General features: G+C 47.4%; 68 protein-coding genes, 1 rRNA gene and 2 other annotated features. All 69 genes read right to left on the reverse strand.

Going from position 1 to position 53,618, the window contains the following annotated elements:
* Positions 1 to 346: 346 nt before the first annotated feature.
* Positions 347 to 991 carry a KinB-signaling pathway activation protein gene (locus tag KNP62_RS14330; RefSeq protein WP_214786164.1) on the reverse strand — a complete coding sequence of 215 codons (645 nt, stop codon included), beginning with the start codon at positions 989 to 991 and terminating at the stop codon, positions 347 to 349.
* 11 nt (positions 992 to 1,002) lie between these two features.
* Entirely contained in the window at positions 1,003 to 2,034 is a 1,032-nt protein-coding gene (locus KNP62_RS14335; protein WP_074032486.1) for a P-loop NTPase, read from the reverse strand.
* 134 nt (positions 2,035 to 2,168) lie between these two features.
* Positions 2,169 to 2,561, reverse strand: coding sequence for a 30S ribosomal protein S9 (gene rpsI, locus KNP62_RS14340; protein ID WP_012727644.1), 393 nt, complete (start codon positions 2,559 to 2,561; stop codon positions 2,169 to 2,171).
* 25 nt (positions 2,562 to 2,586) lie between these two features.
* A complete protein-coding gene (gene rplM / locus KNP62_RS14345; RefSeq protein ID WP_026824852.1) occupies positions 2,587 to 3,024 on the reverse strand; it encodes a 50S ribosomal protein L13 in 438 nt (145 codons plus the stop codon).
* Positions 3,025 to 3,167: 143 nt separating this feature from the next.
* Positions 3,168 to 3,908 carry a tRNA pseudouridine(38-40) synthase TruA gene (gene truA, locus KNP62_RS14350; RefSeq protein WP_214786166.1) on the reverse strand — a complete coding sequence of 247 codons (741 nt, stop codon included), beginning with the start codon at positions 3,906 to 3,908 and terminating at the stop codon, positions 3,168 to 3,170.
* Positions 3,905 to 4,696, reverse strand: coding sequence for an energy-coupling factor transporter transmembrane component T family protein (locus KNP62_RS14355; protein ID WP_214786168.1), 792 nt, complete (start codon positions 4,694 to 4,696; stop codon positions 3,905 to 3,907). The genes truA and KNP62_RS14355 overlap by 4 nt, the downstream gene beginning before the upstream one ends.
* On the reverse strand, positions 4,693 to 5,571 hold the full coding sequence (locus KNP62_RS14360) for an energy-coupling factor transporter ATPase (protein ID WP_214786169.1): 879 nt from the start codon (positions 5,569 to 5,571) through the stop codon (positions 4,693 to 4,695). Before KNP62_RS14360 ends, KNP62_RS14355 begins: the two co-directional genes overlap by 4 nt.
* Positions 5,547 to 6,383: an energy-coupling factor transporter ATPase gene (locus KNP62_RS14365; RefSeq protein WP_074032463.1), complete on the reverse strand. Its 837-nt coding sequence runs from the start codon at positions 6,381 to 6,383 to the stop codon at positions 5,547 to 5,549. Before KNP62_RS14365 ends, KNP62_RS14360 begins: the two co-directional genes overlap by 25 nt.
* A 69-nt stretch (positions 6,384 to 6,452) precedes the next feature.
* A complete protein-coding gene (gene rplQ / locus KNP62_RS14370) occupies positions 6,453 to 6,806 on the reverse strand; it encodes a 50S ribosomal protein L17 (RefSeq protein ID WP_214786171.1) in 354 nt (117 codons plus the stop codon).
* Between the two features lie 24 nt (positions 6,807 to 6,830).
* A complete protein-coding gene (locus KNP62_RS14375) occupies positions 6,831 to 7,775 on the reverse strand; it encodes a DNA-directed RNA polymerase subunit alpha (RefSeq protein ID WP_012727651.1) in 945 nt (314 codons plus the stop codon).
* Between the two features lie 92 nt (positions 7,776 to 7,867).
* Positions 7,868 to 8,263: a 30S ribosomal protein S11 gene (rpsK, locus tag KNP62_RS14380; protein WP_012727652.1), complete on the reverse strand. Its 396-nt coding sequence runs from the start codon at positions 8,261 to 8,263 to the stop codon at positions 7,868 to 7,870.
* Between the two features lie 16 nt (positions 8,264 to 8,279).
* Positions 8,280 to 8,645 (reverse strand): 30S ribosomal protein S13, encoded by a 366-nt coding sequence (gene rpsM / locus KNP62_RS14385; protein WP_012727653.1) that lies wholly within the window; start codon positions 8,643 to 8,645, stop codon positions 8,280 to 8,282.
* A gap of 19 nt (positions 8,646 to 8,664) precedes the next feature.
* Positions 8,665 to 8,778: a 50S ribosomal protein L36 gene (rpmJ, locus tag KNP62_RS14390; RefSeq protein ID WP_003156543.1), complete on the reverse strand. Its 114-nt coding sequence runs from the start codon at positions 8,776 to 8,778 to the stop codon at positions 8,665 to 8,667.
* Between the two features lie 30 nt (positions 8,779 to 8,808).
* The gene (infA, locus tag KNP62_RS14395; protein WP_021066622.1) at positions 8,809 to 9,027 is read right to left on the reverse strand and encodes a translation initiation factor IF-1; all 219 of its coding nucleotides are present in this window, start codon (positions 9,025 to 9,027) and stop codon (positions 8,809 to 8,811) included.
* A gap of 105 nt (positions 9,028 to 9,132) precedes the next feature.
* Positions 9,133 to 9,891: a type I methionyl aminopeptidase gene (gene map / locus KNP62_RS14400; protein WP_214749789.1), complete on the reverse strand. Its 759-nt coding sequence runs from the start codon at positions 9,889 to 9,891 to the stop codon at positions 9,133 to 9,135.
* Entirely contained in the window at positions 9,888 to 10,538 is a 651-nt protein-coding gene (locus KNP62_RS14405; protein ID WP_012727656.1) for an adenylate kinase, read from the reverse strand. Before KNP62_RS14405 ends, map begins: the two co-directional genes overlap by 4 nt.
* A 79-nt stretch (positions 10,539 to 10,617) precedes the next feature.
* Entirely contained in the window at positions 10,618 to 11,907 is a 1,290-nt protein-coding gene (gene secY / locus KNP62_RS14410; protein ID WP_214697130.1) for a preprotein translocase subunit SecY, read from the reverse strand.
* Positions 11,907 to 12,347: a 50S ribosomal protein L15 gene (gene rplO, locus KNP62_RS14415; protein WP_012727658.1), complete on the reverse strand. Its 441-nt coding sequence runs from the start codon at positions 12,345 to 12,347 to the stop codon at positions 11,907 to 11,909. Before rplO ends, secY begins: the two co-directional genes overlap by 1 nt.
* Before the next feature lie 31 nt (positions 12,348 to 12,378).
* Positions 12,379 to 12,564, reverse strand: coding sequence for a 50S ribosomal protein L30 (gene rpmD / locus KNP62_RS14420; RefSeq protein ID WP_012727659.1), 186 nt, complete (start codon positions 12,562 to 12,564; stop codon positions 12,379 to 12,381).
* 15 nt (positions 12,565 to 12,579) lie between these two features.
* Positions 12,580 to 13,080, reverse strand: a complete 501-nt coding sequence (gene rpsE, locus KNP62_RS14425; RefSeq protein ID WP_012727660.1) for a 30S ribosomal protein S5 — start codon at positions 13,078 to 13,080, stop codon at positions 12,580 to 12,582.
* A 20-nt stretch (positions 13,081 to 13,100) separates the two neighbouring features.
* Positions 13,101 to 13,463 (reverse strand): 50S ribosomal protein L18, encoded by a 363-nt coding sequence (gene rplR / locus KNP62_RS14430; protein WP_214786173.1) that lies wholly within the window; start codon positions 13,461 to 13,463, stop codon positions 13,101 to 13,103.
* Positions 13,464 to 13,497: 34 nt separating this feature from the next.
* Entirely contained in the window at positions 13,498 to 14,037 is a 540-nt protein-coding gene (rplF, locus tag KNP62_RS14435; protein WP_012727662.1) for a 50S ribosomal protein L6, read from the reverse strand.
* 33 nt (positions 14,038 to 14,070) lie between these two features.
* Positions 14,071 to 14,469 (reverse strand): 30S ribosomal protein S8, encoded by a 399-nt coding sequence (gene rpsH / locus KNP62_RS14440; protein WP_012727663.1) that lies wholly within the window; start codon positions 14,467 to 14,469, stop codon positions 14,071 to 14,073.
* Between the two features lie 31 nt (positions 14,470 to 14,500).
* Positions 14,501 to 14,770, reverse strand: a complete 270-nt coding sequence (gene rpsN, locus KNP62_RS14445) for a 30S ribosomal protein S14 (protein WP_012727664.1) — start codon at positions 14,768 to 14,770, stop codon at positions 14,501 to 14,503.
* 20 nt (positions 14,771 to 14,790) lie between these two features.
* Positions 14,791 to 15,330 carry a 50S ribosomal protein L5 gene (gene rplE, locus KNP62_RS14450; RefSeq protein WP_012727665.1) on the reverse strand — a complete coding sequence of 180 codons (540 nt, stop codon included), beginning with the start codon at positions 15,328 to 15,330 and terminating at the stop codon, positions 14,791 to 14,793.
* A gap of 32 nt (positions 15,331 to 15,362) precedes the next feature.
* Entirely contained in the window at positions 15,363 to 15,671 is a 309-nt protein-coding gene (rplX, locus tag KNP62_RS14455; protein WP_074032448.1) for a 50S ribosomal protein L24, read from the reverse strand.
* A 36-nt stretch (positions 15,672 to 15,707) separates the two neighbouring features.
* On the reverse strand, positions 15,708 to 16,076 hold the full coding sequence (rplN, locus tag KNP62_RS14460) for a 50S ribosomal protein L14 (RefSeq protein ID WP_026824839.1): 369 nt from the start codon (positions 16,074 to 16,076) through the stop codon (positions 15,708 to 15,710).
* A gap of 44 nt (positions 16,077 to 16,120) precedes the next feature.
* Entirely contained in the window at positions 16,121 to 16,381 is a 261-nt protein-coding gene (rpsQ, locus tag KNP62_RS14465; protein WP_012727668.1) for a 30S ribosomal protein S17, read from the reverse strand.
* 32 nt (positions 16,382 to 16,413) lie between these two features.
* Positions 16,414 to 16,617 carry a 50S ribosomal protein L29 gene (gene rpmC, locus KNP62_RS14470; protein WP_012727669.1) on the reverse strand — a complete coding sequence of 68 codons (204 nt, stop codon included), beginning with the start codon at positions 16,615 to 16,617 and terminating at the stop codon, positions 16,414 to 16,416.
* Positions 16,604 to 17,041 carry a 50S ribosomal protein L16 gene (gene rplP / locus KNP62_RS14475; protein WP_012727670.1) on the reverse strand — a complete coding sequence of 146 codons (438 nt, stop codon included), beginning with the start codon at positions 17,039 to 17,041 and terminating at the stop codon, positions 16,604 to 16,606. The genes rpmC and rplP overlap by 14 nt, the downstream gene beginning before the upstream one ends.
* Positions 17,042 to 17,073: 32 nt before the next feature.
* Positions 17,074 to 17,733, reverse strand: coding sequence for a 30S ribosomal protein S3 (rpsC, locus tag KNP62_RS14480; RefSeq protein WP_012727671.1), 660 nt, complete (start codon positions 17,731 to 17,733; stop codon positions 17,074 to 17,076).
* 13 nt (positions 17,734 to 17,746) lie between these two features.
* Entirely contained in the window at positions 17,747 to 18,079 is a 333-nt protein-coding gene (gene rplV / locus KNP62_RS14485; RefSeq protein ID WP_012727672.1) for a 50S ribosomal protein L22, read from the reverse strand.
* 20 nt (positions 18,080 to 18,099) lie between these two features.
* Positions 18,100 to 18,375: a 30S ribosomal protein S19 gene (rpsS, locus tag KNP62_RS14490; protein WP_012727673.1), complete on the reverse strand. Its 276-nt coding sequence runs from the start codon at positions 18,373 to 18,375 to the stop codon at positions 18,100 to 18,102.
* 66 nt (positions 18,376 to 18,441) lie between these two features.
* A complete protein-coding gene (gene rplB / locus KNP62_RS14495; protein WP_012727674.1) occupies positions 18,442 to 19,272 on the reverse strand; it encodes a 50S ribosomal protein L2 in 831 nt (276 codons plus the stop codon).
* A gap of 34 nt (positions 19,273 to 19,306) precedes the next feature.
* Positions 19,307 to 19,588, reverse strand: coding sequence for a 50S ribosomal protein L23 (gene rplW / locus KNP62_RS14500; RefSeq protein WP_026824834.1), 282 nt, complete (start codon positions 19,586 to 19,588; stop codon positions 19,307 to 19,309).
* Positions 19,588 to 20,211 (reverse strand): 50S ribosomal protein L4, encoded by a 624-nt coding sequence (rplD, locus tag KNP62_RS14505; RefSeq protein ID WP_012727676.1) that lies wholly within the window; start codon positions 20,209 to 20,211, stop codon positions 19,588 to 19,590. Before rplD ends, rplW begins: the two co-directional genes overlap by 1 nt.
* A 28-nt stretch (positions 20,212 to 20,239) precedes the next feature.
* Positions 20,240 to 20,866, reverse strand: a complete 627-nt coding sequence (gene rplC / locus KNP62_RS14510; protein ID WP_074032441.1) for a 50S ribosomal protein L3 — start codon at positions 20,864 to 20,866, stop codon at positions 20,240 to 20,242.
* 62 nt (positions 20,867 to 20,928) lie between these two features.
* On the reverse strand, positions 20,929 to 21,237 hold the full coding sequence (rpsJ, locus tag KNP62_RS14515; RefSeq protein WP_074032438.1) for a 30S ribosomal protein S10: 309 nt from the start codon (positions 21,235 to 21,237) through the stop codon (positions 20,929 to 20,931).
* 378 nt (positions 21,238 to 21,615) lie between these two features.
* A complete protein-coding gene (locus tag KNP62_RS14520) occupies positions 21,616 to 22,125 on the reverse strand; it encodes a hypothetical protein (protein ID WP_214786176.1) in 510 nt (169 codons plus the stop codon).
* A gap of 108 nt (positions 22,126 to 22,233) precedes the next feature.
* Positions 22,234 to 23,421: an elongation factor Tu gene (tuf, locus tag KNP62_RS14525; RefSeq protein ID WP_214697124.1), complete on the reverse strand. Its 1,188-nt coding sequence runs from the start codon at positions 23,419 to 23,421 to the stop codon at positions 22,234 to 22,236.
* A 115-nt stretch (positions 23,422 to 23,536) separates the two neighbouring features.
* Positions 23,537 to 25,615 carry an elongation factor G gene (fusA, locus tag KNP62_RS14530; RefSeq protein ID WP_214697122.1) on the reverse strand — a complete coding sequence of 693 codons (2,079 nt, stop codon included), beginning with the start codon at positions 25,613 to 25,615 and terminating at the stop codon, positions 23,537 to 23,539.
* A 112-nt stretch (positions 25,616 to 25,727) separates the two neighbouring features.
* A complete protein-coding gene (gene rpsG, locus KNP62_RS14535; protein WP_012727682.1) occupies positions 25,728 to 26,195 on the reverse strand; it encodes a 30S ribosomal protein S7 in 468 nt (155 codons plus the stop codon).
* A gap of 48 nt (positions 26,196 to 26,243) precedes the next feature.
* Positions 26,244 to 26,666, reverse strand: coding sequence for a 30S ribosomal protein S12 (gene rpsL, locus KNP62_RS14540; protein ID WP_012727683.1), 423 nt, complete (start codon positions 26,664 to 26,666; stop codon positions 26,244 to 26,246).
* Between the two features lie 290 nt (positions 26,667 to 26,956).
* On the reverse strand, positions 26,957 to 30,556 hold the full coding sequence (gene rpoC, locus KNP62_RS14545) for a DNA-directed RNA polymerase subunit beta' (RefSeq protein ID WP_214697121.1): 3,600 nt from the start codon (positions 30,554 to 30,556) through the stop codon (positions 26,957 to 26,959).
* A 22-nt stretch (positions 30,557 to 30,578) separates the two neighbouring features.
* Positions 30,579 to 34,127 (reverse strand): DNA-directed RNA polymerase subunit beta, encoded by a 3,549-nt coding sequence (gene rpoB / locus KNP62_RS14550; protein ID WP_214697140.1) that lies wholly within the window; start codon positions 34,125 to 34,127, stop codon positions 30,579 to 30,581.
* 193 nt (positions 34,128 to 34,320) lie between these two features.
* Entirely contained in the window at positions 34,321 to 34,917 is a 597-nt protein-coding gene (locus tag KNP62_RS14555) for a class I SAM-dependent methyltransferase (protein ID WP_074032423.1), read from the reverse strand.
* A gap of 79 nt (positions 34,918 to 34,996) precedes the next feature.
* Positions 34,997 to 35,365, reverse strand: coding sequence for a 50S ribosomal protein L7/L12 (gene rplL / locus KNP62_RS14560; protein WP_074032420.1), 369 nt, complete (start codon positions 35,363 to 35,365; stop codon positions 34,997 to 34,999).
* A gap of 60 nt (positions 35,366 to 35,425) precedes the next feature.
* The gene (rplJ, locus tag KNP62_RS14565) at positions 35,426 to 35,932 is read right to left on the reverse strand and encodes a 50S ribosomal protein L10 (protein WP_214697119.1); all 507 of its coding nucleotides are present in this window, start codon (positions 35,930 to 35,932) and stop codon (positions 35,426 to 35,428) included.
* A 44-nt stretch (positions 35,933 to 35,976) separates the two neighbouring features.
* Positions 35,977 to 36,130, reverse strand: a sequence feature (ribosomal protein L10 leader region).
* Positions 36,131 to 36,189: 59 nt separating this feature from the next.
* A complete protein-coding gene (rplA, locus tag KNP62_RS14570) occupies positions 36,190 to 36,876 on the reverse strand; it encodes a 50S ribosomal protein L1 (RefSeq protein WP_074032415.1) in 687 nt (228 codons plus the stop codon).
* A 94-nt stretch (positions 36,877 to 36,970) separates the two neighbouring features.
* Positions 36,971 to 37,396, reverse strand: a complete 426-nt coding sequence (gene rplK / locus KNP62_RS14575; RefSeq protein WP_012727690.1) for a 50S ribosomal protein L11 — start codon at positions 37,394 to 37,396, stop codon at positions 36,971 to 36,973.
* A 147-nt stretch (positions 37,397 to 37,543) separates the two neighbouring features.
* Positions 37,544 to 38,095 (reverse strand): transcription termination/antitermination protein NusG, encoded by a 552-nt coding sequence (nusG, locus tag KNP62_RS14580; RefSeq protein WP_012727691.1) that lies wholly within the window; start codon positions 38,093 to 38,095, stop codon positions 37,544 to 37,546.
* Between the two features lie 16 nt (positions 38,096 to 38,111).
* Entirely contained in the window at positions 38,112 to 38,282 is a 171-nt protein-coding gene (gene secE / locus KNP62_RS14585) for a preprotein translocase subunit SecE (RefSeq protein WP_074032412.1), read from the reverse strand.
* Between the two features lie 34 nt (positions 38,283 to 38,316).
* Positions 38,317 to 38,463, reverse strand: coding sequence for a 50S ribosomal protein L33 (rpmG, locus tag KNP62_RS14590; protein ID WP_026824819.1), 147 nt, complete (start codon positions 38,461 to 38,463; stop codon positions 38,317 to 38,319).
* 128 nt (positions 38,464 to 38,591) lie between these two features.
* A complete protein-coding gene (sigH, locus tag KNP62_RS14595) occupies positions 38,592 to 39,233 on the reverse strand; it encodes an RNA polymerase sporulation sigma factor SigH (protein ID WP_031421852.1) in 642 nt (213 codons plus the stop codon).
* A gap of 210 nt (positions 39,234 to 39,443) precedes the next feature.
* Positions 39,444 to 39,983, reverse strand: a complete 540-nt coding sequence (locus KNP62_RS14600) for an NYN domain-containing protein (protein WP_214761567.1) — start codon at positions 39,981 to 39,983, stop codon at positions 39,444 to 39,446.
* Complete coding sequence (rlmB, locus tag KNP62_RS14605) at positions 39,980 to 40,729, reverse strand: 23S rRNA (guanosine(2251)-2'-O)-methyltransferase RlmB (RefSeq protein WP_074032495.1); 750 nt, start codon at positions 40,727 to 40,729, stop codon at positions 39,980 to 39,982. Before rlmB ends, KNP62_RS14600 begins: the two co-directional genes overlap by 4 nt.
* A 109-nt stretch (positions 40,730 to 40,838) precedes the next feature.
* Positions 40,839 to 41,243, reverse strand: coding sequence for a Mini-ribonuclease 3 (locus KNP62_RS14610; protein WP_074032405.1), 405 nt, complete (start codon positions 41,241 to 41,243; stop codon positions 40,839 to 40,841).
* On the reverse strand, positions 41,240 to 42,637 hold the full coding sequence (cysS, locus tag KNP62_RS14615) for a cysteine--tRNA ligase (protein ID WP_214786178.1): 1,398 nt from the start codon (positions 42,635 to 42,637) through the stop codon (positions 41,240 to 41,242). The genes KNP62_RS14610 and cysS overlap by 4 nt, the downstream gene beginning before the upstream one ends.
* On the reverse strand, positions 42,606 to 43,295 hold the full coding sequence (gene cysE / locus KNP62_RS14620) for a serine O-acetyltransferase (protein WP_012727699.1): 690 nt from the start codon (positions 43,293 to 43,295) through the stop codon (positions 42,606 to 42,608). Before cysE ends, cysS begins: the two co-directional genes overlap by 32 nt.
* Before the next feature lie 51 nt (positions 43,296 to 43,346).
* Positions 43,347 to 43,554: a binding site (T-box leader), on the reverse strand.
* Positions 43,551 to 45,008 carry a glutamate--tRNA ligase gene (gene gltX / locus KNP62_RS14625; protein WP_214786184.1) on the reverse strand — a complete coding sequence of 486 codons (1,458 nt, stop codon included), beginning with the start codon at positions 45,006 to 45,008 and terminating at the stop codon, positions 43,551 to 43,553. (Overlaps the previous feature by 4 nt.)
* 45 nt (positions 45,009 to 45,053) lie before the next feature.
* Positions 45,054 to 45,527 (reverse strand): 2-C-methyl-D-erythritol 2,4-cyclodiphosphate synthase, encoded by a 474-nt coding sequence (gene ispF, locus KNP62_RS14630; protein WP_214786180.1) that lies wholly within the window; start codon positions 45,525 to 45,527, stop codon positions 45,054 to 45,056.
* The gene (gene ispD, locus KNP62_RS14635) at positions 45,524 to 46,204 is read right to left on the reverse strand and encodes a 2-C-methyl-D-erythritol 4-phosphate cytidylyltransferase (protein ID WP_214786185.1); all 681 of its coding nucleotides are present in this window, start codon (positions 46,202 to 46,204) and stop codon (positions 45,524 to 45,526) included. Before ispD ends, ispF begins: the two co-directional genes overlap by 4 nt.
* Before the next feature lie 56 nt (positions 46,205 to 46,260).
* Positions 46,261 to 47,325 (reverse strand): PIN/TRAM domain-containing protein, encoded by a 1,065-nt coding sequence (locus KNP62_RS14640; RefSeq protein WP_074032388.1) that lies wholly within the window; start codon positions 47,323 to 47,325, stop codon positions 46,261 to 46,263.
* 113 nt (positions 47,326 to 47,438) lie between these two features.
* Complete coding sequence (gene radA, locus KNP62_RS14645) at positions 47,439 to 48,815, reverse strand: DNA repair protein RadA (RefSeq protein ID WP_074032385.1); 1,377 nt, start codon at positions 48,813 to 48,815, stop codon at positions 47,439 to 47,441.
* Between the two features lie 57 nt (positions 48,816 to 48,872).
* Positions 48,873 to 51,308 carry an ATP-dependent Clp protease ATP-binding subunit gene (gene clpC / locus KNP62_RS14650; RefSeq protein WP_214697112.1) on the reverse strand — a complete coding sequence of 812 codons (2,436 nt, stop codon included), beginning with the start codon at positions 51,306 to 51,308 and terminating at the stop codon, positions 48,873 to 48,875.
* A gap of 24 nt (positions 51,309 to 51,332) precedes the next feature.
* On the reverse strand, positions 51,333 to 52,376 hold the full coding sequence (locus KNP62_RS14655) for a protein arginine kinase (protein WP_214697110.1): 1,044 nt from the start codon (positions 52,374 to 52,376) through the stop codon (positions 51,333 to 51,335).
* Positions 52,376 to 52,810 (reverse strand): UvrB/UvrC motif-containing protein, encoded by a 435-nt coding sequence (locus KNP62_RS14660; protein ID WP_214786182.1) that lies wholly within the window; start codon positions 52,808 to 52,810, stop codon positions 52,376 to 52,378. Before KNP62_RS14660 ends, KNP62_RS14655 begins: the two co-directional genes overlap by 1 nt.
* A 5-nt stretch (positions 52,811 to 52,815) precedes the next feature.
* Positions 52,816 to 53,292, reverse strand: coding sequence for a CtsR family transcriptional regulator (locus tag KNP62_RS14665; RefSeq protein ID WP_214697106.1), 477 nt, complete (start codon positions 53,290 to 53,292; stop codon positions 52,816 to 52,818).
* Between the two features lie 149 nt (positions 53,293 to 53,441).
* Positions 53,442 to 53,558 (reverse strand): 5S ribosomal RNA (rrf, locus tag KNP62_RS14670).
* Between the last annotated feature and the right edge of the window lie 60 nt (positions 53,559 to 53,618).

Here is a 53,618-nt window from a genome sequence, read left to right on the forward strand (position 1 = left end):
GAATTTGATATAGCTCTTAAATTGACGAAGCTTGCGCTTCATTCAAAAATTGTAAAACTTATTTTTGCCTCATCGTTCAGTTTTCAAAGACCAATCGTTGTCGTGTTAGCGACTTTTTAATAATAGCGATTTGACTTGTGAAAGTCAACTACTTTTTATTATTTTTTTCGCTTCCTGATTATCGTTTCGTGAACAACATCAGCGACGTTTATTAATATATCAGCATCCTACAAAACCGTCAACTATTTTTCTAAAAAAACTTTATTTTTTTCTATTAACATCACTAAAAGAAAAAAACAGTCGTGGATCAACCCCTGACAAGGAGTAATCCACGACCGCTCGATCGTTAAGATGACTTAGAAGACATCTGCTTTTTTGTTTTCTTCTTTGCTGTTTCTGGTGAAGTCGGCTCTGCCACTTGTCCAGTCTGTTGGAAACGATGAAGCATCAATACTTGATAGGCGTTCGCAAACACGAGTGTCGCGAGTGCTGGCCAAAGTAATGGGATTTCATCAGTTGTTTGAAGCGCTGGAATCCATTCGATTAACGTAATCACCGTCATCAAGAAGAGTGTCGGAATGAAAGCACTCATATTCGTTTGTTTCGCCTTACTTGCAGCAACTACCCAAGCGACAATTAATAGCACAGCCATCTCACCGATATAACGCCACATATGATCGTTCCCAAATGCGAGCATTCGTAAATAAACGGCATCAAAGATTGCAAAAGCAATCAGCAATACTTGAACACGATTCCATAGACGTGGTCCTCTAAACAAGTCGAGACCGACTCGGTGGATGATTAAATAGGCGAAGAAGCCCATCATGCTGATCCCGGTCCATGTACTCGAGTAACTAAGCGCCGTGACAATTGCCTCCCAGGACTGACTGACCAAATAACCCGGGTTCGCCAATAAATTCATCAGGAACCCAAACAACGTCCCAAAAACGAGCGTTGTCCAAAACAAACGTAAAAAACCTTGTACTTTCATCTCTCACCGATTCACCCTTCTATTTGTTGAATGACTGCTTGCGCCAACTCATCATACGTATGCTCAAACGGATGCCCATCACGATACACAGATGGTGCAAAGTCTTCTTCGTTGTCATACGGTTGACCGAGTGGAATTTGAGCGAGGAGTTTACTCTTCAGTGCTTCTGAGAGTTTTTCTCCACCACCATACCCAAATACATATTCTTTCTCGCCTGTGACCTTACTTTCGAAGTAAGCCATGTTCTCAATGATGCCTAACACTTTATGGTTCGTTTTAATCGCCATTGCTCCTGCACGGGCAGCAACGAAGGCAGCTGTAGCATGAGGTGTCGTCACAATCAACTCTTGACATGATGGGAGCATAGAGTGGATATCGAGCGCGACATCTCCTGTTCCTGGTGGTAAGTCGAGCAATAGATAGTCAAGGTCTCCCCACTCCACATCATTAAAGAAGTTGTTGAGCATCTTCCCGAGCATCGGTCCGCGCCAGATAACAGGTGCATTATCTTCAACAAAGAAGCCCATCGAGATGACTTTTACACCAAATCGCTCAACTGGAATGATTTTTTCTCCACGAACGACTGGACGTTCTTCGATTCCGAGCATATCTGGGACACTGAAACCGTAAATGTCCGCGTCGATCAATCCAACTTTCTTCCCAGCACGTGCAAGCGCAACCGCTAAGTTGACGGATACTGTCGACTTCCCTACGCCACCTTTACCTGAAGCGATAGCGATAAATGTCGTTCCTGAATTCTCGCGAAGGATTGCTGGCTTTGTTGCCTCCTTCAAACTTTCATCGTTCAATGCTTCAAAGCGAAGCCCGACCGTCTTAAAGCCTTTCCCCTTGAGCAATGTGACGATCTCTTGTTGTAACTGAAGCTGTTCCCCGCTCCCTGTTTGTCCGAGTGCCACTTTCACACTGACGTAATCTTCTTTAATGCGGATGTCTTTGACTCCCGCTGTATCTCCAAGCGTTCGGTTGATCGTTGGATCAACGAGCCCCGCCAATTCCTCGCGTACTTGCTCTACTGTAAGCATATCGCTTCCCCCTTATAACTGTTTCGATATCAGTATATCAAAAAAAGCGTTTTCTTGACGGCTTTGGAATCGACTAATTCAAACAAAAAACTCTCCACCCGAAAGGATGGAGAGTTCGAACCACTTCGCGAAGATTAACGCTTCGAGAATTGTGGTGCGCGACGTGCTGCTTTAAGACCGTATTTTTTACGTTCTTTCATACGAGCGTCACGAGTTAAGAAGCCTTTTTCTTTGAGGCTTGGACGGAATTCTGGGTCCGCTTGAAGAAGCGCACGTGATACGCCGTGGCGAATCGCTCCAGCTTGTCCAGTGTATCCACCACCGTTAACGTTAACGATTACATCGTATTTACCTTCTGTTTCAGTCAATACGAGTGGTGATTTAGCCATCATGATTAAAGTCTCATGACCGAAGTATTCTGAGATATCGCGGCCATTTACAACAACTTTACCGTCACCTGCAACGAGGTGAACGCGAGCCACCGAGTGTTTGCGGCGGCCTGTTCCGTAGTAACGTACATCTGCCATCGTTTAGTTCCTCCCTGTGTCTCGATTAACCGCGAAGTTCGTAAACTTCTGGTTTTTGTGCTTCATGCTTGTGTTCAGTTCCAGCGTAAACGTGGAGTTTGTTGAATTGTTGACGACCGAGTGATCCTTTTGGAAGCATCCCTTTGATCGCGAGTTCAAGCATACGCTCTGGACGTTTTGCGAGAAGCTCTTTTGCAGTTTGTGATTTCAAACCGCCTGGATGACCTGAATGACGGTAGTAGATCTTGTCATTCAATTTGTTACCAGTCAATTTGATTTTCTCAGCGTTGATGATGATGACGTGGTCTCCGCAATCAACGTGTGGTGTGAAAGTCGGCTTGTGCTTACCGCGAAGAAGTGATGCTACTTCACTAGTCAAACGACCGAGTGTTTTGCCTTCTGCGTCGATAAGGAGCCATTTGCGTTCTACTTCAGATGCTTTAGCCATGAATGTTGTGCGCATGTGGAATACCTCCTAAAATGTCTGTTCACTTAATTTTTTTGATGCTTTATCATAATCCTAGTTTACGGGGCTAAGATTGTGGTTCATCTCTAAATGTGAAAATGAAATGCCAATGAATATAATACGATTTTATAGAGGGAATGTCAATCTACTTTTTCATAATTCACATTCCATAAATACAAACCGTGTGGGGGCGCGGTAATCCCCGCCATACGGCGGTCTTTCGCTTCCAGCATTTCGGTGATGTCAGCCGGCTCATACTTGCCTCTCCCTACCTCAATGACCGTCCCTACCATGATACGTACTTGATTATATAAGAAACCAGAACCGACGAAACGGAATACGATCTCATCCCCTATTTCGAGCACTTCTGCTTCAAAGATGGTACGGACGCGGTCCTCGACTTCCGCCTTTGTCACAGAGAACGATGTAAAGTCGTGGGTGCCGACTAGCCGCTCCATCGCCTCACGCATTCGATCAAGGCTAAGGTCATACGTCACCGTGGCAACATAGTGCCTTCTGAATGGATCCTCGGTCTTACGGATATGATAGCGATACTCTTTTCGCTTCGCCCCATATCGAGCATGGAACCCAGCATCCGCTTCTTCTGCTTGTTTGACGAGGATGTCGTCCGGCAACATCGCGTTCAACGCTTTGACAAACCGCTCCGCCGGCATCTGTAACGAAGTGTCAAAATGAATCACTTGTCCTAAGGCATGGACACGAGCGTCTGTACGACCTGAGGCGACAATTTTGACGGGATGGCGATGCATTCGTGTGAGAACTGCCTCGATCTCCGCTTGAATCGTATTTCCATTTGGCTGTACTTGATATCCCGCGTAGTGTGTCCCGTCATAGGCAATTGTCAGTTTAATTCGTCTCATCCAATCCCTCTCAATCCAAACAATACGAGTGTTAACGCGACAAAGATCAGCAATACTGCTGTATCACGTGTCTGCCACTCCATCTCACGCAACCTTGTCCGTCCTTCACCCCCACGATACCCACGTGCCTCCATCGCCGTAGCGAGGTCCTCAGCGCGCTTAAACGCCGAGATGAACAATGGAATCAATAAGGGGATAACTCCTTTTAAACGAGACTTCCATGGACCGCTCATCAAATCAACCCCTCGAGCTTGCTGGGCTTTCATGATTCGATCTGTCTCATCTGCAAGGGTAGGTAAGAAGCGAAGTGAGATGGATAACATCAAGGCAATCTCATGTGCCGGTACACGAATCCGCTCAAATGGTCGGAGACCTGCTTCAATCGAGTCGGTCAACTCCATTGGTGTCGTCGTCAACGTGACGAGAGTCGTCAACATGACGAGATAGAAGAAGCGGAGCGAAACGATCAGTCCCATCCGAATCCCTTCTGAGTAAATGGCAATCGGTCCAAATTCAAAGAGGAGTGCTCCATCCCGATTAAATAATAACTGCAAGATCAACGTGAAGACGATTAAGAAGAGAATCATGCGTAATCCATTCCACAAATAACGCCACGATAGTTGTGATAGTTTCACCGCAAATAACGTGAACGCTAATAGAAACAAGTTCGTCCATAAGTTATCCGCTAAAAACACGACCGGGATAAATCCTAAAATAAAGAGTGTCTTCGCACGTGCATCGAGTGAATGGAGCCAGGAATGACCCGGTATATATTGACCAATAATCATACGGCTCCCCCTCTCAAGTGCTCTGCGATCCAATCCGCTAATTCGGCCTCCGTTCGTACGAGTGGAGTGACCGTTCCCCCAAAAACAGGCGCTAGATCACGGGCGAATCGGAGAACGTGTGGGATGTCGAGCTGGAGACGACGTACGAGAGCTTCATCCTGAAACAACTCAAACGGATCGCCATCGAACGCTACCTGTCCACGCTCCATCACGACGACGCGTTCCGCGTAAGTGAGCACGTCATCCATATCGTGAGAAACAAGAATCAGCGTTAGATTCAGCTCTTCTCGTAATCGTTTAAATAATGCCAGCATATCTCGTCTGCCAATCGGATCGAGACCCGCTGTCGGTTCGTCGACGATGAGGACGTCGGGGCGGCTCGCTAAGACGCCCGCAATTGCGACGCGACGCATTTGCCCCCCGGAAAGGTCGAATGGAGAACGGTCCCATAGTGATTCATCTAAACCGACGAGACGAAGTGCCTCATGGGCACGCTCTTTTGCTTCGGCATCTGTCGCGCCAAAGTTGCGCGGACCGAACATGACGTCGCGTTCGACCGTCTCTTCAAACAATTGGTGCTCAGGATATTGAAAGACGAGCCCAACGCGACGCCGAAGCGGCAAGAGATTTTGTTTTTTATCACGACGCGTTCGAATCGGTGTGACTGTGATGTCATCGACCACGACACGTCCGTCTGTCGGTCGTAATAACCCATTCATATGTTGAACGAGCGTTGATTTCCCCGAGCCTGTATGCCCAAGAAACGCAACAAGCGCTCCCGACGGAATGGTTACATTCACATCGCGCAGCGCGGTTCGTTCAAACGGAGTATTCATTTGATATTGATATGTTACTTCTTCAATGCGTATCGGCATAGATGGTTCACCAACTCCGAATGTTGTAGCATCAGACGATCGAGTGGAATGCCACGTGCCTTCAGTTCGAGTTGCATCCTGACAATGAACGGGACATCCAATTGAATGTCACGAAGCTGATCGGGATGTTGAAACACGTCCTCAGGTGTACCGGTCATCGCAATCTTACCTTTCGATAATGCAATGATACGGTCGGCAAACAACACTTCGTCGAGCTCGTGTGTAATGGCGACAACGGTCATCCCTTCTGAGACGAGCTGTCGTACCGTTTGTAATACCTCTTGTCGCCCAATTGGGTCGAGCATCGAGGTCGCTTCATCGAGCACGAGGACACGCGGGCGCATTGCGAGAGCCGCAGCTATCGCAACGCGCTGCTTTTGTCCACCGGATAACTGATGCGGTTCACGGTCCGCTAGTTCCGATAATCCAACGCGCGCTAGACTGTCATCAATTCGACGAACCATTTCTTGACGTGGAAGTCCCATGTTTTCGAGAGAAAATGCCACATCATCGCGCACGGTCGCCCCGACAAATTGATTGTCGGGATTTTGAAAGACGACCCCGATCCGCGTTCGAACGTCCCACACGTCTGCGGCGTTCGATGGATCGAGTGTCTCGACGCGGACTTCCCCCTGTTCAGGAATAAGAAGTCCGTTCCACAACTTCGTCAGTGTCGACTTACCAGAACCATTATGGCCGACAATCGCAAGCCATTCCCCTTTATATACATCGAGCGACAGGCCGTTAAGTGCCGGCTCAGACTGTCCAGGGTAATGAAATACGACGTCCCGTACCATAATTTGCGATTCCATAGGTCGACTCCTTTCTGATGTGGAAACAGGGCAATACGTCACCGCATGCCCTGTTGACTGCCTAATGAATTAGACGAGTTCGATGATTACAACTTCTGCACCATCACCGCGGCGTGGGCCGACTTTCATGATGCGCGTGTATCCACCTTGACGTTCAGCGTAGCGTGGAGCCACGTCTTCGAACAATTTTTGGATTGCGTTTTTTTCTCCAGCGTTCTCCTTACGAACGAATGAAGCTACTTGACGACGGGCATGAAGATCGCCACGTTTCCCAAGAGTGATCAATTTTTCAACGACTGGGCGAAGTTCTTTCGCTTTTTGTTCAGTTGTTTGAATGCGCTCGTTGATGATTAGGTCAGTTGCAAGATCACGCAAAAGCGCCTTGCGTTGCGAGCTTGTACGGCCAAGTTTCGAATAAGCCATTACATTTCCCTCCTTCGGTTGAACTTAGTCTTCTTTACGCAAGCCCAAACCGAGTTCGTCCAACTTGTGTTGAACTTCTTCGAGTGATTTACGTCCGAGGTTACGAACTTTCATCATCTCTTCCTCTGATTTGTTTGCGAGTTCTTGAACAGTGTTGATGCCAGCGCGCTTCAAGCAGTTGTACGAACGAACTGAGAGATCGAGTTCTTCAATCGTCATTTCGAGTACTTTTTCTTTTTGGTCTTCTTCTTTCTCGACCATGATTTCTGCGTTGAGAGCCTCATCTGTCAAACCAACGAAGATGTTCAAGTGTTCAGTCAAAATTTTTGCTCCTAATGATACAGCTTCTTCCGGACGAATTGAACCATCTGTCCACACGTCTAATAAAAGCTTATCGAAGCTAGCGTCTTGACCGACACGTGTTTTATCTACTTCGTAGTTCACGCGTTGAATCGGTGTATAGATCGAATCGATTGGAATGACCCCAATCGGCATATCATCACGTTTGTTATCTTCTGCCTGGACGTAACCACGACCACGGCGAGCAGTCAAACGCATGCGAAGCGTCGCATTGTCAGCGAGAGTCGCGATGTGGAGCTCAGGATTCAAGATTTCAACGTCGCTATCATGGGTAATGTCTGCCGCAGTGACAGCACCGGCACTTGAAACGTTAATCTCAAGCGTTTTCTCTTCTTCAGAGTACACTTTGAGTGCTAACTTCTTGAGGTTTAGTACGATTTGAGTAACGTCTTCGACGACACCGTCAATCGTAGAGAACTCGTGAAGCACGCCATCGATTTGAACCGCTGTTACCGCTGCACCTGGGAGCGATGACAATAGAATTCGACGTAGTGAGTTACCGAGAGTAGTGCCATATCCACGTTCAAGCGGTTCTACTACGAATTTACCAAACGTAGCGTCCTCGCTGATTTCGACCGTTTCGATCTTTGGTTTTTCAATCTCGATCATCTGAACCCCTCCTTGAGTATATCCTGCCGTGCAGTTTGAACTGCTAAAGTATAAGCTGTCGTGCTAGGTAAACCCCTCACACGTTCAAGCGATTATACGCGGCGACGTTTCGGAGGGCGGCAACCGTTGTGCGGAACTGGAGTTACGTCACGGATTGCAGTAACTTCGAGACCAGTAGCTTGGAGCGCACGGATAGCCGCTTCACGTCCAGCACCAGGACCTTTAACGTTAACTTCTACTGTACGCATACCGTTGTCCATTGCAACTTTCGCTGCAGTTTCAGCAGCCATTTGTGCTGCGAACGGAGTCGATTTACGTGATCCTTTAAATCCAAGGTTACCAGAAGTAGCCCATGAGATCGCGTTACCTTGCGTGTCAGTGATTGTAATGATTGTGTTGTTGAATGTAGAACGGATGTGTACCACACCGACTTCAACATGTTTTTTAACTTTACGTTTAGAACGTACGTTTTGCTTACGTTTCGCCATTGTTCAATTCCCTCCTTTACTTCTTCTTGTTCGCTACTGTACGGCGTGGGCCTTTACGAGTACGCGAGTTGTTCTTCGTGTTTTGACCGCGAACAGGGAGACTACGGCGATGACGGATACCGCGGTATGCGCCGATCTCGATCAAACGTTTGATGTTAAGTGAAACTTCACGACGAAGGTCACCTTCAACTTTGATTCCGTCAATTGCTTCACGGATACGGTTGAGTTCATCTTCAGTAAGGTCGCGTGTGCGTGTCTCTTCAGAAACGTTAGCAGCCTTCAAAATTTCTTGTGCTTTTGTTTTACCAATACCATAGATGTATGTGAGCGAAATAACGATACGTTTTTCGCGTGGAATATCTACACCAGCAATACGTGCCATGTGTGCACCTCCTCTGAAATTAACCTTGTTTTTGTTTGTGTTTCGGGTTTTCGCAAATTACCATTACTTTACCCTTACGGCGAATAACTTTACATTTTTCGCAAATCGGTTTTACCGACGGTCTTACTTTCATGAGTATACCCTCCTCCTGGAAAAATCGGAGTTACTTATAACGGTACGTAATCCGCCCGCGAGTCAAGTCGTATGGAGACAACTCAACAGTTACGCGGTCACCTGGAAGGATCCGAATGTAGTGCATCCGAATTTTCCCTGAGACGTGCGCGAGCACCGTGTGGCCGTTTTCTAACTCCACTTTAAACATTGCGTTCGGAAGTGGTTCGACAACAGTGCCTTCCACTTCAATGACATCTTGTTTCGCCATCATTTATTCCCCTTTCTATATGAAGATCTTTAGGAGCACAGACGATCTATTGCCATCTACTGTGAGAGAAGGATCCAGAATGGATCAGTATGAAACAATAGAGCCTCATTCACCGGAATCGAGTTTCGTTAAAATCTCGTATCCATCGTCTGTGATGGCGATGGTGTGCTCAAAGTGGGCGCACATGCTACCGTCCACTGTGACAACTGTCCAGTTATCAGCCAGTGTTCGAACATAGCGTTGACCAGCATTAACCATTGGTTCAATAGCTAACGTCATCCCAGTCTTCAGGCGCGGCCCTTTCCCCGGTGGACCATAGTGTGGAATTTGCGGTTCTTCATGCAAATTTTGTCCAACACCATGACCGACGTATTCGCGGACGACAGAAAAATCGTGTGATTCAACATATGCTTGAATCGCATGTGAAATATCTGTCAATCGCCCTCCAGCCTTGGCGTGCTCCAATCCTTTATACAGACTTTCTTCGGTTACGTCAAGTAGCCGCTGTGTCTCTTCTGAGATTGTTCCCACTGGATAAGTCCAAGCGGAATCTCCATGGTATCCATTATAGTAGGCACCGATGTCGATTGAGATAATATCTCCATCGTTCAATACCCGTTTTCCTGGAATGCCATGAACAAGCTCTTCATTCACCGAAGCGCAAACACTACCGGTAAAACCGTTATAGCCTTTAAACGATGGCGTCGCACCTTGGCTGCGAATGTAATCTTCCGCAATCTGGTCGAGCTCAAGCGTCGTGATTCCTGGTTTTATGTGCTGTTTGAGCACCTGGTGCGTTCGAGCAACAATTTGCCCAGCCTCACGCATAATCGCAATTTCACGAGGCGTCTTCGTGATGATCATTCAGTATCACCGAGTAATGCTTTGACATCGGCATATACGACATCGATTGGACGATCTCCATCCAATGTACGAAGATACCCTTTTTCAGCGTAAAAGTCAATGAGTGGTTTCGATTGCTCGATGTTGACGTCAAGGCGACGGCGAACCGTTTCCTCTTTATCGTCTTCACGTTGCATGAGAGCCGACCCATCCACATCACAGATGCCTTCCACTTTTGGTGGGTTGAAGATCACGTGATATGTCGCACCACATGTTGGGCAGATCCAACGACCTGTCAAACGTGGAACGAGAATTTCCGCATCCACATCGATGTTGACGACGTGGTCAATCTGTTTCCCCAAATCTTTAAGCAAACTTTCGAGTGCCTCTGCTTGAGCAACAGTACGCGGGAATCCATCAAGTAAGAAACCTTTTTCAGTGTCATCTTGGCTAAGACGTTCGCGTACGATTCCGATTGTTACCTCATCCGGTACGAGTTCGCCTTTATCCATGAAAGACTTGGCTTCTTTACCGAGTGGCGTTCCGCCTTTGATTGCCGCACGAAACATGTCGCCTGTCGAAATGTGAGGGATTTGGTACTCTTCTACGATTTTAGCAGCTTGAGTCCCTTTCCCAGCACCCGGTAAGCCCATGAGTACTAGATTCATCTCGGTTAGCCTCCAGTTTTGATTTTCACGAAGGGCTTGTAAACACGACAGGAAGGAAGGGTCAACCCTTCCTTCCGCTTTAACGGATAAAGCCTTTGTAGTGTCGTTTTACAAGTTGACTCTCGATTTGTTTCATCGTTTCGAGGGCTACCCCGATGACGATCAATAAGCTCGTTCCTCCGATTTGAACGGAAGTTGGAAGACCGGCAAGCTTAATGAAGATTGTCGGCATGATCGCCACGAGCGATAAGAAAATCGCTCCGAAGAAAGTCAATCGATACAGCAACTTCGTGATGTACTGTTCTGTTTGCGCCCCAGGACGAATCCCAGGAATATAACCACCTTGCTTCTGCAGGTTTTCTGCCATCTGCTCCGGGTTGACCTGAACAAATGTATAGAAGTAAGAGAACGCAATGATTAACGCAACGTAAATCGACATCCCGATTGGCGCCGTCGTGTCAAAGTACGTCTGTAATTTTTGCGTTGTCTCTGGAGAAGCAATGAAGCTTGCAACAGTTGGTGGTGTTACCATGAAGGAAATCGCGAAGATAACCGGGATAACACCTGCAGCGTTTAGTTTGATTGGCAAGTGCGTCGACTGACCGCCCACTGGGGTACGGTTTGCCGTGCGTTTTGCATATTGGATTGGAATTTTGCGTGCCGCTTGTTGAACATAAATGATCCCAACCGTCACAGCCAAAATGACAAGGGCCAATACAACCAAGTAAACGATGTTAATGAACAATGCATCTCCAGCGTTTTGGAGTTTTGTTTCATAAATCTGCGTAAAGATTCTTGGGAACCCAGCGACGATACCAGCGAAGATAATGATGGAAATACCATTCCCAACACCTTTCTCCGTTGTCATCTCACCAAGGAACATCAAGAACGCTGTACCCGCAGTGAGTACAATCGCGATCACAAAGTAAGTTGCCGTTCCCCATGTTTCATTGACGAGACCTGGGTAGAGGCGGTTAAATCCAAACGACAACGAAGTCGCTTGGACAAAGCCTAAGATGATCGTCCCATAGCGCGTGACCGTCGCTAACTTTTTACGGCCCGCCTCTCCTTGTTTTGCCCATTCGGCAAACTTTGGAACGACGTCCATTTGTAAAAGTTGCACAACGATCGATGCCGTAATGTACGGCATGATCCCCATTGCGAACAAGGAGAAGTTCTGTAAAGCATTTCCTCCAAACAAGTTCAAGAAATCAAGAAGACCTCCTGAGTCAAAACGCAACACATCCGTATTCACCATCGGCACCGGGATATGAGCCCCGATGCGGAAAATGATGATGATTGCGAGTGTGAAGAGAATACGCTGTCGAATATCTTTCACGCGCCACATATTGGAGATCGTCTGAAACATCAGATCACCTCAACTGTACCGCCAGCTGCTTCGATTGCTTCTTTCGCTGCACCCGAGAACTTGTTGGCTTTTACAGTCAATTTAGTTTCAAGCTTGCCGTTAGCAAGGACCTTGATTCCGTCTTTAGCAGAGCTGACTACACCAGTCTCGATTAAGAGTTCTGGAGTAACTTCAGTACCTGCTTCGAAACGGTTAAGCGTGTCTAGGGAAACAACCGCGTACTCTTTACGAGTTGGGTTGTTGAAACCGCGTTTTGGAAGACGACGGTAAAGTGGGTTTTGTCCACCTTCGAATCCTGGACGAACGCCACCGCCCGAACGAGCTTTTTGACCTTTGTGTCCACGGCCAGAAGTTTTACCGTTACCAGTCGCCATACCGCGACCGACACGGTTACGTTCGTGACGTGAACCTGGAGTTGGCTTCAATTCATGGAGTTTCATAGTGGCACCTCCTTATTTATTAAAATCTTTATTATTCGTTGATTTCTTTTACAGTCACAAGGTGCGACACTTTATTGATCATACCGCGCATCGCGACGTTGTCTGGGACAACGACCGTTTGATGCATTTTGCGAAGACCGAGTGTACGTACAGTAACACGCTGACCTTCCGGACGACCAATTGTGCTGCGTGTGAGGGTGATTGCGAGTTTCGCCATGTCTAGTTCCCTCCCTTAGTTAAGAAGTTCTTCTACGCTTTTACCACGTAGTTTAGCAACTTCCTCTGCTTTTTTGAGCTCAGTCAAGCCCTGTACCGTCGCACGGACGATGTTGATTGGTGTGTTTGAACCTAACGATTTCGAAAGGATGTCACCTACACCTGCAAGTTCGAGCACCGCACGAACTGGACCACCAGCGATAACCCCAGTACCTTCAGAAGCTGGTTTCATGAATACACGACCTGCTCCAAATACTCCTGTGATTTCGTGTGGAATTGTTGTACCAACCATAGGTACTTGTACCATGTTTTTCTTAGCGGCTTCAATAGCCTTGCGAATCGCTTCTGGCACCTCTTGTGCCTTACCTGTACCGAAACCGACGTGACCATTTTTGTCACCTACGACTACGAGAGCAGCAAAACGGAAGCGGCGGCCACCTTTTACGACTTTCGCGACGCGGTTTACGGTAACAACGCGTTCTTCAAGTTGTTCCATGTTAACGTCTAACTGGCGCATCGAGTGTCCCCTCCTTTTTATTAGAATTTAAGACCTGCTTCACGAGCTGCTTCTGCAACAGCTTTGACGCGGCCATGATAGAGGTATCCACCACGGTCGAACACAACTGTGTCGATACCTTTCTCGAGTGCACGTTCTGCAGCAAGTTTACCAACAGCTTTCGCTGCTTCAACGTTACCGCCATTTGTAAGATCGAGAGCTTTATCTTTCGAAGATGCAGACACAAGCGTTGTTTGTGACGCGTCATCGATAAGTTGAACGTAAATGTGCTTGCTCGAACGGAATACGTTCAAACGTGGACGAGCTGCTGTCCCCGAGATCGTACGACGTACGCGAGCATGACGTTTTTTACGAACTGCATTTTTATCTGCCTTTGTGATCATTTATGCCACTCCTTTCCGTTCATTTCGTGACGAATTACTTACCAGTCTTACCTTCTTTACGGCGAATACGTTCATCAGAGTAACGAACACCTTTACCTTTGTAAGGTTCTGGAGCACGGTACGAGCGGATTTGAGCAGCAACGTGACCGACGCGCTCTTTGTTAATCCCTTTTACGATGATTTGCGTGTTTGAAGGAACTTCGATTTCGATACCTTCCTCAGCAACGTACTCGATTGGGTGCGAGTAGCCGAGGTTGAGGACGAGTTTGTTACCTTGCTTCGTAGCACGGTAACCAACCCCCGAGATCTCAAGTGTTTTTTGGAATCCGTTCGACACACCTTGTACCATGTTGGCAATAAGGGCACGTGTCGTACCGTGAATTGTACGGCTTTCTTTCGATTCGTCTGGACGAACAACCGTCAATTCGTTCTCTTCAACTTTGATTTCCAATGCCGGGTTAGCTGAAAGCGAAAGTTCACCTTTAGCACCTTTTACTGTGACCGTGTTGTCATTAGCAACTGTTACAGTAACGCCAGCAGGAATCGTAACTGGTTTTTTACCAATACGTGACATTGATTACACCTCCGTTCTTGTTAGAAAAGTGACTTACCAGATGTAGGCGATCACTTCGCCGCCGACTTGTTGTTGGCGAGCTTCTTTATCAGTCATAAGACCTTTAGATGTCGAAAGAACTGCGATTCCGAGTCCTCCGAGTACTTTAGGCACTTCATCAGCTTTTGCGTATACGCGAAGACCTGGTTTCGAAATACGTTTGAGACCAGTGATTACACGTTCGTTGCTTGCTCCATATTTAAGGAAAAGACGAAGTGTACCTTGTTTAGCGTCCTCGATATATTCAACATCGCGAATGAAACCTTCACGCTTAAGGATTTCAGCGATCTCACGTTTAATGTTCGAAGCTGGAAGCTCCATTTTTTCATGGCGAACCATGTTAGCGTTACGGATACGTGTAAGCATATCTGCAATAGGGTCTGTCATTACCATGCGATGTACCTCCTTTCACACTGTTAGTGGATTACCAGCTTGCTTTTTTAACACCAGGGATTTGACCTTTGTATGCAAGATCACGGAACTTGATACGGCTGATCCCGAATTTACCCATGTAACCATGCGGACGACCTGTGATGCTGCAACGGTTGTGCAAGCGTACAGGTGACGAGTTACGTGGCAATTTGCTGAGTCCGATATAATCGCCTTCAGCTTTCAACTTCGCACGCTTTTCAGCGTACTGGGCAACGAGTTTCTCGCGTTTAAGTTCGCGATTCACCATTGACTTTTTAGCCATGTTGTCGACCTCCCTCTAGATTATTTTTGGAATGGCATACCGAGAAGTGTGAGCAATTCACGTGCTTCTTCGTCTGTGTTTGCTGTTGTAACAACAACGATGTCCATACCGCGTACTTTAGATACTTTATCGTAATCGATCTCAGGGAAAATAAGTTGCTCTTTCACGCCAAGCGTGTAGTTACCGCGTCCGTCGAATGCTTTCTTCGATACACCGCGGAAGTCACGTACACGTGGAAGTGAAACAGTTACCAATTTGTCGAGGAAATCGTACATACGCTCGCCACGAAGTGTAACCTTCGCACCGATTGGCATACCTTCACGAAGCTTGAAACCAGCGATTGATTTCTTCGCTTTCGTTACGAGTGGTTTTTGACCTGAAAGAATTGTTAATTCTTCAACTGCCATGTCAAGTGCTTTCGAGTTCGAAACAGCATCACCTACACCCATGTTGATGACGATCTTTTCGATTTTCGGTACTTGCATGACCGAGTCATAGTTGAATTTATCCATCATCGCTTTCACGATGTCGCTTTTATACTTCTCTTGCAAACGGTTCATAGTCGAATGGACCTCCTTTCGTCACGTTCTTCTTATTTATCGAGTGATTCGCCCGATTTCGCGACACGAACTTTTTTACCATCGACTACTTTGAAACCAACACGAGTTGGTTTGCCAGTTTTAGGGTCGAGTGGCATTACGTTCGAGACGTGAATTGGTGCTTCGATCTCAAGGATCCCGCCTTGTGGATTCGCTTGTGAAGGTTTTGAGTGTTTTTTCATCACGTTTACGCCTTCAACCACTACGCGGTTTTTGCTTGGCATAGCTTTGAGGATAACCCCTTGCTTGCCTTTATCTTTACCAGACATTACCTGGACTGTATCGCCTTTTTTAACATGCATCGTTTGCGCACCTCCTTATAGGATTGAAATTGGAAATTAAAGTACTTCCGGTGCCAACGAAACGATCTTCATGAATTCTTTTTCACGAAGTTCACGTGCAACTGGCCCGAAGATCCGTGTGCCGCGTGGGCTCTTGTCATCTTTGATAATGACTGCTGCGTTCTCATCGAAACGGATGTACGAACCATCTTTACGACGAGCGCCGCGTTTTGTACGAACGACAACTGCTCTGACAACGTCACCTTTTTTAACAACGCCACCTGGTGTTGCTTGTTTTACCGTAGCGACGATAACGTCACCGATGTTTGCAGTCTTACGACCAGAACCACCGAGGACTTTAATTGTCAACAGTTCACGCGCGCCAGAGTTGTCTGCTACTTTCAAGCGAGATTCTTGTTGAATCATGCGAGTGTACCTCCCTCCGGATGTTTAATAAATCCGAACTGTTATTAGATGATTACTGATTCTTCTACTACTGTTACAAGACGGAAACGTTTGTCTTTAGAAAGAGGACGTGTTTCCGCGATGCGAACGATATCGCCCACTTTAGCGACGTTGTTCTCATCGTGTGCTTTATATTTCTTCGTGTAGTTTACACGTTTGCCATAAAGTTTATGACGAACCTTTGTTTCTACTGCGACGACGATCGTTTTGTCCATTTTGTCAGACACGACGCGACCAGTGAACACTTTACGGTTGTTGCGTTCCATGAGTGTTACCTCCTCTCAAGAATCCGATGTAATTAGCCGTTGTTGATGCCGAGTTCGCGTTCACGAAGAATCGTTTTAGCACGCGCAATCGACTTGCGTACTTCACGGATACGAGCAGGATTCTCAAGCTGACCTGTAGCAAGTTGGAAGCGAAGGTTAAAGAGTTCTTCTTTCCACTCGCCCACTTTACCGTTGAGCTCTTCAGTTGTTGATTGACGGAGATCAGTTGCTTTCATTCGTATCACCACCATTTTCTTCACGTTTCACGAACTTACATTTTACTGGAAGTTTGTGCGATGCAAGACGAAGTGCCTCACGTGCCACTTCCTCAGATACACCTGCGATTTCGAACATTACTTTGCCAGGCTTAACTACAGCTACCCAGCCTTCTGGAGCACCTTTACCCGAACCCATTCGGACTTCGAGAGGCTTTTTAGTGTACGGCTTGTGTGGGAAGATCTTGATCCACACTTTACCACCACGTTTCATATAACGTGTCATTGCAATACGTGCTGATTCGATTTGACGGTTTGTAATCCAGCTCGCTTCGAGAGCTTGGAGACCGAACTCACCGAAGTGTACAGTTGTGCCGCGTTTAGCATTCCCGCGCATTTTACCACGGTGTACACGACGATATTTCACGCGTTTAGGTAACAACATAGTGTGTTGCCTCCTTCCTGAAAGAGTGTTTATTATTCAGCGTTTTTCGCTGTGTTGTTTTTTGTTGGAAGAACTTCACCGTGGTATAACCAAACTTTTACGCCGATTTTACCGTAAGTTGTGTCAGCTTCAGCTGTTCCGTAGTCGATGTCGGCACGGAGTGTGTGAAGTGGAACTGTTCCTTCCGAGTATTTCTCTGAACGAGCGATATCAGCGCCACCAAGACGACCAGAAACTTCTGTTTTGATCCCTTTGATGCCAGTACGCATCGAACGTTGAATCGATTGTTTCATTGCACGACGGAATGATACGCGACCTTCCAATTGACGAGCAATGTTTTCTGCTACAAGCTTCGCAACAGCGTCAGCGTTTTTCACTTCAACAACGTTGATGTGAACGCGTTTTCCGTCAGCGATTTTTGTAATGTGTTTACGGAGTGATTCGATTTCAGAACCACCTTTACCGATTACCATACCTGGCTTCGCAGTGTGAAGCGAAATGTTCACGCGGTTTGCAGCGCGTTCGATTTCAACTTTAGAAACACTAGCATCCTTCATTTTGTTTTCGATGTATTCACGAATAACGAAGTCTTCATGAAGGAGATCAGCGTAGTCTTTCTCAGCGTACCAACGCGAATCCCAGTCTTTGATAACACCAACGCGAAGACCGTGCGGATTTACCTTTTGACCCACTACATATCCCTCCTTATTTCTCAGTTACCACGATGTGGATGTGGCTTGTGCGTTTGTTAATACGGCTTGCGCGACCCATCGCACGTGGGCGGAAGCGTTTGAGTGTTGGACCTTCGTTTACGTAAGCTTCTGTTACAACGAGGTTCTCAATGTTCATATCGTAGTTGTGCTCTGCGTTAGCAATCGCTGATTTTAATACTTTTTCAACGACTGGCGATGCTGCCTTGTTCGTGTGAGCAAGGACAGAGAGCGCTTCGCCGACTTGTTTCCCGCGAATTAAGTCTACAACGAGACGTGCTTTGCGAGGAGCAAGACGGACCATATTAGCTGATGCTTTAGCTTGCATGGATTTGACCTCCCCTCAAATTACCGTTTCGTTTTCTTGTCTGATCCGTGACCTTTGTACGTGCGTGTTGGAGCGAATTCACCAAGTTTGTGACCAACCATGTCTTCTGTCACGAATACTGGTACGTGTTTACGACCATCGTGCACACCGAACGTGTGACCCATGAATTCTGGGAAGATCGTCGAGCGACGTGACCAAGTTTTGATGACTTGCTTCTCACCAGATTCGTTGAGTTTGTCAACTTTAGCGAGCAAGTGGTGATCTGCGAATGGACCTTTTTTTAAGCTGCGACCCATGTTAGAACCTCCCTTTGGAATGATTCGGGAACGGCCCTTTCGAACCGCCCGAGAATCATGTAGTAATTATTTCTTACGGCGACGAAGGATGTACATGTCGCTCGATTTGTTTTTCTTACGAGTCTTAAGACCAAGAGCTGGTTTACCCCAAGGAGTAAGTGGGCCCGAACGACCGATTGGCGCACGACCTTCACCACCACCGTGTGGGTGATCAACCGGGTTCATGACAGAACCACGTACTGTTGGGCGTTTGCCTAACCAACGTGAACGTCCTGCTTTACCGATGTTTACGAGTTCGTGTTCTTCGTTACCAACTGAACCGATTGTCGCGCGGCAAGTGCCGAGGAACAAGCGTGATTCACCTGATTGAAGACGAACGATGACGTACTTGCCGTCACGTCCTTGGATTTGTGCCGATGCACCAGCCGCACGAACAAGCTGACCGCCTTTACCAGGCTTAAGCTCGATGTTGTGGATTGTTGTACCGACAGGGATGTTTACGAGTGGAAGAGCGTTCCCCACTTTGATATCCGCTTCAGGACCAGACATGATTTCCATGCCTACTTTGATGCCCTTAGGAGCGAGGATGTAACGTTTCTCACCATCTACATAGTTGATGAGTGCGATGTTTGCTGAACGGTTTGGATCGTATTCGATCGTTGCTACGCGTCCTGCAACGCCATCTTTGTTACGTTTGAAATCGATGATACGGTATTTACGCTTGTGACCGCCACCTTGGTGACGAACAGTCAAGCGACCTTGGTTGTTACGTCCGCCTTTTTTCGAAAGCTTTTCAGTTAACGATTTTTCAGGGCGATTCGTTGTGATCTCTGCAAAGTCGAGAGATGTCATGTTACGACGACCGTTAGTGGTCGGCTTAAACTTTTTGATTGCCATCGAGGATTCCCTCCTTTTCTTCTAAGGTAGTTAATTAACCGAGGAAGTCGATTGTGTTGCCTTCTGCAAGAGTTACGATCGCTTTTTTACGGCGAGCTGTGTAACCAGCGTGACGACCGACACGTTTCGCTTTCGGTTTGTAGTTCATTGTGTTTACCGAAGCAACTTTCACATTGAAGATTGTTTCGATAGCGTGTTTCACTTGCGATTTAGTCGCTTTTACGTCGATTTCGAAAACGTATTTGTTAGCTTCCATGAGGCTAACTGAACGCTCAGTGATGATCGGACGTTTGATGATATCGTATGCTTGAGCCATTATGCAAGCACCTCCTCTACCTTCGCAACCGCATCTTTAGTGAAGATGACTTTGTCGTTAGCAACGAGGTCAAGAACGTTTACGCCTGCTGCGTCGATCACAGTCACTCCTGGGATGTTACGAGCTGCGAGAGCGATAGTCTCATTGTAGTCCGCTGTGACTACAAGAGCCTTACGTTCTACTGATAAGCTGTTGAGTACAGCAGCCATATCTTTTGTTTTTGGTGCATCGAAAGCAAGGCCTTCGAGGACGATGATTTCGTTGTTTTGTACTTTCGACGAAAGAGCCGAGAGAAGTGCTAAACGACGAACCTTCTTAGGAAGTTTGTAAGAGTATGAACGTGGTGTTGGACCGAAGACTGTACCACCACCAACCCATTGTGGTGAGCGGATAGAACCTTGGCGCGCACGACCAGTTCCCTTTTGTTTCCATGGTTTACGGCCGCCACCGCGTACTTCCGAGCGACCTTTCGTATCGTGAGTACCTTGACGGCGTGATGCTTGTTGCATGACGATTGCGTCGTAAAGTACTGATTCGTTTGGCTCGATTCCGAAGATGGCTTCTGCCAATTCGATTTCGCCAACTTGTGAACCTGTTTGGTTAAGCAAAGCTACTTTAGGCATTCGTAATTCCTCCTTTCCGTGCAGTTAATTAGTTACCTTTGACCGCTGATTTGATGATGACGTTCGATTTACGAGCGCCTGGGATAGCACCTTTCACGAGGAGAAGGCCGCGTTCCACATCAACTTTAACGATTTCAAGGTTTTGAATTGTTTTACGCTCTCCACCCATTTGACCAGGAAGAAGTTTCCCTTTGAATACGCGGTTAGGAGCGACAGGACCCATCGAACCAGGACGACGGTGGTAGCGCGAACCGTGGGCCATTGGTCCACGTGATTGTCCGTGACGCTTGATCGCACCTTGGAATCCTTTACCTTTCGATGTACCTGTAACGTCTACTAATTCACCTGCAGCGAAAATGTCTGCCTTAATCTCTTGACCGATTTCGTATCCTTCTACTGAAGTACGAACTTCTTTGATGAAGCGCTTAGGTGTCGCGTTTGCTTTCGCAGCGTGACCTTTTGATGGTTTGTTTTGACGTGATTCTTTGATGTCTCCGAAACCAAGTTGAACTGCTTCGTAACCGTCTGTATCAACTGTTTTGAGTTGAAGAACGACGTTACCTTCTACAGCAACTACTGTTACCGGTACAACTTCGCCTGCTTCGTTGAAGATTTGAGTCATACCAAGTTTTGTTCCTAAGATTCCTTTAGCCATGAGATACACCTCCTGTTAAATAATTAATTGTCTCTTCTGGCTAGTATCTACTATATGAAGAATTAAAGTTTGATTTCGATGTCTACACCTGATGGTAACTCGAGACGCATAAGCGAATCGACTGTTTTCGGTGTTGGGTTTACGATGTCGATCAAGCGTTTGTGTGTACGCATTTCGAACTGCTCACGAGCATCTTTATACTTGTGAACCGCACGAAGGATCGTGTAAACCGATTTTTCAGTTGGGAGCGGGATTGGACCCGATACCTTTGCACCTGAACGCTTCGCAGTGTCAACGATCTTCTCAGCTGATTGATCGAGAACGCGATGGTCATATGCTTTTAAACGAATACGAATTTTTTCATTTGCCATGTTTGTTTCCCTCCTTTGTCGCCTATTTTAAAAATAGACAATTCTCCGCGGAAATTTCCACACCGGCCATGGCAATGCTGCCTGGCGTGTCATAACCTCCCGCTTCAACGCAGCGTGCTTGTGTCAGCAGAGGCATCTGATCATTGCGAATCAACGATTGGACCCGTTTTTCTGCTGTAAAGTCTCTCACCACTCGCACAAACACTTAATCATTATATCTAATCTGGTCATGGAATGCAAGATTAGATTTTTGAAGTTGCTGGTTGTCTGATGAGTTGCTCAACGTTCCCTAATGTAACAAGATTCGCGAGCTTTTGCAAGAGAAAATTCATTCTTTTATTGAACTATTTTTCAAACGAAGTCCCATGTCAACTCGACCTAGCGTTTCATCATCTCTCCAAATCGCTCCGTTACCCCTTCTACGACCGATTGTGGGGCTCTTCTTAAACATGCATGAACAATTCCTTCATTTATATCGTGTGTCTCAAAATAGCGAGCCAGACGCGTCAGTTTATCCTCTCTACCGATGACTGTATAAAGGACAATCCATTCTTCGAGGTGCATCCAGTTCCCTTCTGCTTCTATATAAGGATGTGTATAGATGCCGTCGGTGCACTTCATGCGAAAACTGGACATGACATCCACGTCGGTTCCCTCGAAAACATACTCCCCAAAGTAAGTCGTCAAGTATGCCTCATGGGGTTCAGTCGATTGTTTCTCTCCGGCACGACTCAAGATCTGGTCTAACCGTTCAAACTGATCGGGCTCTACGAAAACATCAATGTCATTCGTTTCGTCGACAATGCCATGATGCTTTAACAGTTGCGAACCACCGATACGATATGCGATTCCATTCAAACGACAAATCGTCTCTAATTGTTTCAACATGACGTCACTCCTTTCTCGTATGCTTCATCTTACCACGCTCATCCAGAAACACAAAAAAGCAGCCCGCATATTGCGGACTGCTTGAAGTTGTTCAGTTGAATCAATCGATTACTCGATGATTTCTGTTACTGAACCAGCACCTACAGTACGGCCACCCTCACGGATAGAGAAACGTGTACCGTCTTCGATCGCGATTGTAGAAATCAATTCGATCGTCAACTCGATGTTGTCTCCTGGCATTACCATTTCAGTACCTTCTGGAAGGTGAACGATACCTGTTACGTCAGTTGTACGGAAGTAGAACTGCGGGCGGTAGTTCGCGAAGAATGGCGTGTGACGGCCACCCTCTTCTTTAGAAAGAACGTAGATTGATGCTTTGAATTTTGAGTGTGGTGTGATTGAACCTGGCTTAGCAAGTACTTGTCCACGCTCGATATCGTCACGTGATACACCACGGAGAAGTGCACCGATGTTGTCGCCAGCTTCAGCATAGTCAAGAAGCTTACGGAACATCTCTACACCAGTACATACAGTTTTCTTAGTTTCTTCTGTAAGACCAACGATTTCGATCTCGTCGTTGACGCGGAGAACACCACGCTCAACACGACCAGTCGCTACAGTACCACGACCAGTGATTGAGAATACGTCCTCAACAGGCATCATGAAGTCTTTGTCTGTGTCACGAACTGGTTCTGGGATGTACTCATCAACAGCGTTCATGAGTTCCATAACTTTTTCTTCCCACTGAGCTTCACCGTTAAGTGCGCCAAGTGCAGAACCTTTGATTACAGGGAGGTCGTCGCCTGGGAAGTCGTATTCAGAAAGAAGTTCACGGATTTCCATTTCAACGAGTTCGAGGAGCTCTTCGTCGTCTACCATGTCAACTTTGTTCATGAAGACTACGATGTAAGGAACACCTACTTGACGTGAAAGAAGGATGTGCTCACGTGTTTGTGGCATTGGGCCATCTGTTGCAGATACAACGAGGATCGCGCCGTCCATTTGAGCAGCACCAGTGATCATGTTTTTAACATAGTCAGCGTGTCCTGGGCAGTCAACGTGTGCGTAGTGACGCTTGTCAGTTTCGTACTCGATGTGAGCTGTTGCGATTGTGATACCGCGCTCGCGCTCTTCTGGAGCACCATCGATTTGGTCAAACTTAGTAGCTGTTTTACCTTGTGCACGTGAAAGTACAGCAGAGATTGCTGCAGTCAAAGTTGTTTTACCGTGGTCGACGTGGCCGATTGTACCAACGTTAACGTGCGGTTTAGAACGGTCGAATTTTTCTTTACCCATTCTAGATTCCTCCTCTATTAAACGATTAGTTTTTTATTTAACTAGGAAGACGTAGGTTACTTTTAACATACGTCCTCCTTAGCTTACAACAATCAATCTAGCGATACAACCGTTATTAGCCGTTCGCTTTTTTGACGATTTCTTCAGCAATTGATTTCGGTACTTCTTCGTAGTGATCGAAGTGCATCGAGTACGTTCCACGTCCTTGTGTACGTGAACGAAGTGATGTTGCGTAACCGAACATTTCTGAAAGTGGAATCATCGCTTTAACGACTTGTGCGTTACCGCGAGCTTCCATACCTTCTACGCGTCCACGGCGTGACGTTACGTCACCCATGATGTCACCCATGTATTCTTCAGGGATAACAACTTCAACACGCATCATTGGCTCAAGGATGACAGCTTTCGCTTGGTCCTTAAGTTGTTTAACCGCCATCGAAGCAGCAACTTTAAACGCCATCTCGTTCGAGTCGACATCGTGGTACGATCCGAATACGAGGCGAGCTTTAACGTCTACTACTGGGTAACCAGCGAGGATACCGTTTTCGAGAGCTTCTTCAATCCCGTTTTGAACAGCTGGGACGTATTCGCGTGGTACAACACCACCGACGATCTTGTTCTCGAACTCGAATCCAGCGCCTTCTTCGTTCGGCTCGAATTCTACGACAACGTGACCGTACTGACCGCGTCCACCAGACTGACGAACGAATTTCGAATCGATCTTCGCAGCGCCACGGATTGTTTCACGGTAAGCAACTTGTGGTGCACCAACGTTAGCTTCTACTTTGAATTCGCGACGCATACGGTCAACGAGGATATCAAGGTGAAGCTCACCCATACCAGAGATGATCGTTTGACCAGTCTCAGGGTTTGTTTCAGTGCGGAATGTTGGATCTTCTTCTGCGAGTTTCGCAAGAGCTTGACCCATCTTATCTTGGTCTGCTTTCGATTTAGGCTCGATTGCAACCGAGATAACTGGTTCTGGGAACGTCATTGACTCGAGAACGATGTTATCTTTCTCTGTGCAAAGCGTGTCACCAGTAGTCGTGTCTTTGAAACCAACAGCAGCGGCGATGTCACCAGCATATACCATTGGAATCTCTTCACGGCTGTTTGCGTGCATTTGAAGGATACGACCGAGACGCTCACGCTTCCCTTTAGTCGAGTTCTTCACGTATGATCCCGCTTCAGCTGTACCAGAGTACACGCGGAAGAACGTCAATTTACCGACGTAAGGGTCAGTCATAACTTTGAACGCAAGTGCTGAGAATGGAGCTTCGTCAGAAGGCTCACGCGTGATTTCTTCTTCTGTATCGAGGTTGATCCCTTTGATCGACTCAACATCAACTGGTGATGGGAGGTAATCAACAACGGCGTTAAGCATGAGCTGAACACCTTTGTTCTTGAAGGCAGAACCAACGAGTACAGGGTAGAATTCAACGCTAAGTGTCGCTTGACGGATTGCAGCTTTCAATTCATCGATTGAAATCTCTTCACCTTCAAGGTACTTCATCATCAACTCTTCGTTGAAGTCAGCAACACCTTCGATCAATTGACCGCGAAGTTCTTCAGCTTGGTCAGCCATGTCAGCTGGGAAGCCATCTGTTACTTCGATGTCAGTACCGAGGTCGTTGTTGTACATGTAAGTCTTCATTTCAACGAGATCGATGATTCCTTTGAAATCGTCCTCTGCTCCGATTGGGAGTTGGATCGCGTAAGCGTTCGCTTGAAGACGATCGTGGAGCGTCTTCACAGAGTACAAGAAGTCTGCGCCGATTTTATCCATCTTGTTGACGAATACGACACGTGGTACACCATATGTCGTCGCTTGACGCCATACAGTTTCAGTTTGTGGTTCTACACCTGACTGAGCGTCAAGTACAGCAACAGCACCATCAAGTACACGGAGTGAACGTTCAACTTCTACTGTGAAGTCTACGTGTCCAGGTGTATCGATGATGTTTACACGGTGGCCATTCCACTGTGCAGTTGTCGCAGCTGAAGTGATCGTGATTCCACGCTCTTGCTCCTGCTCCATCCAGTCCATTTGTGAAGCACCTTCGTGCGTTTCACCAATTTTGTGGATACGACCTGTGTAATAAAGAATACGTTCAGTTGTTGTCGTTTTACCGGCATCGATGTGAGCCATGATCCCGATGTTACGAGTATTCTTTAGGGAGAATTCTCTTGCCATACTGGGTATTCTCCTTCCGCATGTTTGATTTTCGTGTGCGCGCACACGATATGATTATACCCGAAAGCCACTCCGTTAAGCCATGCTTGGCGGAGTGGACTTTACGATTAAATTACCAACGATAGTGAGCAAACGCTTTGTTTGCTTCTGCCATCTTATGCATGTCTTCGCGTTTCTTAACAGACGCACCAGTGTTGTTGGCTGCATCCATGATTTCGTTCGCGATACGTTGCTCCATCGTTTTTTCGTTGCGGAGACGAGCGTAGTTCACGAGGTAACGAAGACCAAGTGTTGTACGGCGCTCTGGACGAACTTCAACAGGAACTTGGTAGTTAGCTCCACCTACACGGCGTGCTTTAACTTCAAGTACAGGCATGATGTTGTTCATTGCTTCTTCGAACACTTCCATAGGCTCTTTGCCTGAGCGTTCAGCGATGATGCCAAATGCGTTGTAAATGATAGTTTGAGCTGTACCTTTTTTACCGTCTAACATGACACGGTTAATGAGGCGAGTTACCAATTTCGAGTTGTAGATCGGATCTGCGATAACGTCACGACGTTCTGCACGGTTTTTACGCATCCGAGTACCCTCCTTTCAAAATTTCAATTGTATTTTAGTTGGCGAGAATTACTTCTTCGCAGCTTTCGGACGCTTCGTACCGTATTTAGAACGGCCTTGCATACGTCCATCAACACCTGCAGTGTCAAGCGCACCACGAACGATGTGGTAACGTACCCCTGGTAAGTCTTTTACACGTCCTCCACGGATAAGAACAACGCTGTGCTCTTGAAGGTTGTGGCCAATACCTGGAATGTACGCAGTCACTTCGATTTGGTTAGTCAAACGAACACGAGCATACTTACGAAGCGCCGAGTTCGGTTTCTTCGGAGTCATTGTACCAACACGTGTACAAACACCACGTTTTTGTGGTGAGCTCACGTTTGTTTGTGACTTGATGAAACTGTTGTAACCTTTGTTAAGTGCTGGAGAGTCAGATTTAACGACTTTCGATTTACGTCCTTTACGGACTAACTGGTTAATAGTAGGCATCTTTGAAGATCCTCCCTTCCTGAATGTTGCTATTTTCTAGTCCCACCGACCCGGGTGGTTCATTTAAGGTCATAACGAAACGCTTTTACGAGGCGTAGGCATTCCATGACCTCGCAAAAACGTGAGTTATACCTTGAAAGTGGCAATTGTAGCAGCCAAACCTTCCCGTAGAAAGTTCGGATGGACGTCCAAGTAGCTTGCCGACTGCTGGACATCGTTGTCATCGACAACAACCGATTGGCGGCACTAAATCATAGTAGCACCGCCAACCTGCGCTGTCAAGACGTATTTTACTCGACGGTTGTATCTTCGAGTGCAACTGGCGCCTCATCTTCTTTAAGTTCGACATCGCGGTAGACAGCCATTCCAGTACCAGCTGGAACGAGTTTACCGATGATGACGTTCTCTTTGAGTCCGAGGAGGTAGTCGCGTTTCCCTTTGATTGCCGCATCTGTCAAGACACGAGTCGTTTCTTGGAACGAAGCCGCCGAGAGGAACGAGTCTGTCTCAAGCGATGCTTTCGTGATCCCGAGAAGGACTGGTTTTGCAGTCGCTGGGTGTTTTCCGTCACGAATCGCATCTTTACACGCTTCTTTGAAGACGCTGATGTCGACAAGTGAACCTGGGAGAAGTGGTGTGTCACCAGACTCGATGACTTTGACACGACGAAGCATTTGGCGAACCATAACCTCAACGTGCTTGTCACCAATTTCTACCCCTTGCATCCGGTATACTTTTTGAACTTCTTGGAGAAGATAGTTCTGAACACCAGATACACCACGGACGGCGAGCAATTCTTTCGGATCGATCGAACCTTCCGTGAAGACTTCACCGGCTTCTACTGTATCGCCGATTTGAACACGGAGACGCGCTCCGAATGGAATCGTGTAAGAACGTGTTTCACTGAATCCTTCGACTGTGAGTTCACGCTTGTCACGCGATTCCGTGAAGTCGATGACCGTACCAGAGATTTCCGAGATGACCGCTTGACCTTTCGGGTTACGGGCTTCGAATACCTCTTGGATACGTGGAAGACCTTGTGTGATATCGTCTCCGGCAACCCCACCTGTGTGGAAGGTACGCATTGTAAGCTGCGTTCCTGGCTCACCGATTGATTGTGCGGCGATGATACCGACGGCTTCCCCGACTTCAACGTTTGATCCAGTAGCCAAGTTACGTCCGTAACACTTCTTACATACGCCGTGTGACGTGTTACATGTGAAGGCTGTACGGATTTCTACTTGCTCGACACCCGCATCAACGATGACGCGTGCGATGTCTTCTGTGATCAATTCGTTCTTATCAACCAACACTTCACCCGTTTCAGGGTGTGTGACTGTTTCAAACGATGTACGTCCGACGAGACGGTCGTACAAGTTTTCGATTTCTTCCGTACCTTCGCGGAGTGCAGATACGCGGATCCCGCGGTCTGTTCCACAATCTTCTTCACGGATGATGACATCTTGCGCAACGTCAACGAGACGACGCGTCAAGTAACCTGAGTCAGCTGTCTTCAAGGCTGTATCGGCAAGACCTTTACGAGCCCCGTGAGTCGAGATGAAGTACTCTTGAACCGTCAGACCTTCACGGAACGACGATTTGATTGGAAGTTCGATGATGCGACCAGATGGAGCGGCCATCAAACCACGCATACCCGCAAGCTGCGTAAAGTTAGATGCGTTACCACGGGCACCAGAGTCAGACATCATGAAGATCGGGTTCAAGCGGTTGAGGGATTTCATCAATCGAGATTGAATTTCATCCTTCGCTTCGTTCCAAGCACGTACAACGCGCTCGTAACGCTCATCTTCTGTGATGAGACCACGACGGAACGACTTCATGATTTGGTCGACTTGTTTCTGCGCCTCATCCAAGATTTCCTGTTTATCCGGAAGTACGATGATGTCGGCGATCCCAACTGTCACACCGGCTTTCGTCGAGTGTTTGAAGCCGAGATCTTTCATGCGGTCAAGCATGCGGCTTGTTTCAGTCGTTTCAAACTTCTGGAACACTTCCGCGATGACTTTTCCAAGGAATCCTTTTTTGAACGGGTCGATAATTGGACGTGATGCGATTTCTTCTGCAACGTTCGCCCCTTTGTCGATGAAGTACTTATCAGGAGTTGCTTCCTGCAAGTTTTCCATCGTCGGCTCGTTCAAGTATGGGAACGTGTTTGGCAAGATCTCGTTGAAGATCATCTTACCAACAGTCGTAATGAGCAATTTCTCGTTCTGTTCGTCTGTGAACGTCGGGTTGTTGAGCGTACGTGCCGGAAGTGCCACACGCGAGTGCAAGTGGACATATCCGTTTTGGTAAGCGATCAACGCCTCGTTGACGTTCGAGAACACTTTCCCTTGACCGACGGCATCTTCACGTTCGAGTGAGATGTAGTAGTTACCGAGGACCATATCCTGCGATGGTGTAACAACCGGTTTCCCGTCTTTCGGGTTCAAGATGTTCTGTGCAGCGAGCATGAGAAGGCGTGCTTCCGCTTGTGCTTCTGCAGAAAGCGGAACGTGGACGGCCATTTGGTCACCATCGAAGTCGGCGTTATAAGCCGTACATACGAGTGGGTGAAGGCGAATCGCACGACCTTCAACAAGAATCGGTTCGAATGCTTGAATACCAAGACGGTGAAGTGTCGGGGCACGGTTCAAGAGAACTGGATGCTCACGGATGACTTCTTCAAGGACGCCCCAGATTTCAGGTTGCATCTTCTCGATTTTGCGTTTTGCGTTTTTGATGTTCGAAGCGATGCCGCGACCGACAAGCTCTTTCATCACGAACGGTTTGAAGAGTTCAAGTGCCATCTCTTTTGGAAGACCACACTGATACATCTTCAAGTTCGGTCCAACGACGATAACCGAACGTCCTGAGTAGTCGACCCGTTTACCAAGAAGGTTTTGACGGAAGCGACCTTGTTTCCCTTTCAACATGTGTGAAAGTGATTTGAGCGGACGGTTACCAGGACCTGTTACCGGACGACCACGACGACCGTTGTCGATGAGGGCGTCAACCGCTTCTTGAAGCATACGCTTCTCGTTTTGCACGATGATGTTCGGCGCGCCGAGGTCGAGCAAACGTTTGAGACGGTTGTTACGGTTGATGACTCGACGATACAAGTCGTTCAAGTCAGATGTTGCAAAGCGTCCACCGTCGAGCTGTACCATTGGGCGAAGCTCTGGTGGGATGACAGGAAGTACTTCAAGGATCATCCAATCCGGATTGTTCCCTGATGTGAAGAACGCATCGAGAACTTCCAAACGCTTGATCGCACGTGTACGACGTTGACCTTGGACAGTTTTCAACTCTTCACGAAGCTCGCTCACTTCTTTTTCAAGATTGACGTCTTGAAGGAGTGTACGGATGGCTTCAGCACCCATGTCTGCTTTGAAGTCGCTACCGTATTTTTCACGATAGAGACGGAATTCTTTTTCCGAGAGAAGTTGTTTCTTCTCAAGCGGTGTATCACCTGGCTCTGTGACCACGTAAGAAGCGAAGTAAATCACTTCTTCAAGTGCACGTGGAGACATATCGAGAACAAGCCCCATGCGGCTTGGAATCCCTTTGAAGTACCAGATGTGCGAAACTGGTGCCGCGAGCTCGATATGGCCCATTCGCTCGCGACGCACTTTCGCTTTCGTCACTTCAACGCCACAGCGGTCACAAATGACTCCTTTATAACGGATACGTTTGTACTTCCCGCAGTAACATTCCCAGTCTTTCGTAGGACCGAAGATTCGTTCACAGAACAATCCGTCCTTCTCTGGTTTAAGTGTACGATAGTTGATCGTTTCCGGCTTTTTGACTTCACCGTAAGACCACGAACGGATCTTCTCTGATGAAGCCAAGCCGATTTTCATATATTCAAATCGATTAACATCTACCAAGGGGCCGACCTCCCTTTTCGCCTTATTCCTCTTCCGTAACAGTCGGTTGAACGACTTGTTCTAACGCCGATGTTGCGTTCGGGATGTTGTCGTCATCTTCATCTTTCATTTCGACTTCTTCATCATCCGCTGACATCATCTTGACTTCCATACCGAGCGCTTGAAGCTCTTTGATCAAGACGCGGAATGATTCAGGAACGCCCGCTTTCGGAACGCTCTCGCCTTTCACGATGGCCTCGTATGCTTTCACACGACCAACCGTGTCATCCGACTTGATTGTCAAGATTTCTTGGAGCGTGTAGGCTGCGCCGTACGCTTCAAGAGCCCAAACTTCCATCTCCCCGAAGCGCTGACCACCGAACTGTGCTTTACCACCGAGCGGTTGTTGCGTAACGAGTGAGTATGGTCCAGTCGAACGAGCATGAAGTTTATCATCAACCATGTGCGCGAGTTTGATCATGTACATGACACCGACAGAGACACGGTTATCGAACGGTTCACCCGTACGACCGTCATAGAGACGCGTCTTCGCATCTTTATCCATACCAGCCTCTTCAATCGTTGCCCATACGTCTTCCTCACGCGCTCCATCGAATACAGGTGTCGCCACTTTGATGCCGAGCTTCTTCGCCGCCATCCCTAAGTGAAGTTCAAGCACCTGACCGATGTTCATACGAGATGGTACCCCAAGCGGGTTGAGCATGATGTCAACCGGTGTACCGTCTGGCATGTATGGCATATCTTCTTCAGGGAGGATCCGCGAGATAACACCTTTGTTACCGTGACGTCCCGCCATCTTATCCCCTTCGTGAATCTTACGTTTTTGAACGATATAGACACGTACCATCTGGTTGACGCCTGGAGACAACTCGTCACCGTTTTCACGGTCGAACACTTTGACATCCAAGATGATTCCGTCTCCACCGTTTGGTACACGAAGTGACGTATCACGTACTTCACGTGCCTTCTCACCGAAGATTGCGTGCAAGAGACGCTCTTCCGCCGTCAATTCCGTAACTCCCTTAGGCGTTACTTTACCGACGAGGATATCGCCATCCTTGACTTCAGCTCCGATGCGGATAATTCCACGATCGTCCAAGTTACGAAGCGCGTCATCTCCGACGTTTGGAATATCACGTGTGATTTCCTCTGGTCCGAGTTTCGTGTCACGTGACTCCGACTCGTACTCTTCGATATGAATCGATGTGTACACGTCATCTTTCACGAGACGCTCACTCATGATGATCGCATCCTCATAGTTGTAACCATCCCAAGTCATGAAGGCAACGACGACGTTACGGCCGAGCGCGAGCTCACCCATATCCATCGACGGACCGTCTGCAAGGATTTCTCCTTTTTCGACACGGTCGCCAGCTGCGATGATTGGTTTTTGGTTGTAGCATGTTCCTTGGTTAGAACGGACATATTTTTGAAGTTTGTAGCGGTCTAAATCACCTGAAACCTCAGAACCGTTAACGTCAGACGTACGACGGATCAAGATTTCACGCGCTGTGACACGCTCAACGACACCTGGGTATTTCGCAACGATTGCTGCCCCAGAGTCTTTCGCAGACACGTACTCCATTCCAGTACCGACAATCGGTGAATCTGGTTGGAGAAGCGGTACTGCTTGACGTTGCATGTTCGCTCCCATGAGGGCACGGTTCGAGTCATCGTTCTCAAGGAACGGGATACATGCTGTCGCGGCAGAAACAACCTGTTTCGGCGAAACGTCCATGTAATCGACTCGGCTTGGCTCAACTGACAAGTTTTGTCCGCGGAAGCGGCAAAGAACTTGTTCGTCTGCAAAGTGACCGTCTTCTGTGAGCGGCATGTTCGCCTGTGCGACGACATAGAGGTCTTCCTCATCAGCCGTCATATATTGGATATCGCCAGTGACAAGACCTGTTTCCGGGTCAACACGACGATACGGTGCTTCGATGAAACCGTACTCGTTCACTTTCGCATAAGACGAGAGTGAGTTGATGAGTCCGATGTTCGGTCCCTCTGGTGTTTCGATTGGACACATCCGACCGTAGTGCGAATAGTGAACGTCTCGAACTTCGAAACCAGCACGCTCACGTGTCAAACCACCCGGTCCAAGTGCAGAGAGACGACGTTTGTGCGTCAACTCAGCGAGCGGGTTTGTCTGGTCCATGAACTGTGACAATTGCGAGCTACCGAAGAACTCTTTAAGTGATGCGATAACCGGACGAATGTTGATAAGCGCCTGCGGTGTGATCGCGTTTTGATCTTGAATCGACATACGTTCTTTTACGACACGTTCCATACGAGAAAGCCCGATACGGAATTGGTTTTGGAGAAGTTCTCCGACTGAACGAAGACGACGGTTTCCTAAGTGGTCAATGTCATCTGTTGTTCCGACTTCGTGAAGTAAATTGAAGAAGTAGTTGATTGAAGCGATAATATCAGCCGGCGTAATATGCTTGATACTACGGTCGATATTGCCATTTCCGATGATGTTCAAGACACGCTCTCCATCTGGGTCATCTGGTGAGATGACTTTAATTGATTGAAGACCGAACGGCTCACCTTCAGCGACACCACCAGTTGGTTCCGCATCGACATAACCGAGGCCGCTCTCCAAGTGTGGGAGGATACGATCTAAGTTGCGGCGGTCGAGGACTGTTCCAGCTTCAGCGAGTACTTCGCCTGTTTCTGGGTCCACGAGCGTTTCCGCCAATTTTTGACCGAACAAACGGTTCTTAAGATGAAGCTTTTTGTTCATCTTGTAGCGACCGACGTTCGCTAAGTCATAACGTTTCGGGTCGAAGAAACGTGACACGAGAAGTGATTTCGCATTTTCTACCGTTGGTGGTTCACCAGGGCGGAGACGCTCATAAATCTCGATCAACGCTTTCTCTGTAGACTCTGTATTATCTTTTTCAAGGGTGTTACGAAGGTATTCGTCATCCCCGAGAAGGTCGATAATCTCTTGGTCCGTACCGAATCCGAGGGCACGCAACAACACCGTTACCGGGATTTTACGGGTACGGTCGATACGAACATAAACGATATCTTTGGCATCTGTCTCGAGTTCGAGCCAAGCACCACGGTTCGGGATGACGGTTGCGCCAAATCCACGTTTACCGTTTTTATCGAGTTTAGCGTTATAGTACACGCTCGGTGAACGGACAAGCTGGGAAACGATGACGCGTTCTGCACCATTAATGATAAACGTTCCCGATTCTGTCATGAGTGGGAAATCCCCCATGAACACTTCTTGTTCCTTAAGCTCACCTGTCTCTTTGTTTTGGAGACGTACTTTTACGCGAAGTGGCGCAGAATAAGTAACGTCGCGCTCCTTCGATTCATCGATTGAATACTTCGGCTCACTGAGCGAGTAATCGATGAACTCCAATACGAGGTTTCCTGTGAAGTCGGAAATCGGTGAAATGTCCGTGAACATTTCCTTCAATCCTTCACGCAAGAACCACTCATAAGAAGCAGTTTGAATTTCAATCAAATTCGGAAGCTCTAATACCTCACTGATACGGGCAAAGCTTCTTCTCTGACGGTGACGACCGTACTGAACAAGTTGACCAGTCAACTGATTCACCTCTCAGACCCCCAATTCTTTAGCGAATTTTTCGGGCGTAGTAATCGAACATTGTCATTGAATGTCGCTCGTTTTCCGTCTCTAAAAAGCAGCAGACACGGCAGTTTCAAGCGAATTCCATTCCAATGGCATTTTATAATGTTAGCATATACGTTATGGCGAGTCAACAAGACTTCACCGTTTGTCAAGACCGAATTGCTCGGAAAATAAAGTAACCTTTTTCTTTCGCAATCGTTTCGACTTGACCAAACACCTCTTCTAATAATTTCTTAGCAGAAGGCGCTCCTTGTTTTTTCTGAATGACGACATAGATTGCTCCTCCATCGACCAAATGCGCATGTGCTTCACGCAAGATCGTATGGACGACTTGTTTCCCCGCACGAATCGGCGGATTGGTGACAATGGCGGCAAACCGTTCTCCCCCCACCGCGTCATACGCGTGAGAAAGTCGTGTTTCGACCGTCACTCCATTACGGGCGGCGTTTTGCTCAGAGAGCGCCAGCGCACGCTCATTCACATCGATGAGCAAGGCTTCACGCCCAGAGGCATCGGCAAGCGAGATCCCCATTGGACCATAGCCACAGCCTACATCTAAAATACGTCCTGAGACATCAGGCACTTCAAACGACTCAATTAAAAGACGCGACCCAAAATCGACTGATCCTTTCGAGAACACACCGCGGTCCGAAGTGAAATGATACTGTTTCCCTCGCAACTCGTACGTCCATGTCTCCGGGGCACTTTCCGAACGTGGATCGTTCGTATAGTAATGATCTCCCATGCGTTGAACCTCCTAACCCTTTCTTCAAGGAAATAAAAGAAGCTCGCCATGGCGAGCTTCTATAGGTTGTGAAGTTGAATTACTTAACTTCAACAGATGCGCCAGCTTCTTCAAGCTTAGCTTTGATTGACTCAGCGTCTTCTTTAGAAACGCCTTCTTTGACTGGAGCTGGAGTTCCGTCAACGAGTGCTTTTGCTTCTTTAAGGCCGAGACCTGTGATTTCACGAACAGCTTTGATGACGTTGATTTTACCAGCGCCAGCGTTTGTGAGTACTACGTCGAATTCAGTTTTCTCTTCAGCTGCTGCGCCTGCGCCAGCACCTGCAACTGCTACTGGAGCTGCTGCTGATACGCCGAATTCTTCTTCGATTGTTTTTACGAGTTCGTTAAGTTCGAGAACCGTCATTGATTTGAGGTCTTCGATGAATTGCTCTTTGTTGAAAGCCATTATGGTTTTCCTCCTTTGATGTTGTGAAAAAGTTTTTTGAGTTACGCTACGCGACAAAAATTAAGCTGATTGCTCTTCTTTTTGTTCTGCGATTGCGTTTGTTGCGACTGCGAGCCCACGGATTGGAGCTTGAAGTACGCTGAGAAGCATCGAGAGAAGACCATCGCGTGATGGAAGTTCTGCAAGGGCTTTGATTTCTTCGAGTGAAGTCACTTTGCCTTCGATGATTCCGCCTTTGAGTTCGAGCGCTTTGTGCTCTTTCGAGAAGTCGTTCAAGATCTTCGCTGGAGCAACAACGTCTTCGTTAGAGAAGGCGATTGCTGTAGGACCAGTGAAGACTTCGTCAAGACCTTCGAAGTTCGACTGAGTAGCTGCGCGGCGAAGAAGACCGTTCTTGTAAACTTTGAACTCGATTCCAGCGTCACGGAGTGATTTACGGAGTGTAGTCACTTCTTCAACTGTAAGTCCACGGTAGTCAACAACAACTGTTCCAACGCTCGCTTGCATTTTCTCAGCGATTTCATCGACGAGTGCCGATTTCTGAGCTACGATTTTTTCGTTTGCCATGTGTTTGCACCTCCTAGTCAATTCTTATACCGGACGAGAGGCTGCTCTCCAAAAGAAATCCCTCGTATGAAGACATACGAGGGCGTAATTGTTTGAAAGTAAACCTGTGACAACAGGCTCAAGTTCGAGCAAAGACACCTCGGAAGGGTTTACGGACCGATGTCCACCTTCTGTCTACGGTAATCCAACATATTCGGTTGAACGTGTATTACTTTAACAGCGGCGTCACACGTTGTCAACAATTTATTTCAACAAGATTACTTAAGGAAATCCGCAGTCGCTACACGGATCCCAGGACCCATTGTAGATGAAAGCGCGATGTTTTTAAGGTAAGTCCCTTTTGCAGTAGCAGGCTTCACTTTCATGAGTGTTTCGAGGATTGTCTCGATGTTCTCAGTAAGTTTAGATGCTTCAAATGATTTCTTACCAACTGGAACGTGGATGTTACCAGCTTTATCAACACGGTATTCAACTTTACCAGCTTTGATATCCGCGATTGCTTTTTCTACGTCAAAAGTAACTGTTCCTGTTTTCGGGTTAGGCATGAGGCCTTTAGGTCCGAGAACGCGACCAAGTTTACCAACTTCACCCATCATGTCAGGTGTCGCAACGATTACATCGAAGTCGAACCATCCTTGTTGGATTTTGTTGATGTACTCAGCGTCGCCAACGTAGTCTGCGCCAGCAGCTTCCGCTTCTTTCACTTTCTCACCTTTTGCGAAGACGAGAACTTTTTGTGTTTTACCAGTACCGTGTGGAAGTACAACGGCACCACGGATTTGTTGGTCTGCTTTCTTCGGATCTACGCCGAGACGGACAGCAACTTCGATTGTTTCATCGAATTTAGCAGTAGCTGTTTTTTGAACGAGCTCGACAGCTTCAGCGAGGTCGTATGACTTCGTGCGGTCAACAAGCTTAGCTGCTTCTTGGTGTTTTTTACCCATGATCTTTTCCTCCTTGTGGTTAGCGGAATTTCCTCCCACATAATGAAGGGATTGAAGGTGAGCAGTATTCACCGACAACCCCAGAGACTAACAATTAGTCTTCGATTACAATACCCATACTACGTGCAGTACCTTCAACCATAAGCATCGCTGTTTCTACAGATGATGCGTTAAGGTCAGGCATTTTAAGTTCAGCGATTTCGCGAACTTTGTCACGCTTAACCGTTGCTACTTTCTTACGGTTTGGTTCACCAGAACCACTCTCGATACCAGCAGCTTTCTTCAAGAGAACTGCAGCTGGTGGAGTTTTCGTAATAAATGTAAACGAACGATCTTCGTATACCGTGATGACTACAGGAATAATCAATCCGGCTTGGTCTTGTGTACGAGCGTTGAACTCTTTACAGAATCCCATGATGTTAACACCTGCTTGACCAAGTGCTGGACCTACTGGTGGTGCTGGGTTAGCTTTACCAGCTGGGATTTGAAGTTTAACGAGTTTAGAAACTTTTTTCGCCACGAGACACACCTCCTTAAGTCTAAAATGTGGTTTCTTGGACGTTGTGCGCCCTCCCACTCAATCTATTAGGTCGAGTTTGTACCGAAATATAGCACAACATCAAACATTTTCGATTGTACCATCCGTTTCACGGATTAGCAAGTGGGTTTAGTTAATTTTCTGAACTTGTTCGAAATCAAGCTCAATTTTTGTTTCGCGACCGAACATGTCGACCACGACTTTGAGCTTCTCTTTGTCGGCTTCAATCTCGTCGATTGTCCCCTCAAAGTTCTCGAACGCGCCTTCTTTCACGCGGACAAGGTCACCGAGCTCGTAGTTGTAACGATCTTTCTTCTCGATGAGTCCCATTTGTGACAAGACGTTTGTCACTTCGTCCGGTTGGAGCGGGATCGGTTTTGCCCCGCCGCCCGTTGAACCGAGGAAGCCGGTGACGTTAGGCGTGTTGCGGACAACATACCATGAATCGTCAGTCATGACCATCTCTACGAACACATAGCCCGGGAAACTTTTGACTTCACGCTCTTTAATTTTCTTTTCGCCACTCTTTAATGTGACTTCTTCTTGCGTCGTTTCAGTCGGGACGAGGACGCGGAAAATTTTATCTTCCATGTTCATCGAACCGATTCGACGTTCTAGGTTTTCTTTGACGTTATTCTCAAAACCTGAGTACGTCTGGACAACAAACCATTGTTTCTCCACGGCTTTCACCTCTTCCTTAGTTAATCAATAAATTGACGAGATAGCTGACTCCAGTATCTACGCCGAACACGAACAGGCCAATCACGACAACAGTCGCGATGACGGTAACGGTATATTTCGTGAGTTCTTTACGAGTTGGCCAACTCGTTTTTTTCAACTCTTTCCATACGTCGCGCAAAAAGTTCATGGTAGCTTCCTCCTACATTGAATGCCAATCTACGTTACTTTGATTCTCGATGCATCGTATGCGCGTTACAGCGGCGACAAAACTTTTTCATTTCAAGCCGTGTCGACACACCGTCTTTTTTTGTCGTCGAATACTCCCGAGACCCGCATTCTGAGCAAGCGAGACTTACTTTCTTTGCCATTCATAAGCGCCCCTTTCGACTACTCCCTCTTAAAAAAGAGCGAAAAAAAAACGCCTCCTGTAAATGGCGTCTACGGACAAGGCGCTGCTTTTAAAGTATCACATAGGAGGCACGCGGTCAATAATCGGTTAGCTCGTGAGCATCCGAACGTCGACGTGACGCTCGAATTTCTTCTTCACACGCTGTAACGCATTATCAATCGATTTAACATGACGGTCGAGGTCGTCTGAAATCTCTTGATAAGAACGTCCGTCTAAATAAAGACGCAACACTTTCCGCTCGAGATCACTTAAAATCTCATCCATCTTCGCTTCCATAAACGTCTGTTCTTCTTGTGTCACAATGAGTTCTTGTGGATCCGTCGGATGTGGTGGCAAGATGACATCGAGTAACGTCCGGTCGGATTCCTCGTCGAAAATCGGTTTATCGAGTGACACATATGAGTTGAGCGGAATATGCTTTTGACGTGTCGCCGTCTTGATTGCCGTGATCATTTGGCGAGTGATGCACATCTCGGCAAAACTTTTGAACGAGGCGAGTCGCTCGTCTTTATAGTCCCGCACCCCTTTATAAAGACCGATCATGCCCTCTTGGACGATGTCCTCATGATCCGCACCAATCAAAAAATAAGAACGGGCTTTCGCGCGTACAAAATACCGGTATCGTTCAATCAAAAACTCAAGCGCGTCGCTATCCCCTTCATTGCGCGCCAATAAGACCAACTCTTCGTCTGACATTTTTTCAAACTGTTCGTACGGCCATCCGTTCATGCTCGTTACCCCCCGGCGATTGATCCTGAACTATGTAAGGTTGTGTCCCATTATAGGACTCCCTACTCCTATGCGTCAAACAAATTTCTAAAAATTCCGTCAATTAAATGCTGTGTAACTCATATATGTAATTAGTATACAACATTCCTTTGCAAAAAAATGTCAAAATCGAAACAAAGACGAGTCCATTTCATGAACTCGCCCGTGATTTCAATCACCTTTTGATTTACGACGTCGCATTTCTTCAAATCTTTCTTGAATATGCGGAGGGATATCGATCGTTTTTCGATTCGATTGTTCCTTCTCTAACGAGAGACGTTGTTGCTCAATCAGTGTTTTGGCATGCTTCCAATCTTTTAACAACTCGGTCGCGGGGACACGTAAGGCACCTTGGCCGAAAATGACCCACTGCTCGGTGAAATCATTCGTCGCGACGAATAGTGTGACGAGTCGGTTATCCACCAGTTCGTGCGCTCGCCGCTCGATCCACTCGTCCGCCGTCTCGTTCTCTTTCGTATAGACGACATCGACACGACTTCGTTTTTCTTTCGATTCACGCCCGTAACGCATATGGGCATCAAAGACGACGGTGACTTCTTTTCCAGATACGGCCTGATATTCCGCCATCGCTTCAATTAACAAATTGCGCGCTTGATCAAAATCCATATCGCGCAAACTTCTCAAATGTGGCCACGCCCCGATGATGTTATATCCGTCGACAAGAAGGAGCTCGCGTTTTTGGATACTCATGCTAACGGGTTACGTGAGCGATGCACTTCATACAGAAGGAGTGCCGCTGCAACAGATGCGTTCAGTGACGTGACATGACCAACCATTGGTAAATGAACGAGGAAGTCGCATGATTCACGCACGAGACGGCTCATTCCCTTACCTTCACTTCCGATGACCACGACAAGTGGCATATTCCCATCTAATCGACGATAGTCCTGACTCTCTTTCGCATCGGTCCCGACGACCCATAGTCCTTTTTCTTTCAATTCTTCGAGTGTCCGCGTCAAATTCGTCACGCGCGCAACCGGGATATGCTCAATCGCCCCAGTCGAAGCTTTGGCGACCGTTTGAGTTAAACCGACCGAGCGGCGTTTCGGGATGATGATTCCATGTGCGCCGACAGCATCCGCGGTCCGTAAAATGGAACCGAGGTTATGTGGGTCCTCGAGTTCATCTAGTAAAATAAAGAGCGGTGTCTCTTCTTTTGAAGCGGCGAGTGCGAACATGTCCTCGATAGTTTTATATTCATAGGCCGCGACGGCTGCCACGACACCCTGATGATGTTCACTGCCGGCCATCTTCTCAAGCTTTGTTTTCGGTACGAATGACACTTGAACGGATGCTTCATTCGCCATCGCAATGATTTGAGCGAGCGGGCCTTTTTGTTGCCCTTCCATGATAAATACTTTGTTCATGTCGCGACCGCTTCGAAGTGCTTCGAGTACAGGGTTTCGCCCGTAAAGGAAATCAATCCCTTCCTCCATCACGTCTACTTCCTTATAGTCCGGTCGTTCCGACTTTTGATGGCGTGCACGCTCTGGACGTTCCCCACGTGGGCGGTCAAACGTTCGTTTTTCCGCACCTCGTTTTCCGTCATGTCGTTTCGGTCGACTCGGCTTCGAGTCGTTCGAACGCTTGTTTGATGAGTTCTTCAAGACGATCCCTTCTTTCTGTTAAGTAGATATAGCCAATCAATGCCTCGAATGCTGTGGAATAACGATACGTATGGACGTCGACCCGCTTCGGAATCGAGCCTGATTTCGCATTTTTGCCACGTCTGACGACGGCTTGTTCTTCTTCCGTCAACACGTCCGTCTCTAGCCAATAGGTCACGACGCTCGCTTGCGCCCGCGCGTTCACATAACGGACGGCACCCCGATGCAAATCGTTCGGGCGCGTCAACCCTTGCTCGAGCAGTCTTTCTCGTACGGCCAATTCATATACCACGTCACCCATATAGGCGAGTGCGAGGGCATTCATTTGTTTCGGTTGCATCATAACCGCTTCCACCGAACCCCTTGGGCCGTGTCTTCGAGTTGGATGTTTTGTTCTTTTAGTAAATCACGAATCTCGTCAGCACGGGCAAAGTTACGTGCCGCGCGTGCATCGTTTCGTTCTTGAATCAATTGATCGATTTCGGCATCAAGCAATTCTTTCTCTTCAGCTAGCGTCAATCCGAGCACACCTGTCAATTCGTCGAATAACGAGAGAACTTGTTCGAGTGTCGCTTTTGCCACATGATCCGCCTTGGCGTAAATGTTCGCTTCTCGTGCCAAGTCAAAGAGGACAGTCATCGCATTTGCCGTATTGATATCATCATCCATCGATTCGATGAACGACGTCTTGATTGCTTCAAGTTTCCGCTCCATCGACTCGCTCGGTTCACCAAGTCCAGCCGTTACCGATAAACGATATTCGATGTTTTGATACGCTTCTTTGATTCGACTCCAACCATTCGCCGCTTGTTCAATCAGTTCACGGCTGTAGTTGATCGGATGACGATAATGGACGGACAACATGAAGAAACGAAGAACCATTGGATCTACTTCTTTCAGCGCTTCATGGACGAGAAGAAAGTTTCCGAGCGATTTGGACATCTTCTCATTTTCAATGTTGATGAATCCGTTATGCAGCCAGTAGTTGGCGAACTTCGCATGGTTGCATGCTTCTGACTGGGCAATCTCATTCTCGTGGTGTGGGAATTTTAAATCATGACCACCTGCATGGATATCGATTGTTGCCCCGAGATGCTTTTTCGCCATCGCCGAGCATTCGATATGCCAACCTGGTCGCCCTTTGCCCCACGGACTATCCCAAGAAGGTTCGTCCGGTTTAGCGGCCTTCCATAGAACGAAGTCGAGCGGGTCTTCTTTCTTTTCGCCGACATCGACGCGCGAGCCTGCCCGTAAATCTTCGATCGATTGTTGACTTAGCTTTCCGTACGTCTCAAACTTCTTCGTCCGGAAATAAACGTCACCTTCTGCTTCATAGGCGAACCCTTCCGTCTCTAGCTGACGGATGAACTCGATAATCTCTTCCATCGTATCGGTAACGCGTGGGTGCACGTCTGCCGGTTGTACGTTCAATGCTCCCGTATCGGCCAAATAAGCCTCAATATAACGATTCGTCAACGTCTCTGTGTCTTCTCCAAGTTCGTTCGCGGTACGAATGATCTTGTCGTCTACGTCCGTGAAGTTTAGGACGTATTTCACCTCATACCCACGATATGTCAAATAACGACGAACCGTATCGAAGGCGATGGCCGGACGGGCATTCCCTACATGGATGTAGTTGTAGACGGTCGGTCCGCACACATACATGGATACTTTCCCCGGAACAATCGGGACAAACGGTTCTTTTTTATTCGTGAGACTGTTGTACAGCTGAATCATGCGTTTTCTCCTCCATCCGCTTTTCAAGCGTCGCTAATTTTTGTTGTAGTTCATCCACTGCCGCTTCTAAGCGTTCTTGACACTCGCGGTCCGGATCTGGGAAACGATGATCGAGGTCATGTTGCTTCACACGCTTCCCGTTTCGAATGACGACACGTCCTGGGATACCGACGACGGTCGAGTCAGACGGTACATCGTTCAAGACGACAGAGCTCGCTCCGATTTTGACGCAATCGCCAACCGTAATGTTCCCGAGCACTTTCGCTCCTGCTGAGATGAGCACATCACTCCCAATTGTAGGATGACGCTTCCCTTTTTCTTTCCCCGTTCCACCGAGTGTGACGCCTTGATAAATGGTTACATCGTTCCCGATAATCGCCGTCTCTCCAATGACAACACCGAAACCGTGATCGATGAATACACGGTCACCGAGGACTGCACCCGGATGAATTTCAATCCCGGTCAACCAACGACTGAACTGGGCCAATAACTTGGCCACAAGCTTCACGTTACGCTTCCATAATCCGTGCGCGATGCGATGTGCCCATATGGCGTGTAGTCCCGGATACGTCAGTGCCACCTCAACTTTCGAGCGGGCGGCAGGATCTAGTTCTAAGACAGTCCGCAAGTCTTCACGCACGCTGCTCCAAAATCCCATAATTGATATCTCCTTTTCGTATACAAAAACAAAGACGCCCCTGTGCCAAGGCACAGAGACGCCATAAGCGCGGTTCCACTCTGTTTGGGAAAAAGTGTTCCCCTCTCAAGTCTCGTTAACGCCGAGTCACGGCCTCGACTACGTATCGCCGAGACGGCTCCGAGGTGCACTTCTTCGGGGGACACATCTAGAACTCCCAGCCTAGGTTCTAGTCTCTGCAAAGTGTCATACCGCTTACTTTCCTCATCGATGCCTTTATGCCAATAAAGTTGTCAGACGTTTCAAGACACGCTCTTTTCCGATTAACGAAATCGCGTTCGGGAGCTCTGGTCCATGTGTTTGCCCTGTCGTCGCGACACGGATTGGCATGAACAAGTTCTTCCCTTTTTGACCAGTTGCTTTTTGCGTTGCTTTCGTCGCCGCTTTAATCGCTTCTGGTGTGAAGTCTTCGATTCCTTCGAGTTGTTGTTTGAACTCTGCAAGGACAGCGGGAACCGTTTCCCCTGAAAGGACAGCATTCGCTTCCTCGTCATACTCGATCTCATCTTTGAAGAACAAGTCCGTCAACGCGACAATCTCCGCCCCGTGCGTCATTTGTTCTTTATACAATGCGATCAAGTTTGTTGCCCAATCTGCCTCCTCGACAGATACCGCCTCGGGTAATCGTCCTGCTTCTTGTAAAAATGGTAAACTGAGTGCCACTACTTCGTCAAGTGTGGCCTTCTTCATGTATACACTGTTGATCCAAGAAAGTTTTTGTTGGTCAAATACAGCCGGACTCTTCGACAAACGGTTCGCATCAAACATTTCAATGAACTCTTCTTTCGAGAAGATTTCTTCTTCTCCGACTGGTGACCAGCCAAGAAGAGAAATGAAGTTGAAGAGCGCTGCTGGCAAGTAACCGAGATCCGCATATTGTTCAATGAACTGGATGATTGATTCATCACGTTTTGACAATTTCTTATGTTGATCGTTATAGATGAGCGTCATGTGACCGAATTCAGGATATTCCCATCCAAGCGCGTCATATACCATCATCTGTTTTGGTGTGTTTGCGATGTGGTCGTCTCCACGCAAGACGTGGCTGATCTTCATCAAGTGGTCGTCGACAACAACAGCGAAGTTGTAAGTCGGAATCCCATCTTGTTTCACGATGACCCAATCACCAAAGTCTTTCGACTCGAATGAAACATCACCTTTGACGACATCCGTCCATTTATACGTCACGCCTTCCGGCACGCGAATTCGAATTGACGGCTTGCGGCCCTCTGCTTCAAACGCTTCACGCTCTTCGACAGTCAGGTTGCGGTGCGCACCAGAATAACGCGGTGCTTCGCCGCGCGCGATTTGTGCTTCACGCTCTGCTTCGAGCTCCTCTGATGTCATATAGCATTTATAAGCAAGACCTTTGCTCATCAATTCGTTGACGTATTTCTCATAAAGTGAAAGACGTTCCATTTGATAATATGGGCCGTAGTCTCCATCACGACCTGGACCTTCATCCCAATCGATTCCGAGCCACTCCAAATACTTCATTTGACTCTCGACACCGTTTAATACATTTCGTTTCTGATCAGTATCTTCAATTCGAAGAATCAATTTCCCGCCTGCATGACGAGCAAATAAGTAGTTAAACAACGCAGTCCGCGCATTTCCGATGTGGAGATGCCCCGTCGGACTAGGCGCATAGCGTACACGCACTTCACTCATAATAGTTCCACCTTTCTTCTCTTCTGCCCAAATAGTATACCATTTCTGTCAAGCCCGGTTGAGTAAGATGACCGCTTGCGCCGCGATTCCTTCTTCACGTCCTGTGAAGCCGAGCTTCTCCGTCGTCGTCGCTTTTACGTTCACCTGTTCGATGTCCGCTTCGAGTAGATCGGCAATGACTGCTCGCATCTCATCAATATAAGGACGTAGTTTTGGACGTTGTGCCATGACGGTCGCGTCCACATTTCCGAGGACATATCCCTCATCCTTCACAAGTTGCCATACGTGGCGAAGCAATTCTTTCGAATCCGCATCTTTAAATTTCGGGTCCGTATCAGGGAAATGCTTCCCGATGTCACCTGCCGCAATCGCTCCAAGCGCTGCATCGGCAATCGTATGGAGTAACACATCCGCATCGGAATGACCGAGTAGCCCACGTTCATGTGGAATCTCAATTCCTCCTAAAATTAATGGACGTCCTTCCGCAAATGCGTGTACATCAAATCCTTGGCCAATTCTCATTGTAAGTCCTCCTTCGCTAAAATCGCATCACCAAACAGTAAATCCTCTGGCGTCGTCATCTTAATATTATGATAGTCTCCAAGAACGACTTGTACCGTTTCACCAAGCCATTCGAATAAACTCGCATCGTCCGTTCCCATCATCTGTTGTTCGACCGCCCGTTCATGTGCCGCCAAAATCGACTTGGCTTGAAAAGCTTGCGGCGTTTGCGCCAACCATAGATTTTCCCGAGGAACCGTTCGTTCGATTTGATGACGTTCGACTTGTTTGACTGTGTCTTTGACCGGTACCGCTAAAATGGCACCACCTTGTAATGCCGCTTCTGCCACTTGATGCAGCTGTTCACGTTTTACAAAAGGACGGGCACCGTCATGAATCATCACAATCGTATCGGGTGCAACCACCTTAAGCCCCGCATGGACACTCTGTTGTCGTTCTTCCCCACCTGTTACGTATGTAATCGGTGTTTCGACTTGTGCCGTGATCGCTTCAAACCAGTCACGTTCCTCTGGACGAATCGCCAAAACAATCCGTTCACACCACGGATCGGTATCGAACGCTTGTAACGTCCACGCGATAATCGGTTTGTCACGGAGCGACAACATGAGTTTGTTCGCATCCGCGCCCATTCGTTTTCCTCTTCCCGCAGCCGGGATCACAACTGTATAAGATACTATGTCAAACACCTCTCTTCGTGAAAAAAGAGAGCGCTCACGCGTCTCTTTTTTGTTCGTTATTCAGGACGAGCAAAAATCATTCGGCCTGCAGATGTCTGCAGCACACTCGTCACGACGACAGGAAGCGTCTTCGAGATCAACTTACGTCCACCTTCCACGACGACCATCGTCCCGTCTTCGAGATAGGCAACACCTTGATTTTGCTCTTTTCCTTCTTTAATGACAGTGACGACCATCTCCTCGCCAGGGATGACAATTTGTTTGACGGCATTCGCTAAGTCATTGATGTTCAAGACTGGAACATTTCGCACTTCACAGACTTTGTTTAAGTTGTAGTCGTTCGTGACGACAATCCCATTTTTCAACTCTGCCAATTTGATTAATTTGATATCGACTTCTGGTACGTCTTCAAAGTCCCCATCATAAATTTCAACTTGGATTCGTTTGTTCTCTTGAAGCTCTTTTAAAATATCGAGCCCACGGCGACCACGGTTTCGTTTCAACGTATCCGATGAATCCGCGATATATTGAAGTTCTCCGATGACGAACTGCGGAACGATCAATGTACCTTCCACAAACCCAGTCGTGGCGATATCTGCGATACGACCGTCAATAATGACGCTCGTATCTAAGATTTTATCATTCGAACGTTGCACCGGTTCAGCTGCCGGTTTCTCCCGCTCACTCTTTACAAATAGTTTGATCCATTCGTTACGCTTCCGATATCCGACCGCGAAACCGAAGTAACCAAACAGCGCTGTGACAAAGATTGGAACGATCTTACTCAGTAAGAAAATGTTCGTTACTTCAAGCGAGACACTGATCAAAAAGGCGATCAAGAGCCCGATAATGAGGCCAATCGAACCGAATAAAATATCCCCTACCGGTAAACGGACGAGCCGTTCTTCGACAAAACGAATAAATGCAACAACACCATCGGTTAAGAATAAACTAAGAATGAAGAAGATAAGTCCACCAATCAAACTTGCTACGTATGGAATCGTTAACCATTCCGGCACATTCATGCCGAGGTCTCCTAATAATAACGTCGCCTCGATAATTCCGAACCAACCTACGACGAGCCCAATCAAAATAAATCCGATTCGTACAGCAATCTTCACTCATTCCACCTCCTTCTATATGAAATAAAATTTCAAAAATAACACTTTCATTGTAACATGCTTTTTTCAATCACGTTCGTTACAAAGCGTTAAAAACTGCCATTGGCGACCCGTTAAAACGGGATCGCCAACTGCAGTGCTTCGTCTACCGTTCCGACGCCGACCACTTCAATCCCTGCCGGAGCGGTCCATCCCCCCATGTTGTTTTTCGGAATGATGGCACGTGTGAATCCTAATTTTGCGGCTTCGGCGACACGTTGTTCAATCCGTGATACGCGTCGCACTTCTCCAGTCAATCCGACTTCACCGATGCAGACATCCGTCGGACGAGTCGGACGGTCGCGGAAACTCGAGGCAATCGAGACACAAATCGCGAGGTCAATCGCAGGCTCATCTAGTTTGACGCCACCCGCCGCTTTCAAGTAGGCGTCTTGCGTCTGAAGCAATAAGCCAGAGCGTTTCTCAAGGACGGCCATCAGAAGCGCGACCCGGTTTTGGTCGATTCCCGTCGCCATACGCCTCGGGTTACCGAATGATGTTGGCGAGATGAGTGCTTGTAGTTCGACGAGCACTGTCCTTGTCCCTTCCATCGAAGCGACGACCGTCGAACCGGACACACCAGCGGTTCGTTCTTCTAAAAAGATTTCGGACGGGTTAAGGACTTCTTCTAGCCCACTCTCTTTCATCTCGAAGATCCCGATTTCGTTCGTTGAACCGAAACGGTTTTTCACCGCGCGTAAAATACGGAACGTATGATGACGCTCCCCTTCAAAGTAAAGGACCGCATCGACCATGTGCTCGAGTAAACGCGGACCCGCAATCGATCCTTGTTTCGTTACGTGACCGACGATGAACACAGCAATCCCTCGTGTTTTGGCAATCTTCATGAGCGCTGCCGTACATTCTCGTACTTGTGACACACTTCCTGGCGCCGATTGAATTTCATCCATATATACCGTCTGAATCGAGTCGATGATGACAAACCCGGGTTGTTCTTCATCAATGACGCGTTCAATCATCAACATGTCTGTCTCAGCGAGCACAAATAAGTCTTCGGTCGGTAAGCCGAGACGTTCCGCTCGTAGTTTCGTCTGTTTGAGTGATTCTTCACCTGAGATATAGAGCACTTTTTTACCACTATGGGCTAGGTGTGCACTGACCTGTAAAAGAATCGTCGACTTCCCGATTCCCGGGTCCCCACCGACTAAGACGAGTGAACCCGGAACGATGCCGCCACCGAGCACACGGTCAAATTCACGACTATTTGTGTGCACGCGTGTCTCTTCTTGTGAGACGACGTTTGCGAGCCGTTCTGGCTTCAATTGTCGAGATGAACTATGCACAAACGCTGCGCCGCGTTTGGCTTTCTTCTCTTCGACAAACTCCTCAACGAGCGTATTCCATTCATTACAACCTGGACAACGTCCCATCCATTTGGCTGATTCATATCCACACGATTGGCAGACGTATTTCGTTTTAATTTTGGCCATAAGCTTCCTTCCTGTCTAAAAAAAGCTCCCTCATATACAACGAGGGAGCTGAATGATTTACTGAACTACACCTTCGTTACGAACGACAAACTCTCCATCTTGTACGTCGAGCGCAACTTTACTGCCTTTAGCGATTGTGCCGCCAAGCATTGCTTCTGAGAGGCGATCTTCCACTTCTCGTTGAAGGGCACGACGGAGCGGGCGAGCCCCGTATTCCGGATCGTAGCCGACTTCGGCAATCTTGTCGAGCGCCGCATCCGTCAAGCTGAAATCAACTCCTTGTTCGGCAAGACGTTTCTTGAGTGTCTCTGCCATAAGTTTGATGATTTCTTGAATGTGCTCTTTTTGAAGTGAATGGAAGACCGTGATTTCGTCAATCCGGTTCAAGAACTCAGGTCGGAACGCCTTTTTCAGTTCCTCGAGTACTTTATCCTTCATTTCTGTATACTCACGTTTCACATCATCTTCGACTGTGAATCCAACATATTTATTACGTTGAAGCGCTGCGGCCCCGACGTTTGACGTCATGATGATGACGGTGTTTCGGAAGTCGACCGTGCGACCTTTCGAATCCGTCAAGCGACCGTCGTCAAGCACTTGAAGTAAGATGTTGAACACTTCAGGGTGCGCTTTTTCAATTTCATCGAGAAGGATGACCGAGTATGGTTTCCGGCGTACTTTCTCTGTCAATTGACCGCCTTCTTCGTAACCAACATAACCAGGAGGCGAACCAACGAGACGGCTCGTCGCATGTTTTTCCATGTACTCTGACATGTCGATTCGAATAATCGCATCCTCATCCCCAAACATCGCTTCGGCAACTGCGCGAGCGAGTTCGGTTTTCCCGACTCCGGTAGGTCCGAGGAAGATGAATGAACCGATTGGACGTTTTGGATCTTTCAAGCCAGCACGAGCCCGACGAATGGCGCGGGAAATTGATTTCACCGCATCGTCTTGACCGATGACACGGTTGTGAAGAATTGATTCGAGTTTGAGGAGACGGTCTGTCTCTTCTTCGGCAATCTTCGTGACCGGCACACCTGTCCAGTTTGCGACAACTTGAGCGATATCTTCTTTCGTCACTTCAAGTTTTTCGTTTCCTTGTTTGTTCTGCCATTCTGCTTTCAACTCTTCTAACTCATCGCGTAACTTTTGTTCTGTATCACGGAGAGAAGCCGCTTTTTCAAACTCTTGGCTTTGAACAGCAGAGTCTTTTTCTTTACGAATCGATTCAAGGCGTGACTCCAACTCTTTCAAGTTCGGTGGTGCCGTGAACGAGCGAAGTCGTACTTTTGATGCCGCCTCATCAACGAGGTCAATCGCTTTGTCCGGTAAGAAACGATCCGAGATGTAACGGTCAGACAGAACGACCGCCTCGTGAATCGCTGTGTCTGTAATCGTTACGCGGTGATGCGCTTCATAACGATCGCGCAACCCGAGTAAGATTTGTTCAGCTTCTTCTGTTGTCGGTTCATTTACTTGAATTGGTTGGAAGCGTCGTTCAAGCGCTGCATCTTTTTCGATGTACTTCCGGTACTCATCAAGTGTAGTCGCCCCGATACATTGAAGTTCGCCACGAGCCAATGAAGGCTTGAGGATGTTCGACGCATCGATCGCACCTTCTGCACCACCCGCACCAATCAATGTGTGCAACTCGTCGATGAAGAGAATGACATTTCCTGCCTGACGAATTTCGTCCATTACTTTTTTCAATCGATCTTCGAACTCACCACGATATTTCGTACCTGCTACGAGTGTACCCATGTCGAGTACCATCACTCGCTTATTGCGAAGTGTTTCAGGTACTTCGTTGTTAATGATTTGTTGAGCGAGACCTTCGACTACTGCCGTTTTCCCGACACCTGGCTCTCCAATAAGAACCGGGTTGTTTTTCGTACGACGAGATAAGACTTCAATGACACGTTGAATCTCACCTGCGCGGCCGATGACCGGGTCTAAACGTGACTCACGTGCTTGTTGCGTCAAGTCGCGTGCCAATCCATCAAGTGTTGGGGTTGCAGCGCTCGCGCCTGGTTGCGAAGCATTTGAAGAAGACTCCGTGTTACCGAGAAGCTGTAATACTTGTTGACGCGCTTTTGTCAAACTGATTCCAAGGTTATTGAGGACACGTGCTGCGACACCTTCGCCTTCACGAATCAATCCAAGAAGGATGTGCTCCGTTCCAACATATGAATGTCCTAGTTTTCGTGCCTCATCCATCGAGAGTTCAATGACCTTTTTCGCACGTGGTGTGTAGTGAATCGTCGACCCATTCTCAGAACCGCGTCCAATCAATGATTCTACTTCTTGTTGAATTTTTTCAGAAGTCAATCCGAGAGCGAAGAGCGCTTTTGCCGCAATCCCTTCTCCTTCACGAACCAATCCTAATAAAATATGTTCTGTACCAATATTATGATGGCCAAGACGTACTGCTTCCTCTTGTGCTAAAGCTAATACGCGCTGTGCTCGTTCTGTAAATCGTCCAAACATCATTGACAAAACCTCCTTGTAGTTGGATCAAACTAAGCCTTGATCTAACGTTCGACGAACGAGGGTCGCTCGTTCTCGATCCCGTTCTTGCGTAGATAATGTTTTCCCGAAATGTTTTTGTAGAAAACCTGATTGTAGCCGAACAATAAGTTCATGGAACTTTGGTGGACTCCAATCAGACAAAATCCCTAGGTCACTCGCTAAATGTAAATCAGATAATCGTTCGATGGCTTCAGTAGAAGATAGTAATTTAGCATATCGCAAAATACCATATGATCGATAAAATTGATCTTCTAACTCTTCCTGTCGATTCGCAACGAGTTCTTCACGCGCATGACGCTCTGCTTGAATCACTTGTTCTGTGACTTCCATAAAGTCAGCCAGTAACTGTGACTCGTGACTCCCTAATGTCCGTTGATTCGACAGTTGGAACAAGCGACCCGCCGCATCACTACCTTCACCATAACGACCTCGAATCGTATAGCCAAGTTTTCGAAGTTCTCGCAAGATTGGACTGATTCGTCCCGTTAAGGTGAGTCCCGGCAAGTGTAACATGACCGAGGCACGAAGTCCTGTTCCGATATTGCTTGGACATGTCGTCAAATAACCTAACTGTTCATCAAACGCATACGATAGGGATTCTGCACATAACGCGTCAACTTGTTTCGCTAATTCAAACGCCTCTTTCACTTGATATCCTGGAAGTAGCGTTTGAATGCGTAAATGGTCTTCCTCATTAATCAATACACTAATTGTTTCATCTTCACTTAAGAAGACCGCACTCTCTTCATTGGTTGCAACGGCTGGGCTAATGAGGTGTTTCTCCATCAACGCCTGTCGTGTTACTTCATCATAATCACGCATATGAAGATATTCGAATCCTTTCAACCCACGTAGACGCCCTTCTAGACGATCACAAAGCTGACGTTCTCCTTCTTTAGAAAGTACAGGAGAGAATACCGTGTCTTTGACATTACGTGCCAATCGAATTCTTGTAGAAACAACCAAATCATCGAGCTTGGCACGTTCTTTCATTTTTGGACCAAGTGGATGTGTTAGGAAAGTTTCCATCAGACATCTCCCTGCCCTTCTAATTGCTTCATTTCTTTTTGAATGCGTGCTGCCCGTTCATAATCTTCTTGTTCGACAGCGCGGTTCAACTCCCCTGCCAACTTTTCGAGCCGTTCTTCAATCCGTTCATGTGGCGTGCGTAACTGGTCAGGGATTGAACCGATATGATGATCGTGTCCTTGTTGATATTGACGAGTGATTTTGATCAATTCATCCCGAAATACGGTATAACATGTAGCGCATCCTGCTTTTCGTACGCGCAACAGGTCTTGGCGTGTCATCTGACAAGTCGGGCATCGCTTCACGACTGGTACATATCCTGTCATCAGTTCTACCGTACATTGTCGACATAATCGTTTTTTTACAGGTATATCTTGTTCCATCACAACGACTTCATTGACAGCAGGTCGTTGTTTACAACGTTCGCATAACATACGACTTATCCCCCATTACGATAACGAAGTACTTTCATCAGTGCCAACAATTGTTGACGTCGAATAAAAGAGCGATCATCAACTTGTAAGTTTAATGCTTCATCTGATAAGAGATGGTAAATCAATTGCGCTTCTTGTTCGTGCATCATTTGTTCTTCCACTAATCGCACGAGCACATTTTCAACAAGTTGTTCATTTAGACGTGGATGCTCATGAATGACATCCATCAAACTAGAGAGCACATCCTGTTTTTCATGTAAGATGACGCGTCGGATCCGAATATATCCACCGCCACCTCGTTTACTTTCTACTAAATATCCTTTTTCGACGGTAAAACGTGTGTTGATGACATAATTGATTTGGGATGGGACACATTCGAATCGTTGTGCGATATCTTGGCGTTTAATCTCGATTGCATTTGCCTGACTTTCCTTCAATACTTGCTTCAAATACTGTTCGATAACATCCGAAATATTTCTCATCTCCACCACCCTCTGACCATCTTTGACTTTTGACTATATTTTATCATTGATTTAAAAAAAGGCAAACGAAAAGCGATGCTCTCATAGAGAGCACCGCCAATCAATAAAAAAAACGACCGAGCGTATGCTCGGTCGTCCTCTCTGTTGTTGCCTGGCAACGTCCTATCCTCACAGGGGGAGATCCCCCAACTACTTTCGGCGCTGAGACGCTTAACTTCTGTGTTCGGCATGGGAACAGGTGTGGCCGTCTCGCTATCGCCACCAGACTTTACAGGGCTTGTTCCCTGAAAACTGAGGATTCATCAACACAAACCATAGACTAGATC

This window comes from Exiguobacterium sp. s183, from assembly GCF_018617655.1.
Taxonomy (GTDB): Bacteria; Bacillota; Bacilli; order Exiguobacteriales; family Exiguobacteriaceae; genus Exiguobacterium; species Exiguobacterium aestuarii_A.

Coding starts and splice junctions, on each gene's coding strand:
- rplN (WP_026824839.1), bottom strand. CDS start 16,076: ATGATTCAACAAGAATCTCGCTTGAAAGTAGCAGACAACTCTGGCGCG.
- rplR (WP_214786173.1), bottom strand. CDS start 13,463: ATGATCACAAAGGCAGATAAAAATGCAGTTCGTAAAAAACGTCATGCT.
- KNP62_RS14360 (WP_214786169.1), bottom strand. CDS start 5,571: ATGCCGATACGCATTGAAGAAGTAACATATCAATATCAAATGAATACT.
- ispF (WP_214786180.1), bottom strand. CDS start 45,527: ATGAGAATTGGCCAAGGATTTGATGTACACGCATTTGCGGAAGGACGT.
- rpmJ (WP_003156543.1), bottom strand. CDS start 8,778: ATGAAAGTAAGACCGTCGGTAAAACCGATTTGCGAAAAATGTAAAGTT.
- secY (WP_214697130.1), bottom strand. CDS start 11,907: ATGTTTCAGACGATCTCCAATATGTGGCGCGTGAAAGATATTCGACAG.
- KNP62_RS14600 (WP_214761567.1), bottom strand. CDS start 39,983: ATGAGTATCCAAAAACGCGAGCTCCTTCTTGTCGACGGATATAACATC.
- rplV (WP_012727672.1), bottom strand. CDS start 18,079: ATGCAAGCTAAAGCATCAGCTAATATGGTCCGTCTTGCTCCTCGCAAA.
- KNP62_RS14665 (WP_214697106.1), bottom strand. CDS start 53,292: ATGAGAAATATTTCGGATGTTATCGAACAGTATTTGAAGCAAGTATTG.
- secE (WP_074032412.1), bottom strand. CDS start 38,282: ATGAACTTTTTGCGCGACGTATGGAAAGAGTTGAAAAAAACGAGTTGG.
- rpsM (WP_012727653.1), bottom strand. CDS start 8,645: ATGGCACGTATTGCTGGTGTAGATATTCCACGCGAAAAACGTATCGTT.
- rpsE (WP_012727660.1), bottom strand. CDS start 13,080: ATGCGCCAGTTAGACGTTAACATGGAACAACTTGAAGAACGCGTTGTT.
- sigH (WP_031421852.1), bottom strand. CDS start 39,233: ATGAACGGATGGCCGTACGAACAGTTTGAAAAAATGTCAGACGAAGAG.
- rplX (WP_074032448.1), bottom strand. CDS start 15,671: ATGCATGTTAAAAAAGGCGATACAGTCCAGGTAATGTCTGGTAAAGAT.
- rpsS (WP_012727673.1), bottom strand. CDS start 18,375: ATGGGTCGCAGCTTAAAAAAAGGTCCATTCGCAGATCACCACTTGCTC.
- KNP62_RS14655 (WP_214697110.1), bottom strand. CDS start 52,376: ATGGAAACTTTCCTAACACATCCACTTGGTCCAAAAATGAAAGAACGT.
- radA (WP_074032385.1), bottom strand. CDS start 48,815: ATGGCCAAAATTAAAACGAAATACGTCTGCCAATCGTGTGGATATGAA.
- infA (WP_021066622.1), bottom strand. CDS start 9,027: ATGGCGAAACAAGATGTCATTGAAGTGGAAGGCACTGTTGTCGAACCA.
- KNP62_RS14335 (WP_074032486.1), bottom strand. CDS start 2,034: ATGCTTACAGTAGAGCAAGTACGCGAGGAATTGGCGGGGCTCGTTGAT.
- rpmD (WP_012727659.1), bottom strand. CDS start 12,564: ATGGCGAAACTCGCAATCACCCTCACACGCAGCACAATTGGTCGTCCG.
- KNP62_RS14405 (WP_012727656.1), bottom strand. CDS start 10,538: ATGAATCTAGTACTCATGGGCTTACCGGGTGCTGGGAAAGGGACTCAA.
- rpmC (WP_012727669.1), bottom strand. CDS start 16,617: ATGAAAGCAACTGATCTCCGTCAATCAACAACTGAAGAGCTCAACGGT.
- rpsG (WP_012727682.1), bottom strand. CDS start 26,195: ATGCGTAAAAACCGTGCAGAACGTCGTGACGTTATCGCAGATCCGATC.
- rpsJ (WP_074032438.1), bottom strand. CDS start 21,237: ATGGCAAATGAAAAAATTCGTATTCGTTTAAAAGCATATGACCATCGC.
- cysE (WP_012727699.1), bottom strand. CDS start 43,295: ATGGGATTTTGGAGCAGCGTGCGTGAAGACTTGCGGACTGTCTTAGAA.
- rplC (WP_074032441.1), bottom strand. CDS start 20,866: ATGGCTAAAGGAATCTTAGGAACAAAACTTGGTATGACTCAAATCTTC.
- cysS (WP_214786178.1), bottom strand. CDS start 42,637: ATGATTCAGCTGTACAACAGTCTCACGAATAAAAAAGAACCGTTTGTC.
- rplO (WP_012727658.1), bottom strand. CDS start 12,347: ATGAAACTCCATGAATTGAAGCCAACTCCAGGTTCACGTCACGAACGT.
- rpsL (WP_012727683.1), bottom strand. CDS start 26,666: ATGCCTACTATTAACCAGTTAGTCCGTAAAGGACGTAAATCGAAAGTC.
- rplQ (WP_214786171.1), bottom strand. CDS start 6,806: ATGGCTTATTCGAAACTTGGCCGTACAAGCTCGCAACGCAAGGCGCTT.
- tuf (WP_214697124.1), bottom strand. CDS start 23,421: ATGGGTAAAGAAAAATTCGACCGTTCTAAACCGCACGTTAACGTTGGT.
- KNP62_RS14555 (WP_074032423.1), bottom strand. CDS start 34,917: ATGGGAGATCATTACTATACGAACGATCCACGTTCGGAAAGTGCCCCG.
- rplD (WP_012727676.1), bottom strand. CDS start 20,211: ATGCCTAAAGTAGCTTTGCTTAACCAAACAGGTTCACAAGTTGGCGAA.
- rpsH (WP_012727663.1), bottom strand. CDS start 14,469: ATGGTAATGACAGACCCTATTGCAGATATGCTTACACGTATCCGTAAC.
- clpC (WP_214697112.1), bottom strand. CDS start 51,308: ATGATGTTTGGACGATTTACAGAACGAGCACAGCGCGTATTAGCTTTA.
- rplW (WP_026824834.1), bottom strand. CDS start 19,588: ATGGCTCAAGCATACGATATCATCAAACGTCCGATCATCACTGAGCGT.
- rplJ (WP_214697119.1), bottom strand. CDS start 35,932: ATGGCAAACGAAAAAATCGTAGCTCAGAAATCGGCACTCGTCGATGAA.
- rpmG (WP_026824819.1), bottom strand. CDS start 38,463: ATGGCAAAGAAAGTAAGTCTCGCTTGCTCAGAATGCGGGTCTCGGGAG.
- rplA (WP_074032415.1), bottom strand. CDS start 36,876: ATGGGTAAAAAACACCAAGAAGCAGCTAAGCTTGTTGACCGCACGAAG.
- KNP62_RS14365 (WP_074032463.1), bottom strand. CDS start 6,383: ATGGAATCGCAAATTATGGTACGGGACGTCGTATTTCATTACCCTGGA.
- rplL (WP_074032420.1), bottom strand. CDS start 35,365: ATGGCTTTCAACAAAGAGCAATTCATCGAAGACCTCAAATCAATGACG.
- rpsN (WP_012727664.1), bottom strand. CDS start 14,770: ATGGCTAAAAAGTCAATGGTGAATCGCGAACTTAAACGCGAGAAACTC.
- KNP62_RS14520 (WP_214786176.1), bottom strand. CDS start 22,125: ATGTTGAAACAATTAGAGACGATTTGTCGTTTGAATGGAATCGCATAT.
- KNP62_RS14375 (WP_012727651.1), bottom strand. CDS start 7,775: ATGATCGAGATTGAAAAACCAAAGATCGAAACGGTCGAAATCAGCGAG.
- rpsK (WP_012727652.1), bottom strand. CDS start 8,263: ATGGCGAAACGTAAGCAAAACGTACGTTCTAAACGTAAAGTTAAAAAA.
- KNP62_RS14330 (WP_214786164.1), bottom strand. CDS start 991: ATGAAAGTACAAGGTTTTTTACGTTTGTTTTGGACAACGCTCGTTTTT.
- KNP62_RS14610 (WP_074032405.1), bottom strand. CDS start 41,243: ATGATGCAACCGAAACAAATGAATGCCCTCGCACTCGCCTATATGGGT.
- fusA (WP_214697122.1), bottom strand. CDS start 25,615: ATGGCAAGAGAATTCTCCCTAAAGAATACTCGTAACATCGGGATCATG.
- rplP (WP_012727670.1), bottom strand. CDS start 17,041: ATGTTGTTACCTAAACGCGTGAAATATCGTCGTGTACACCGTGGTAAA.
- rplF (WP_012727662.1), bottom strand. CDS start 14,037: ATGTCACGTATTGGTAAAAAACCAGTTACGATTCCTGCTGGCGTTACT.
- KNP62_RS14355 (WP_214786168.1), bottom strand. CDS start 4,696: ATGATTATTGGTCAATATATACCGGGTCATTCCTGGCTCCATTCACTC.
- rplB (WP_012727674.1), bottom strand. CDS start 19,272: ATGGCAATCAAAAAGTTTAAGCCGACCACTAACGGTCGTCGTAACATG.
- rpsI (WP_012727644.1), bottom strand. CDS start 2,561: ATGGCAGATGTACGTTACTACGGAACAGGCCGCCGCAAACACTCGGTG.
- truA (WP_214786166.1), bottom strand. CDS start 3,908: ATGAGACGAATTAAACTGACAATTGCCTATGACGGGACACACTACGCG.
- KNP62_RS14660 (WP_214786182.1), bottom strand. CDS start 52,810: ATGTTATGCGAACGTTGTAAACAACGACCTGCTGTCAATGAAGTCGTT.
- map (WP_214749789.1), bottom strand. CDS start 9,891: ATGATCATCACGAAGACGCCTCGTGAAATTGCGATTATGCGTGAGGCT.
- rplM (WP_026824852.1), bottom strand. CDS start 3,024: ATGCGCACAACATTCATGGCTAAAGCATCTGAAGTAGAACGCAAATGG.
- rlmB (WP_074032495.1), bottom strand. CDS start 40,729: ATGGAGGAAGGGATTGATTTCCTTTACGGGCGAAACCCTGTACTCGAA.
- rpsQ (WP_012727668.1), bottom strand. CDS start 16,381: ATGGAACGCAACAACCGTAAAGTGTTCACTGGTCGCGTCGTGTCTGAC.
- rplE (WP_012727665.1), bottom strand. CDS start 15,330: ATGAACCGTTTGCAAGAGAAGTATAAAAGCGACATCGTGAAAGCGATG.